Genomic DNA, 57,671 nt, shown 5'->3' with positions numbered 1-57,671 from the left:
AAAACGATGGTCATGAGCAAGATGCGCTTGCCCAGCAGTACGCCCAAGATTTCTATCAGCAATCCGCAGAAAAGAAAGCACAAACAGACGCTGTCGATAAGAACAATTCAACTCCAAAAGACGATTCTGATGAGCCACCACATCACTTAGATATTTTTGTTTAATGTCAGCAACGAGTCGTTATAATAGCCTGCTAATTTTACATCTGTTTTTCTTCATTTATGAGTGTTATCGATAAAGCGTTTTCGTCGACTGGGTTGTTAGCAAATGCGATAACGGGCTTCTCGCCACGCCAAGCACAATTGGACATGGCCCTTGAAGTCGAAAAAGCCATTGAACAGCGATCAACGTTGATTGTTGAAGCGGGGACTGGAACGGGTAAAACGTTTGCCTATTTGATTCCTGCATTAGTGTCTGAAAAAAAAGTTATCATTTCTACCGGTACTAAAAACCTACAAGAGCAGCTGTATCATAAAGATATTCCTCTGATCAAGAAAGCCTTAGCGACCAGTGCGCAAATGGCGCTGTTAAAAGGGCGTTCTAATTATCTATGTCTGCAGAGAATTGACGAATATCAACACTCGAGAGGGCAATTGGATGCACAAACACTACATGATTTTGTCAAGGTCAGGACGTGGGCTAATAGCACACAGACTGGCGATATTGGTGAGCTAGATAACATCGCTGAAGATTCAAGTGTTTTCCCGTATGTCACAAGTACTGTGGATAATTGTTTAGCAAGAGACTGCCCTAAATTTGAAGAGTGCTACCTCATTAAAGCGCGGCAAAAAGCCATCGATGCGGATGTGGTGGTGGTTAATCATCATTTGTTTTTTGCTGATATGGCGTTAAAAGATACTGGTTTTGGTGAGTTGATCCCAAAAGCAGATGTGATGATCTTTGATGAAGCCCATCAAATTGCGGACATAGCCAGTGAGTATTTTGGTGAGTCGTTTTCCACTAAACAGCTCATCGACCTGTGCAATGATGTCTTGCAGTGTTATCGCACCTCATTGACTGATGTTAAACAGTTGGGTAAAGCCGCAGAAAAACTGCAGCGCACTTGCCAAGACTTTAGATTACATTTTTCCCATGACACTGAACGAGGAAACTGGCGAGACAAGGCGAGAGTAACCAACATATTCAATGCGTTTGTGTCGATTAAGGAAGATTTAGATTTTTTATATCAAGTGTTGAAACTGAATGTCTCTCGCAATGAAGTAGTCGACAACTGTTTTGAACGTGCAGTTAATTTGTTGTCAAAATACGATATTGTTGCAGATATTGAAGCATTCGGTGTAAGCCTATGGTACGAAACAACACGTCGTCATGTTGTACTACACCAGACACCATTATCGATCGCAGAAAAGTTCAGTAGTGTGGTTAAGAAGTCGGAAGCAGGGTGGGTATTTACGTCCGCTACTTTGGCGGTTAATGGCGGTTTTTCCCACTTTGCTGATCCGTTAGGACTAACTTTAGAACATACCTTAATGCTCGATAGCCCATTTGACTATGAGCAACAATCGCAACTAATTGTCCCCAGATATTTACCAGAAGCACATGAAGTTTCCCGACCTTCAGCACTTGCCGAGCTTGCTATTCCGTTGATTGAAGCAAGCCAAGGTTCGTGTTTTATGTTGTTTACCAGTTACCGCATCATGAACATGGTGGCAGAAATATTAAATGGTGAGATTGATAACCCGTTGCTGGTGCAAGGTCAAATGACGAAGAGTACTTTGTTGACTGAATTTATTGCCAGCCCTGATGCTGTATTGTTGGCTACCGCTAGCTTTTGGGAAGGTGTTGATGTTAGGGGCGATAACTTAACTTGTGTTATCATTGATAAATTGCCTTTTGCCTCACCTGATGACCCGTTATTGCAGGCAAGAAGTGAAGATGTTCGCCGACAAGGGGGAGATCCTTTTGCCGACATACAGCTACCACAGGCTGTTATCGCTTTGAAACAAGGTGTTGGGCGGTTAATAAGAGATATTACTGACAAAGGTGTGATGGTCATTTGCGATAATCGGTTAGTGAATCGCCCCTATGGCGCAGTGTTTTTGAATAGTTTACCGCCGATGAAACGGTCACGAGATCTTAAACAAGCGACATCGTTTTTAACTTCATTACGTAATTAGAATTAAGAAGAGAGTTATTCCGTGAATTTTTTAGCTATTGATGCTTCAACCGAAGCTTGCTCTGTTGCCATTAAATACCAAGATAAAGTGTACAGTGAATTTGAACTATGCCCGCAATCTCATAGTTTAGTGTTATTACCAATGGTCGATCGTTTGTTAAAGCAAGCGGGATGTCTTTTGAGCGACTTTGATGCCTTAATCTATGGTCAAGGACCAGGAAGCTTCACTGGAGTGCGCATTGGTATAGGTGTTGCTCAGGGATTAGCATTCGCTGCAAAATTACCAACAATAGGTATCTCAACATTGCAAACAATGGCGCAACAAGCCATTGTTGAAACAGAGAACGAGCAGGTACTTGTTGCAATAGATGCAAGAATGTCTGAAATATATACGGCACGTTTTATTAAAAATGAACAGGGCTTTGCTGAAATAGCCGGCAAGGAAATGGTTATTGCTCCTGAGTATATTGCGTCGGCTTTATCATTAACGAAATCTGTAGAAGACAGTGAATATTATGTAGCGGGAACCGGATGGCAGGCCTACTATGAAGCACTTAAGGCATTTCAGTTGAATAGCACAATCGATATACAATACCCAGACGCAAAGCATATGCTGGCGCTTGGACAACACTATTTTGAACAAGGACTGGCGAAACCTGCAGAAGAAGCGCAACCAGTTTATGTTCGTGATACGGTTTCATGGAAAAAGTTACCGGGACGTGAATGATTAATAGATAGCTTCAAATCGCGTGAATGCTGAAAAGGCGCTAATTTATTAAAAAGCGAGACCTTAGTTAGCTTTCCTAAACTTGGTATCACAAAAATAATCTGTTAAATTAAGCTCATGCAAATAAATAACTCATCACTTAATCCACCAATTCAGCCGCTTGGTCAGTCGTCCAATCCGCTGAATCGGTCTGGTGGTGGGCGAGAAACCTCACAGCAAGTTGACCAACTACAACGTAACGAACGTATCGATGTAGATCAGCGAGCTATTAGTCTACTTGAGCAAGAAAAGCAGTCAAGCAATAACAATACAAGCTATGATCAACCCTCGAAGCGTAATACTACAGCGGTTACTGCTTATCAATCGGTTGGTAACCTTGAGCAACGTGAAAGCGTTCAACAACTTTTGGGCGTTGATATCTTCGCCTAATCATGACTGAGTCAACGTCAAACAATTCTTCCTTTTTTAGCCGATACCAATTTTGGATACTGTTGGTACTTGCAGGCACCTTACGTAGCTTTCCAATAGTTTCTGTACCTTTTAACTGGCTTGAAAGTTATTTCCATGAAATAAGTCACGGGCTCGCTGCGTTATTAAGTGGTGGAAAAATCATCCGCATTCAACTATTTCTAGATGGTGCTGGCTTGTGTACATCACAAGGTGGCAGTCGGCTATTTACTAGCTTTATGGGTTATGCTGGAGCTGCTGTTTGGGGCGCCATAATCTATCAGTTAGCACGGCAACATTTACTCTTTGCGCGCGGTGTTTGTATCACCATATTGTTGTTACTTATCGCCTCTTGTATTTTTTGGACGCAGGATCTATTAACGTTATTTATTCTGACTATTTTGATTCTGGTATTTTCCTTGAAACTTAAATTAGCTGATAATGACGCTTTACAAAAAGTCATCCAACTAGTGGGGTTGACCGTGCTGCTGAATGCATTAATGAGCCCCTTTTATTTGATTGATGGCCGCGCACTGGGTGACGGTGCGACGCTGTCAGAGCTAACTTTAGTACCCGAGATTATTTGGGTTGTCATCTGGTTTGCTATAGGCAGTGCGCTGCTGGTTTGGCTTGCAAAGAGCACTAGCAAAATGAGGAAAAAATCTTGAGCAATAAAGGCATGGAAGAAGTATGTTTTGAACTGTCAGACTTAACTATTCATGGCCTGATGAAAGGCGCTGAGCATAAAGATATCGTGCTTTGCTTGCATGGTTGGCTCGACAACGCAGCTAGCTTTGTACCAATGAGTCCCTATTTGGAAAACAAACAAATAATTGCCATCGATTGGCCTGGTCATGGTTTTTCTTCTCACCGCAGCATTGATGCTCACTATCATTTTATTGACTGGGTTTACGATTTATTACAGTTATTCGATGCTAATGAATGGCACAATGTTGAAATCATTGGCCACTCGATGGGCGGGATGATAGCCACCGCATTTGCTGCTGCCTATCCTGAGCGAGTGAGATCTTTGACCTTGATCGACTCGATTGGCTTTGTTTCGACAGATGCAGAAGATACCACTGAACAACTGCGTAAAGGGCTTGAAAGTCGCTTAAAAGGGCAAACTAAGAAGAAACACTTACACTCTTCATTTGAGTCCGCCGTTAATGCGCGAGTGAATGTTTCAGATCTAAGTTATGAACATGCTGAGCATATTGTTAAAAGAGGCTTAGTTAAGGTGGGAGCGAAATACAGTTGGCGCTCTGACAGCCGTTTACGGTTAACTTCACCGTACCGACTAACCCTTGAACAAGCTAAACAGTTGATTAAGGATGTTAACTGCCCGGTGAATTTGATTTACGGCGATAAAGGATTAGATTTAGTACATAGTGGAATTAAATCTTTTTCGCCTTTATTTAAGCATTTTGAATTACATAAAATTGCAGGTGGCCATCATTTGCATATGGAAAACCCAGAGAAAGTTGCCGAAATAATTGCTCAGTTTCTCGCAAAGAACTGAGCGCCAGAGCATAAAAGACTAGGATTTTTTTTGAAAGTGTGGAATTATTCGGAACCCTTGATTGTCTCATCAGAGGTCTGATGACTAATGTTTGAGCTAATTGAATAAATAATGATTGTTTTGAGGTGTTTTATGCGCCTATTAGAATGAACAACGAATAATAAAATAATCATATGTGTCGAGTTTAGTTAAAAGAGGAGAGGATAGTGGAAAAAATCTGGCTTGAGAAAAGTTACCCTCCAGGTGTCCCCCATGAAATTGACCCAGATAAATATGCATCTATCGTTGATATGTTCAACAAGTATGTGCGTGTTTATGCCGATCGAGCAGCCTTTATCAATATGGGCGCAGAAATTACTTACAGAGAACTAGAAGTACAAGCAACAGCATTTGCTGCCTATCTTCAACAAGACTTAGGGCTTAAAAAAGGTGATAAATTTGCCATTATGGTACCCAATACACTGCAATACCCAATTGCTTTGTTTGGAGCATTGCTGGCGGGTTTAACTGTTGTTAATGTTAACCCCTTATATACGGCGCGTGAATTAGAGCATCAATTAAAAGATTCTGGCGCTAAAGCTATGTTGATTGTCGAAAACTTTGCTCGAACCTTAGAACAAGTTATCGATAATACACCCGTTGAAAAAGTCATCATGACGTCACTGGGTGACAGACTAGGCACGTTAAAAGGCGCGGTCGTAAATTTCGTGGTTAAACACGTCAAAAAAATGGTGCCTGCTTATTCGCTTAACGACACAATTAGCTTTAATAAAGTATTAGCGCGAGGTGGCGAGTTAACGTTTACACCTGTTGAAATCTGCGGTGATGATCTAGCCTTTTTGCAATATACCGGTGGTACTACGGGTGTTTCAAAAGGTGCCATGTTAACGCACCGAAATATGGTCGCGAATTTAGAACAGTCTAAAGCGGCGATTAAAAACCTATTGGACGAAGGAAAAGAACTCGTTGTTACAGCACTACCGCTTTATCATATCTTCGCCTTGACCGCTAACTGCTTAACATTTATCACAATAGGCGGTACAAACCTATTGATCACGAATCCGCGTGATATGCCAAATTTTGTCAAAGAGTTGGCAAAGTATCCATTCACAGCCATTACAGGCGTGAATACCTTGTTTAATGGTCTACTGAATACCCCAGAATTTAACAATTTAGATTTTTCAAATCTTAAATTATCGCTTGGTGGTGGCATGGCAGTTCAACAGCCCGTTGCAGAAAAATGGCAACATATCACTAAAACAAGATTGCTCGAAGGGTATGGCCTTACCGAATGCTCACCAATGGTATCAATGAGCCCTTATAACTTAGAAGGTTATGATGGCACTATTGGTATTCCTGCGTCGTCTACAGATATTCGTATCCTTAAAGATGATGGCACCTTGGCTGAAATTGGTGAACCAGGAGAAATGTTGGTTAAAGGACCACAAGTGATGAAGGGCTATTACAATCGTCCTGAAGCAACGAATGAAATTCTCAATGATGGTTGGTTGGCGACAGGCGATATCGCGACAATGGACGAGCGTGGTTTCTTTAAAATTGTCGATCGGAAAAAAGACATGATCATCGTTTCAGGTTTCAATGTCTTCCCAAATGAAATTGAAGAAGTTGCGGTAATGCATGACAATATCATTGAAGCCGCAGCGATTGGAATCGCTCATGAAGTCAGTGGTGAAATTGTTAAATTGTTTGTTGTGCGAAATGACGAAACAGTAGGTGAGCTTGAAATAATTGAGCATTGCCGAGAACGATTAACGAATTACAAAGTGCCCAAAATTATTGAGTTCAAAGACGAGTTGCCGAAAACTAATGTCGGCAAAATTTTGAGAAAAGATTTAAGGTAACTTGTTAAGTAGTTTTCAAAACTAAAAAAGCCGCTATAAGCGGCTTTTTTGTTCTCTGATTAAGTCAATTTATTGTGCCTTTATTACTTTACCATTGATTGAGCTGCTATCGTCACTCATTAAATAAACATACAGCGGCATGATATCTAATGGTTTTGCCAGCGTATCTTGATCCTCCGCTGGATACGCTTTAGTGCGCATGGGCGTTTTAGTCGCGCCAGGGTTGATTGCGTTTGTGCGTAAATTTGTATTGTCGTATTCATCCGCGATCAATTCCATCATGCCTTCTGTGGCAAATTTTGACATAGAATAAGCACCCCAGTAGGCACGCCCTTTATTACCTACACCAGAAGATGTGAAAACTAAAGAAGGTGTCGATGATTTAAGCATGACCGGAATCAAGGCTTGCGAGAGCAAAAACTGTGCTTTTACATTAATTTGCATAACGTCATCAAAGATTTGTTCATGTATGGTGGAAAATGGGGTTAGCTCTCCTAATACCGAAGCATTCAATAGTGCGCCATCTAACTTGCCGAATTGATCAATAATGGTGTTTGCCATATCAATGTAATTTTGTTTACTTGCCCCTTTCATGTCTAACGGAACAATGGCGGCTTCGGGATAACCCTTAGCTAAAATTTCATCGTAAACACTTTCAAGTTTTTCTACCGTGCGGCCCAATAAAATAACAGTGGCACCAAGTTGCGCGTAAGTTAAAGCTGCTTGACGGCCAATACCACTACCAGCGCCGGTAACTAAAATAACCTTATTTTCAAGGCTGTTTTCTTTAATTTGATGATTAAACATAGGAAAAACTAAATGATAATTTGTGGCGCCAAGTTTACTCTTTGAAAGCTAAACTGACGAGTTTTTTTGTCGTAATTAATACAATTAATGAACAATTAGAACAGAAAACGTAAAAACAGCTAGCGCATTGCGTTGTCTTGCGGTAACTTTAACTGGTCTAACTAGTTAGTGAGGGTAAGTGTGATCAAGCACTTACTAATTTAACAAGTTCAAAATATATAAGAAATTAGTAGACTACTTCTGGGGAGAAATAATGAATAAGCTAATTCTTAGTTTGGCTATTGCTGGTGCACTTGGTTTAAGTGGCTGTGATAGCGAATCTATTAAAGATGTACAAAAAGATGTTGACCAAAACGGTCCTGCAACAACGCTAACCGCACGTGTCGTGTTCGACCCTTCAAATGGCGTTTTATCTGTTCCAAATGATTTACTGTTTGTTGATACTACTGATGGTACTTTGAACCCACCTGTTGCCGACGCAACAGACTTTTCTGATCCTAATGTTGCTGTAAGTGCACTAGATGGTTGGTCTACAGTAAACCCTTTTAAAATTGCACTGAGCTTCCCAGCAGGGACTTCTTTAGAGCCAAATAGTGTATCTTCTGGGGTACGTATATTTGAAGTGGAAATGGGGGGGCCAACGGCGAGTGAAGCCTGTTCTGTTGTGCCTCAAGGTGCAGCATGTCGTGTAATCGGTGAATTAGCTTTTGGTGCGGACTTCTTTGCACAAGCGTCAGGCAATGATGTTGCTGTAGTACCAACAAAACCATTGAAAGCAAAAACGACGTATATCGTCGTATTAACAAATGGTTTAACTGACAATAATGGTAAATCAGTAGCTGGCTCAACCACGTATGAGTTAGTACAACAAGATTTAGCAACACTGCCTTTAGGTAGTGAGTCGCAGCGAAGCTTACAAGGTGCTATTAATAGCTTTGAAGCGGCGGTAGGTAGTGCTGGTGTTGATAAATCAAGCATAATTTACACAATGGCGATGACCACTCAATCTACTGTAGATGCGTTAGGCAGTGTAAAGTCGCTAATGGCGCAAGGCCTACAGATGGGCAGTATTCCAGCCATTGGTGTGCAAGACAGTGGGATTTCTGTTGCTGATGTTTTTGCTTCACAAGGCGTTCAATTAACACCAGAGTTAGCAGGTGTTTATGGTACGGCAAACTACTTAGCAGGAAGTATTACACTACCTTACTATTTAGGCGTGCCAACGGCAGAAAACCCTATGGCACCAGTAAATGACTGGTGGAAAGCTTTATGTGACTCAGGCGCTATTTTAGCAGGTCTTGCGGCGCAAAACCCGGCTGCAATTCCTACAGACCCAGTTAGTGTGACTGATGCAACTTGTATAGCGGTTTCGCAGGCTGCTGGCCTTGCTCCTCCAGGCTTGCGTGATTTAAGCTCAGTAATGGAATTAGATCCAGAGCGTAATTTAACTAAATTCAACCCAGTCCCCGCGCAACGCGCAATGATGACACTAGATGTTCAAATGACAACTCCAGACGTCAATGTGGCAAATGTTGTTCGTGCTTCTCTTGGTATGTCTGCTATTGCTGAGCCAGCTGCCGGCTGGCCTGTTGTTATACTCCAACACGGTATTACGTCGAAGAAAGAAGACATGCTTGCCATAACGGGTTCGTTGTCGATGAATGGGTTTGCAACTGTTGCTATTGACCACCCATTACATGGTAGCCGTGGATTTGATTTAACAGGGGATGGCATTGATGAAATTAATGCATCGACCGTTTCTGCAACTCATTATATGAACTTGGCAAGCTTATTAACAACACGTGATAACCTTCGTCAAAGTACGTCGGATATGTTAGGGCTTCGTTTAGGGGTTAACTTCCTTAGCGGTACTCACGTTGATGCGTCTCCGGTAAAGATTGACTCATCAAAAGTACACTTCTTAGGTCATTCATTAGGTGCTATTACTGGTATCAACTTTATTGCAATGGCAAATTCACCCTTAGCGCCAACAGTTGATCCATTATTCAGCATCACAAGTAACTCACTGGCAATGCCGGGTGTTACTGTTGCTAACTTCCTTATGGAATCAGCTGCTTTTGGTGATGTGATTAAATCAGGTTTAACATACCAAGCATTGCCTGAGTTCCAAGCATTCGTAGGGCAATTATACCCAGACGGTGCAAGTGAAGCAGAATTAGTGGGTGCATATCTACAATTTTACTCAGCATTATCGGCTGAGCAACAAGCTGACTTAAATGCTACATTTGCTAGCTTTACATTTGCTGCTCAAACAGTAACCGATTCAGGTGACCCAGTGAACTACGCCGGCATAATGGCTGCAACACAAACACCAACTCACTTAATTGAGGTTATTGGTAATGGTAGTGATAACTTATCTGATCAAGTAATTCCTAATGTAGTTTCTACTACGAGTCTATCAGGTACTGAAGCGGCAATCACATTACTTGACTTACCAAGTGTGAGCACAACGTCTGAAGGATCTGGAGCTGTAAGGTTTATTAATGGCCATCATAGTTCTATTTTGTCACCTTCTGCTCAGCCAAGTTCGCCTGATCCGTTATTAAGTGCTGCGGCAACTCAAGAGATGCAAACGCAAGTGACGACTTTCTTTGCATCGTTGGGACAATTGATTTCAGTAACTAACAGCGTTGTTGTGCAATAAAATTTACTGAATTTAATAACTTAATTCAAAGCCCTCTTTATAGAGGGCTTTTTTTATTATAACTTAACCATATATTAGTTAGGTAAATTGATTATTTTATAAATCGACTTGGAGCTTAAGTGGAATTTTTATACGAATATGGCTTGTTTTTAGCCAAAACTTTAACTTTTGTCATTGCAATTGTTGCTATCGTTGCTGTGATCGCAGGTGCTGCTGTTAAGCAGAAGGCACGTAAAGGTGAACTTGAGATAGAAGATCTTTCTGAACATTTTGCTGATGTTGAAGATGATGTTATTCATGCATTGTTAACGAAAGAAGAGTTAAAAGATAAAGAAAAAGAAGACAAGAAAGCAGAAAAAGCGAAAGTAAAAGCACATAAAAAAGGTGAGAAAGAGGAAGCGTTACCTAGAATGTTTGTGCTTGATTTTAAGGGCAGTATTGACGCAAAAGAGGTGTCTTCGCTGCGAGAGGAAGTGTCGGCGGTGTTATCTGTAGCTAAGAAAGAAGATGAAGTATTTGTTCGTCTTGAAAGCGGTGGAGGTATGGTGCATGGCTATGGTTTAGCATCATCTCAACTTGATAGAATACGCCAACGTGAAATCCCTTTAACGGTTTCCGTTGATAAAGTAGCGGCGAGTGGCGGCTACATGATGGCCTGTGTTGCTAATAATATCATTTCTGCACCTTTTGCTATCCTTGGCTCTATTGGCGTGATAGCGCAAGTCCCTAATTTCAATAAATTTCTTAAGAAACATGATGTTGACTATGAGCAGTTTACAGCAGGCGAATTTAAACGTACCGTCACTATGTTTGGTGAGAATACTGAGAAAGGCCGAGAAAAGTTTGTTGAAGAGTTGGAAGAAACACATCAATTATTTAAAGAGTTTGTTGGTGAGCATCGCCCAAGTTTAGATGTTGCTAAGGTTGCAACGGGTGAGCATTGGTTTGGTACTAAGGCAAAAGAATTAGGTTTAGTCGACGATATTCTTACCAGTGATGATTACCTGTTCAATGCAAGCAAAACTCACAAAATTGTTAGCATCAAGTATGAGGTTAAAAAAGGCTTAGCAGACAAGTTTGCTAAAGCGGCATCAATATCAGTTGATAGTGTGATGGGCCGTCTGTTGCAAAAGAATCGAATTTTTCCTAGCTAAGAGAGGCTGTGTATGGATGCTTCTTTTTGGCACCGTTGCTGGGAGAGAAATAGTCTAGGCTTTCATCAAGGCAGTGTGCACCCGTTTTTGACTGAAACATTGGATCCATTGTTTGATGAAAAGTCTCAACGGGTTTTTGTCCCTTTGTGTGGTAAATCGTTAGATATGTTTTGGCTTGCAGAGCGTATGGATGTTGTTGGTAGTGAGCTGAGTAAAATCGCCTGTCATGATTTCTTTACCGAGCAAAACATTGCTTATGAAACAACTAAAAGTGGTGATTTAGTTAAATATAGCTTTGACAATATCTCGTTGTGGCAAGGCGATTTTTTTAAATTGCCTGCTGAACAGTTCCCAGCATTTGATTGGATATATGACAGGGCTGCTATTATTGCTTTGCCTCAGGAGTTGCAAGAGAAATACGTCGCACACTTGAGTTCATTTGTCGGGAAAGGCACTAAATTGGCACTAATATCACTTGAGTTCCCTGAGCACGAGCTTACCGGACCGCCGTTTCCTGTAACAGAAAAACAAGTGAATGAACTCTTCTCAGAGTTCAAGGTTGATTGTATCGCGTCAAAGGAACTACCTGATAGGCAGTTTGCACAGCGCGTATTTGATGTGAGTTATTTAAAAGAAAGGCTATATATAATTGAAAGATTGGATAGCTAATTAGCAACGCCATTTTGGGCAGATGCTACAAAGAAAAGGGGAGCTAATTAGCTCCCCTTTTTACATTATTCAGCTTGTATTATTGTTTGCTGTCTAAGTGATGAAAATCAATATCTTCTAATTTTCTACCAGCCGATTTATCGTGAAAAACATCTTCATCAAACTGATTCTCACTTTTACCAACAATAATGGTTACCATACTGTCACCTGTGACATTGACAGCAGTACGTGTCATGTCTAGTAGTCTATCTACGCCTATAATCAATGCGATACCCTCAACAGGTAACCCAACTTGTTCAAGTACCATGGCTAACATGATCAAACCTACACCTGGGACACCTGCAGTACCTATTGACGCAAGGGTAGCGGTTAATATCACCATTAAATAGTCAGTAATGGTCAAGTCTTGGTTAAATACTTGCGCAATAAAGACCGTAGCGACACCTTGCATGATAGCAGTACCGTCCATGTTGATTGTTGCACCTAGAGGCACTGTAAACGAGGCAATGGAGTTTTTAACTCCCATTTTCTTGGTCGCGGTTTCAAGAGTAATAGGTAAAGTGGCGTTACTGCTTGACGTTGAAAAAGCAAAAATGGCGGTATCGCGCATTTTTCTCAAGAAAAGCATTGGATTTAAGCCAGTGAACAACTTTAACAACATAGGGTAAGTCACTAACCCGTGAATGAGTAATGCAACAAAAACGACAAGGAAGTATGCCAATAGGTTTTGGAAAGTAGAAAGTGAAATATCAGTAAATAGTCCAGCCAATAAACAAAACACACCATAAGGTGCCAAGTTCATTAGAATGGTTACTAAGCGCATAATCACTTCGTTCATGTCTTCAAATAATTTAGCAACTCTTTGACCGGCTGAGCCAGAAAGTGCCATGGCAATGCCAAAGAGCAGCGCAAAAACAATTACTTGTAGCATGTTGCCTTGTGCAAAAGCCGTAAATGGGTTGCTTGGGAACATTTGAATAATAACAGTGGCAAGTGAAGGTGCTTCTCGACTAGCAAAGCTAGTTTCTGCCACCATATTGACGCCCTCACCGGGGCTGACTAAAAGAGCCAAAGATATCGCAAAGCTGATCGCTATTGCGGTGGTAATAAGATATAGACCAATGGCCTTTCCGCCAATTTTTCCCAGTTTTGTTGTGTCTTTTAAAGAGCATGTACCACAAATGAGAGATACGAAGACTAAAGGGACTACTAACATTTGTAAGCTTGAAATGAATATTTGCCCAATGACTTCAAATATCCCGTCAACGAGTAAATTTCGAAGTGAAATATCAAATAGGTATAAAGGGATTACAAAGTCTGAACCGTTCGGCATTAACTTTTGCAGAAGTACACCTACCATAATGCCTGCAACCATACCGGTGACTATTCTGCCTGTTAAACTTGACTGCTTTTCTGTTGCCATAATCGTTTTAATATTTTTTTAGATTTATCGATGACTTTAGGGTAGCAATTTACGCGAGAATAAAAAACTAATTTAAGATGGAAACCAAAAAGATAGCGACCAATTATTTTTTGATATTGTTTAAAAATAGATAGTGACCTTTTGTCGTAATATCAGTTAAGATGATTCAGATCTATAATAAAAATGTACATGGAGATGTCTTTATGCAGTTGCTTCGACGACTTAGTATTACGATGCTGCTACTCATTCTAGCCGGCTGTGGTGGCGGTGACGGAAGTTTAAGTGACGGAAACACGCCTGTAACCCCTGATCCTGTTGATGAACCAATCACAATAGAACTAACCTTATCAAGTGACTCTGTATCGGAACAAACACCGGTGACAATTACCGCTCTTGTTATGCAAGATGGTGCTGTGGTTGCGGGTAAACTCGTGAGTTTCGCTATTAATGATCCTGACACAACAAGTGATAATAAATTAGCGTTCTTTAACCCCGAAAATGGCGCTGCGAGTACTAATAGCGAAGGGATAGCTACCATCACATTATTAGCAGGCGGAAAATCTGGCGGCGGTGAAATCGTAGCTAGTGTTGACGGTGGAACTGTGACATCAGGTGCTGCAGGCTTTAATAGTGCAGGTGACGGCGCAACTGATGATGCACCTAAAGTGGCAACAATAAGCCTCTTTGCGAGTACGCAACAAATGGCATCAAGTGGTGCGCAAGAAATTTCTTTAACAGCAATTATTAAAGATAATAATAACAATCTTGTGGAAGGTGCATCGGTGGCATTTGATGCCACTTCAGGACAAATCCAAGTTACTAAGTCATTGACTGAAGCGGACGGACAAGCAACAGCGGTGTTAAGAACAGATAATGAGCCTTCTAACCGTGTTATAACCGTTACAACGACCAGTGATCAAAAAACTGATGTCGTCAATATTGAAGTCATTGGTACTTCGGTACAATTAAGTGGCTCAACATCTTTAGCTATTAATGATGAGAATAACTATATCGTTAAGGTGTTAGACTCCGACGGCGAAGGTATCCCTGAAACGTTAGTAAACCTAAGTTTAGATAGTGCCTCAGGTAATAACATCACGATACCTAGCTCGGTGACTACAGACTTCACGGGTCAAGCTACATTTGCTGCAACGGGCACATCTTCTGGTAATAATACTATTAACGCAACAGCATTAGGAGCTACTGGAACACAGGCAGTATCAATTCAAGCAGATTCGTTTCTGTTTTCAACGTTCACAAGTGATGGTCTAATTACACCTATTTCGGACGGTGCCAATATACCTGATGTTTTCTTGTCTGATTCAGCTACCATAACGTTAGAATGGCTTCGCTCGGGGCAACCAGTTCCTGATGGAACGAAAGTAACGTTTACAACAACCCGAGGGGATGTATCGGTAGTAGAAGCATCTACTGTTAACGGTATTGTATCAGTTGATGTGTCATCTAGTAATGCAGGTAAAGCGTTAGTTACTTTTACGGGTAGTGATGGTGATGTCGAGTTGAATAATCAGCTGAGTTTTGAATTTGTTGCTGAAACAGCTGCAACATTGGTCGCCCAAGCTTCGCCTAGCTCAATAGGCCCAAATGAGCAAAGTTCTGTAATTTCTGTTGTTGTTAAAGATGTTAACGGTAACCTTGTTAAGAACAAAATCATTGACTTTAAGTTAGAAGATACCAGCGGTGGTGAAATTACCGTACCTGCCGATACAACAGACAGTAATGGTGCAGCATCAACCGTTTATAAATCAAATACAGTTTCAGCCAAAAATGGTGTGGTCATTACCGCCACGGTAAGGGACGAACCCGGTGTATTTGATACAGTTGAATTAACTGTGGCTGAGCGAGAACTGTTCATTTCATTGGGCACAGGCAATACCATTGTCGAGCTCGATGAAACAACATACAGTAAAACTTACTCTGTATTCGTAACTGATGTCGATTCTAGACCAAGACAAAATATTACTTTGCAAGTTTCAGCTATTCCTCATAACTTTAAAAAAGGTCAATGGGTTAAAGTGTTTGATGAAGGAGAGTTCCAAAGTTGGGCTGCTGATGTCAGCATTACCTGTCCAAATGAAGATGTGAATCAAGATGGTATATTAGACTTTGGTGAAGATACAAATGGTGATGGTATTTTGACCCCAGGTAATATAGTTTCAGTGACAGGCGTAGAAGCTGCGAATTTTGAAATTATTACCGATAGTCAAGGTCGTGCAGTCATTGATTTATTATATCCTCAAAGTTATGCGCAATGGTCTGATATTGACATTATCGTGTCAGCAAAAGTAACAGGCACTGAAAATATTGAAAAAACAATATTTACTCTACCAGTTAATTCTGACGACGTAACTAAAGAAGATGTTATCCCACCAGTTCAATCTATTGGTTTACAAAGTCCATTTGGATTGACAGCTAGCTGTAACTCAGCAAATTAATATTAGTCATTTTAAAGCCCCTAATATTAGGGGCTTTTTTATACCCTCAATAAAGTGGCTGTATTTTAATGCCTTGCATAAATATCTTATCTCTGTATAATGCGCACCTCGCTAATCGACCCTCGGTCAAAAGGTTAGCACGTGTCGGGGTTATATCCGCCTGATAGACTTGCCTTGCTAGGCTCCTTCCTAGCATATGAATGTGCGAAAAGTCTCCTTGGTGGTTTCCTCAGTGGTATTTTGCAGGATTTCCTGCCAAGAGAAGACAATTAATTATGAGTGAACAAAACATTGCCCCTGTAGGCTTTGATGCTTTAGGCTTGCCTGAAAATTTATTATCTGCTGTTAAAGCATTAGGATTCGAAAATTCTACACCTATCCAAGCACAAACTATTCCGCCATTGTTAGCGGGAAAAGATGTTTTAGGTGAAGCACAAACAGGTACAGGTAAAACGGCAGCATTTAGCTTACCAGCACTAGCAAACATAGACACTAATCTTAGAAAGCCACAATTGATGGTATTGGCCCCAACACGTGAACTTGCGATTCAAGTTGCAGAAGCAATTGAATCATTTGCCAAGAACATGAAAGGGTTAAAGGTTGCTACTTTATACGGTGGTCAATCTTATGGACCGCAATTTCAGCAGCTCGAGCGTGGTGCGCAAGTTGTTGTAGGTACTCCAGGGCGTTTAATGGATCATCTTCGCCGTAAAAGCCTTAAACTTGATGCTCTGAAACTTTGTGTACTAGATGAAGCTGATGAAATGCTTAACATGGGTTTCCTAGAAGACATTGAATGGATTTTAGAGCACATTTCGAAAGAAACACAAATGGCATTGTTCTCTGCAACCATGCCGGCAGGTATCCGTAAAGTTGCAAATCGTTTCTTAAAAGAGCCTGAGCACATCAAAGTCGCAGCAGCTAAAAAAGAAAAAGCCAATATCAGTCAATTTGCATGGAAAGTCTCCGGCATAAACAAAATGACTGCATTAGAGCGCATCGCTGAAACTTTTGATTATGATGCGATGATAATTTTTGTTCGCACACGTAATGACACAGTAGAAGTAGCAGAGAAACTGGAGCGTCAGGGTTACCCAGCATTAGCTTTAAATGGTGACATGAATCAAGCGCAACGCGAGCGCACGGTCGATCAAATCAAATCAGGTCAGTCATCAATATTAATTGCTACAGATGTTGTTGCGCGAGGTTTAGATATCCCTCGTATTGATGTTGTTATTAATTATGACTTACCAGGTGATAATGAATCGTACGTACATAGAATTGGTCGTACTGGTCGAGCGGGTAGAAGTGGCACTGCCATTTCATTCGTACGTCCTCGTGAAATGTATTCATTGCGTCACTATGAACGTTTGACGTCTGGAAAAATTAACGAATTCAATTTGCCTACTATTCAAGAAATAGGAAAGGCACGTATAGAGCGTACTCGTGACGAATTAGCTTCGTTAATATCTAATAATGATCTTGCTGCGATGCGCGACATTATTGAAAATATGGCACAAGAGTCTGAAATCTCTATGGTAGATTTGGCTGCTGCGTTATTGTTCCAAAAACAAGTAAAGCAGCCATTGCAACCTAAAGAAGATCCTAAACCTCGTCGTGAAGCACGTGATAGAAATGAGCGTGGCGCTAGAGATGGTCGCCGTGACAATCGACGAGATGCTCGTGGTGGCAGAGATAGTCGTGACAATCGTTCAGAACGTGGTGAAAGAGGCGAGCGTCCTGCACGTAAACCTAGAGCAAACCGCACTGACGTTGATTGGCAAACATATCGTCTAGAAGTAGGTAAAGAACACGGTGCCAAGCCTGGTGATATCGTAGGTGCTATTGCTAACGAGATATCACTTGATAGTAGTTATATCGGTTCTATCAAGCTTCACGAGCAACATACCTTTGTACAGCTACCTAAAGGCATGCCTGCTAATGCGTTTAAACAACTTAAACGTGTAAGAGTGAGAAGACAAGCGCTAGAAATAACGGTTGCAGATGGTCAAGTTGCCAATGCCGATACTTCTCATAAAAAGGAACGAGCGAACAGATAGCTCTTTCTTAGCTTTAAAAATAGATTAAAGGTGCTTAGGCACCTTTTTTTTCGTTCCTACTTGGGTACTTCTGAGAAGAATAATTCTCTTTACTATGGAGAATAATATTAGGTGTTTACATTTGTTTACAGCTGCTCGCTACGCCTTTAAAAGCTTGAACTGAGGTTAGGTTATATTTTGTCTCTTCACACGTAACATTTGTTTTACACAGAATTGACTGTTATCGATTAGCCATGTCTTTTTCTTCTCTTTGATGAACGTAATAATAAAGGCATAACTATGTGAGAGAGACAATTATGACCGAAGTTACTAACCCACTAAAACTGTGTGGTATTGAATTTACAGAGTATGCAACGCCAGACAGTGACTTCATGGAAAAAGCCTTTTTGGGTTTTGGTTTTTCTAAGATAAAGAAATTCAAAGGCCGTGATATCGAATATTTCAACCAAAACGATATTCATTTCTTATTGAATAAAGAGCAAGCAGGTTTCTCTAAAGAATTTGCAAAAAGCCATGGTCCAGCAATCTGCTCAATGGGCTGGAGAGTTGAAGATGCGAACTTTGCATTCGAAGAAGCTATAAAGCGTGGTGCAAAATCAGCACAAAATGCAGAAAACAAACTGCCATATCCTGCGATATACGGTATCGGTGATAGCTTAATTTATTTTATCGAAAAATTTGGCGCGAAAGGTACAATTTATAGCGACGACTTCGAAGCTTTAGATGAACCTATTATTGTAAAAGATAAGGGCTTTAAAGCTGTAGACCACCTTACAAATAATGTATATCAAGGTACGATGGAGAAGTGGGCCAACTTCTATAAAGACGTGTTTGGTTTTACAGAAGTTCGTTATTTTGACATCAAAGGTGAAAAAACTGCGCTTGTATCGTATGCACTTAAGTCGCCGTGTGGGAATTTCTGTATTCCGATTAATGAAGGTAAAGGCACCAACAATAATCAAATTGATGAATACTTAGAAGAGTATAATGGGCCGGGTGTGCAACATTTAGCGTTTATTACTGATGATTTAGTTAATTCATTAGATCAACTAGACAGTGATATTATTGACACACTTAATATTGTGCCAGAGTATTACGATGATATTTTTGACCGTGTCCCATGGGTGAAAGAAGATAAAGAGCGTATTAAAGCGCATCAAATCTTAGTGGATAGCCAAAGCGAAGATTCATACTTGCTTCAAATATTCACTAAGAATATTTTCGGCCCCATTTTTATCGAGATGATTCAACGTGTAGATGATAACGGCTTTGGTGAAGGTAATTTTACCGCGCTATTTAAATCAATAGAGTTGAACCAAATGGAACGAGGTGTACTTTAGTCGCTACCATTTAAGATATTTGAATAAAAAAGCCAGCTATTTAGCTGGCTTTTTTTATTTTCTATTAATAAAAATTTGCATTTATATCAGTATCTTCTATCTTTTTATAAGTTTAAACATGATGTTTAAACTTTTTATGGACCACATTAAAAGGATTTAATATGAAAACTGAGCTTGTAAAAGCGCTGAGCTTTTCTGCGTTATTGTTTACGTCTACTCAATCGTTAGCGGGTGTCATTGCTTTTGATCTTATTGGTAATAATAGTCAAAACTTAATATCTTACGTCAACCCGTATGAAAATAGTTTCACAGCTTTGTCTGATGGCTTTCAAATATACCAAATTGGCCTTTCTTCAATTATCCCAGAGCAATTGATAGATCGATCAAATTCATCAATGGATGAGTTAGGTGTAATTGAAGAAAGTAATACAGATAGATTTTTCGGCATTGTCGATACGGTTAATAACGACAATACAGGTGAAGTCACAAGCTCTTGGGCTTTTTCAATTGTTGGATTTCAGCAGTTATCATTTGGCGTGGATATCGCAGCAATGGGAGACTTTGAAACGAGTGATTATTTTAGTTGGTCATATCAAATTGATGATGGACCGATATTTGAACTATTCAAATCAACTGTTGACGAGTCCATCGAGCAAGTCTATGAGATGGCAAACAATAATGTATCGCTTGCGGATCCCATGAGGGTAAATGCTCAAATATTGAGTAATCAATTTCAAACCATTAATGCAGGTATTGACGGTGTTGGTGACAAAATAACATTGAGTTTAGCGGCAAAATTTAATGGTGGTTTGGAAATAGCTGCTTTTAAAGGTTTAACCATATCAGGACAATCAAATACGGCTAAAACAGCTTCAGTGTCAGAGCCTTCAAGTTATATTATGTTCAGCCTATGTAGTATTTTACTGATCATAAGACGCAAGCAAAAATTGATATAGCGTGATGTACTTATCACCTATTAAAAAAACACCATTTTCTTGGTGTTTTTTAATAGGTTCATTAGAAGAAAAGCGTATTAAAATGATTCTTCTTGAATGACATCTACCTGTCTTTTTTCGTCCTGTTGGGAGATAACTACACGACTGCTTGCCCCATCAAGAACATAAATAAGGGTCAGTCTTTGCCTTTTGCGTTCCTGCTCAATTGGCTCGCCAAATGATTCCGTATAAAAATTAATGACATCTTGTTCACTTGCCATAGTGTAGTAATTGACTACAGCAGGTAATTTGTCAACAAACTCGGCAAATACTTTTGCATCAGCCATGATCGGGATGAATATATCACCTTCGCCCAACGGTGTGCGTTCAAAGTTATAAGCGGTGGCTGAAGACTTTTCGGCCGGCTCAACATAATCGTTAGAACTTTCATTGTTTATGGATTTATCAGCAACAATTCTTGCTTCTGTAGATTCAAGAACTTCTTCCGATGTAGTCGATGAAGCATCTTGCTGAGCTGTTTTATCTGGTGCAGCGAGAAGCTCTTGTTCTACCACTGTCGTAGTAGGTACTTCTTTTTGCTCGTCAATCATCGCGCCAGGAACAGATTCAGTAATTTCCCCTGCTTCTTCTTCGCTCTCACCTTTAAGTTCTGTAACCTCTTTTAGCATCGCATCTAATGCTGCATTTTCTTGTTCTAACTGCTCCAAAGTACCTTGTTCTGAAAGCGACGCATCCAAAACCGAGTTTTGCTCGAATAGTTTTTCCTGCGTTTGAGATGTTGCTTCTGCACTAACATCAATATCACTATTATTGCTATTTTCAGTGGCTGATGCGTTGAGGGCTGTTGATTGAATTGCAACACTTGCAATTAACAATAACCTAGCGCTTGTTGTCGCTTTCATTAAAAAGATACTCCATAACTTTTTACTAAATGTAAAAGCTCTACCTTGTGTGGTCAATACTTTTTACTGTTTTGAGCGAAAAAGTGACACAAATTCAATATCCTTGACCCTATTTAACTGAGATTGCTTTTATATCTATCAACCCAAAGAGCAGTCGCACCACAAATGGCCACAGGCATCACGACTAAGTTAATGAGCGGAATCATCGAAAATAGTGCCACTGTTATCCCAAAGCTATAACTCAAAGAACGATGATGACTCAACTCTTGGCGCATTTGATCAAAAGGTATTTTGTGGTTGTCAAATGGATAATCTTTATATTGAATGGCCATCATCCATGCCACAAATAGAAACCAAATTACTTGGCCTATAAACGGCAAGACCCACATAAGCAAGAAAAATCCAATGGCGCGCGGTAAGTAGTACTTAAATTTACACCATTCTCGTGACAGCGTACGTGGGATATCCTTGACAATGTCCACCGCTCCCCCAGAAGGAGCAGATTGCTTCGTTAGCAAGGATTCCATTTTCTCAGAAAGTAGGCCGTTAAAAGGTGCAGCAATCCAATTAGCAACAGCACTAAAAACAAATGAAAATAATATCAAGGATGATAAAACCGCCAAAGGCCATAGCAAAAAGTTAATAAAGCTGAGCCATTCAGGAAACATTTCGCTCAGTTGAGTGAGATAAACGTCGGTTTCTTTAATCAGAAAATAAAACGCGACAGCAAATATGAGTAAGTTTATGGTTAAAGGAATAAACACAAATCGTCTGATCCCTTTTGTCCTAATTAACTCAAAACCTTTTATAAAATAACCAGCACCCGACTGTGCGTACATAATTAAACTCTACTGATAAAAACAAATAACGGTCGAATTATAGATAATTGACACATATTTACTAGAGGCAGGTACATTTGAGGTGTTACAAACTATAGTGTAATTTGGTAAAGTAACTCCATTATAATTATAAAGATTCGTCCTTTAAGACCCAGCGATGCGTTTAAAGCAAATTAAGCTTTCAGGGTTTAAGTCTTTTGTAGATTTAACCAAAGTGCCATTCCCACATCAAATGACAGCAATAGTCGGACCTAACGGCTGTGGTAAGTCAAATATTATTGATGCTGTGCGTTGGGTGTTAGGTGAATCATCGGCAAAGAATTTGCGCGGTGATGCAATGACCGACGTTATTTTCAATGGTGCTAGTCAAAGAAACGCCGTTGGGCAGGCAAGCGTAGAGCTTATTTTTGAACAAGCTAAACCATCTGCCGAACACAACAACATAGCGCTTCCCATTATTCATACCAGTAGTGCAGCAAAGCTTGCTGAGCGAAACGAAATAGCGGTACGACGACAAGTTAACCGTGATGGACTAAATCAATATTCTCTTAATGGCTCCAAATGTCGACGTCGCGATATTACCGATATCTTTTTGGGCACGGGGTTAGGACCAAGAAGTTATGCGATCATTGAACAAGGCACTATTTCTCGCTTAATTGAATCGAAGCCTCAAGAGCTTCGTGTATTTATTGAAGAAGCCGCGGGTATTTCTCAATATAAAGAGCGTAGACGAGAAACAGAGCTAAAAATAAACCATACCAATGAGAACTTGAGTCGATTAAATGATATTCGCTTTGAAGTTGAGCAGCAGCTAGAGAAATTGCATATTCAAGCTGAAGCTGCCAGTCGTTATAAGGAGCTTAAAACTCTAGAGCGTAAGCTAAAAGCACAAATACTTGCATTGCAATGGCAGCAATATCAGCAACACTTAAATGAATTTACTGTTGCGATCGCTGATGAGCAAAAACAAGTTGATGCGTCAAACGAAAAGATTGCCCAAAAACTGAAAAATAAACAAGATCACGAGCAAGAGAAAGAGCAGCTGCAGCTTGTGGCGACTAAACGACAAGGCGAGCAACTTGATCTAAACCAGCGATATGTAATTGCTGAACAAAAACTAAAATACAACAAAGAGCAAACTGAAAAAGCAAGCACGGCAAAAGCTAAATTAGACAATCAAATATTACTGCTAAATAGAGAGTTGGAGCGCTTATCAGGTGATGGTCAAGCACTTTCGACTACAATATCAAATCAATCAACTGTGTTGGCCGAGTTGGAGCGCACACGGGTAGAAAACAGAGCGCTTCTTTCTGAAAAGCAGCGGCATTTCAATGAACTGAATGGTCATTGGATAAAGGCCAACCAGCAACGCGATAAATACAATCAGGAGCAAAAGTACCTGACTGATAAACAACTTTCCCTCACACAAGAACAAGCTCGAGTTGAAAAACAGCTGGCTCGCATAGAACATCAGCAAGTTTCTTTGCATACGGAAGAACAGAGCAAACAATTTCTCCATGAAAAGGCCTCTTTGGAAGAGGAAATAGCCACCCACAGTGATATTCAACAGGTCTCTCTTGAGGATTTAACTCAGTCAAAAATTGAGCTCGATCAAGAACAGCAGAAATTGACGCAAACGCAAAATGAGATAGCACTCATCGACAAAACGTGCCAACAACTGCAGCAAGATCTTAACCAAAAACAAAATTGGCAACATAGCCAAGAAAAATGGCTACATGACAACCGCATTGAGAACATGCGTTATTTCGAAAGCGTTAGCGTAGATAGTGACTGGCAAAATGCCGTTACTATGTTGATGCAGCAGTTATTACAAGGGGCGGTGCTTGAACACTTTTCTACAACGTTGTTTAGCGAACTAAGGTTAGAGCAATCATCGTTTATCGATGCCTCTGCCTTACAGAAGAAAGCCAAGCGCGGCACGATTGCTGAGAAAATTTCATCCTCAATCGGAGTACTACCCTGGTTAAACAATGTATATATTGCTGATAGTTTACCCAGTGCCCAATCGTTATTAGCCAGCCTTGAGCCACATCAATCAGTAATTTGCCCCGATGGTACCTGGCTAGGTCATGGTTTTTTACGTAAAGGTGAGGCAACGCAGCAACAGTTGTTACTTCAAAAGCAACAACGCCATGCTGAATTGGTCCAAAAAAATAGACAACTGCAGGAACAACTTCTGTCTTTAACTGCTCATATACACGCGCTACAGTTGGCGATCGATGAAGAGTCCACTAAGCAACAGGACACTGTTGAACACCTTGCCTTACTTAAAAAACGGATGGCAGAAATTGAACATCAGCAATCAGCCCAACGTCATAAAATACAATGGCAAGAAGAGCAACTAGTGCAAACTGAAATAGCTAAGTCAGAAAGCAGTCAGCGAGCATTGGAAATCAAAGCAGAGCTGATAAACGTTAACGAACAATTGGTAAAACTTGAAAACACTCGATTACAAGCCCAAGCGTTTGACGAGATGGGGCAGCGTCATACTGAACTTGGTGACGATATCGGTAACATACAACATCAAATAGAGGCCGATCAAAGTAAACATCATCACCTAGCGCTTTCGATTGAACAGCTAAAAATGCAACAAATTCAGTTAATGCAATCTAGTCAGCATACCAAAGCCAATATTGACTTATTGTTAGAGCAAAAAAATAATCTACTTGATGATCAAATTAAACCTGATAATTTTTCGCAAATGCAAAGTAATATTAAGAAATTAGGCAATGAACTCAAGGAATTATCCAACGATTTATCTGCACTCCAACTGAAGATTACAGATAAATCGGAAAGAATAAGCGAGCTCGAAAGTCAAATTCAAGAAAGTAAAACGCTCATTGAGTCGAAAAAAAATCAGATTAATCAGGCGAAGATTAACGTACAAAGTTATCAAGTACGTAGTGAAACACTAACAGAACAACTCCAAGAACAAGGTTTGAATCCATCAATTGTGATTGAAAAGCTGCCACCTTATGCGAGTGAAAAAAGCAGTCAGCGAGAATTGAACAAAGTAATCAAATCTCTTTCAAACCTCGGGGCGATTAATTTAGCAGCAATTGATGAATACCAAGAGCATATTTCTCGAAAAAATCACCTCGATTTGCAATATGAGGATTTAACTCAAGCGATTAGCACGTTAGAATCGGCAATAACGAAAATTGACCAAGAAAGCCGGCAGAAATTCAAAACGACTTTCGAGCAAGTGAATCAAGACTTACAAATCTTGTTTCCTAAGGTGTTTGGCGGGGGAAGTGCTTATCTTGACCTAACAAGCCATGACTTGCTAGAAACTGGGGTAACCATTATGGCAAGGCCTCCTGGTAAAAAGAACAGTACAATTCATTTATTGTCAGGTGGAGAAAAGGCATTAACGGCATTATCATTAGTTTTTGCTATTTTTAAACTTAATCCAGCACCATTTTGTATGTTGGATGAAGTTGACGCTCCATTGGATGACACCAATGTAGGTCGTTTTTGTAATTTGGTGAGGGAGATGTCCCAAACCGTACAATTTATTTATATAAGTCACAATAAAATCGCTATGGAAATGGCTTCTCACTTAACAGGCGTTACCATGTTTGAACCCGGAGTTTCAAGAATGGTGTCAGTTGATATAGATGAAGCGATTGCCATGGCAGAAGTATCATAAAAAATAGGCTTGGTGATGGAAGAAAATTTCAGAAACGCATTAATAATTATCAGCGCCATTGTTATTGCTGCAATCTTTATTCATGGGTTGTGGACAATAAGAAAGAATAAAAACCCGTACAAATTGAAAACTACGCCTGTAAAAAAAGAGCCAATAAATCGGGAATTCGATCACTCAGGTTTTGATCAAGACGGCGTTGGGGAAGTTAAAGTAGTTAATACAGCTTTAACCGGTGAAATAGAAAATCCGCCACAAGATGACGAAATACCTCATCAACCTGCACCTGCGCCAGTGTTTGATGAAGACCCATTGCCTGTAGATGTCGATGAAAAAGCATCACCAATTGAAGCAATAGAGCCTGTTATGGGCGAGTTGCAGGGATTAGAGCCTATAAATATTGATGAGCCTGCGGAGCAAAAAAAGGAAGAGGCAGAAGCTGTACATAATCCAGTTTATGACGAGCCAGTTATTAATGCCAAGCCTAAATCACAAGTCAACGCGTCAAAGAGTAAAGCAAGAGCCAAAAAAGAGGCAATTAAGCGTAACCAGTTTGAATTAGACTTTGAAGAGTCAGCAGAGGCTAGTAGAGATACGCCTAAAACAGAGTCGATAGAAACCGAGGTGCTAGTGTTATCGGTAGTGATGACGGAAGGAAACTTAATGTCAGGTGCAGCCTTATTGCCTAGTTTGTTAACCCTAGGGATGAAATTTGGTGACATGAATATATTTCACCGTCATCAAGATAATGCCGGTAACGGAAAAATCACCTTTAGCCTCGCCAATATGATGAATCCAGGCACTTTCGACTTAGACAACATGGAAAATTTCGCTTCCCAGGGGGTGAGTTTATTTATGACGATGCCAAACGCTGGCGACCCATTTGAAGTTTTTGAACAGATGTTGGCATCTGCCAAACAACTTGCTCAAGAATTTCATGGTCAAGTGCTAGATGACAAACGCAGCGTCATGACTAAACAAACAGAGCAGCATTATGTCAGCAGAATACGAGAGTTTGATCGTAAATACCGTATTGCAAACGCTTAACCTTCATTATACGAGCCACCATTAGGTGGCTTTTTATCAAGTAATTATTACCTATGCCAACCGATACTATAACGACACAGTTAGCCCAACTTAAACAACAAATCGCGCTTTATAATCACCAATATTATGTGCTTGATCAGCCAACGGTGCCTGACGCTGAATATGATCGACTGATGCGTGAGCTGATCAGCATTGAAGAACAACACCCATCCTTAAAGAGTGTTGATTCTCCCAGCCAAAAAGTGGGGGGGAAAGCGTTAAAGGCTTTTAGTCAGGTAACGCACCAACTTCCAATGTTGTCACTGGATAACGTGTTCTCAGAGCAAGAATGGCAAGCGTTCGTTAAACGTGTTGAGGACAAATTAGCAGCGAGTGCAGCAGTTAGTTATTGTGCCGAACCTAAACTTGATGGCCTCGCGGTCAGCCTAAGGTATGAAGATGGGTTACTTGTACAAGCAGCGACTCGGGGCGATGGTACCAGTGGTGAAAATATTACTGAAAATATTAGAACGATTAAATCTATACCACTAAGACTTATAGGCGAAAATTACCCTGAAGTGATCGAGGTTCGCGGAGAAGTGTTTATGCCTAAAGCAAGTTTTGATGCACTGAATGAACGCGCGATTAAAAAAGGGGAAAAGACGTTTGCCAATCCACGCAATGCCGCCGCAGGTAGTTTGCGCCAGCTGGACTCAAAAATTACCGCGCAACGAAACTTAGCGTTTTATGCCTACGGTTTAGGTTTTGTTAGTACAGATGGCATTGAGCGTTGGCTTGAAGACTCGCACTTTGCACGGTTACAGCAGTTAAAAACAATAGGCTTGCCGATTTGTCCGGAAATCAAACAACTAGATAATCATTCGCAATGCCAAGCTTTCTATGAAGATATCCTCAATAGAAGAGATGAGCTGAGCTATGAAATAGATGGTACAGTGATTAAAGTCAACGATATCGCTTATCAAGAAAAACTTGGCTTTGTAGCGCGCGCACCGCGCTGGGCAACAGCGTATAAATTTCCTGCGCAAGAAGAAATTACTGTACTTGAAGAGGTTGAATTTCAAGTTGGTAGAACGGGAGCCATTACGCCGGTAGCTCGACTAAAACCGGTATTTGTTGGTGGTGTTACTGTGAGCAATGCAACCTTACATAATCAAGATGAAATAGAGCGCTTGGGCATTCAAGTAGGGGATACTGTTATTATTCGCCGTGCCGGTGATGTTATTCCTCAAATTGTCAGTGTGGTACTAGATAGACGTCCCGAGTCGGCTAAGATGATTGAATTTCCAAAGGAATGCCCTGTATGTCAATCTGAAGTTGTACGTAACGAAGGTGAAGCAGTCCTTCGTTGTACAGGCGGTCTATTTTGTGGCGCTCAACGTAAAGAGGCAATTAAGCATTTTGCTTCTCGTAAAGCGTTCGACATTGATGGATTAGGGGATAAGCTTGTTGAGCAAATGGTTGACGAAAACTTGATCCAAACGCCGACAGACTTATTTTCACTGACTGAAATTCAAATTAGCACATTGGATAGAATGGGGAAAAAGTCTGCGCTTAACTTACTTGAGTCACTAATGAAAGCGAAGCAAACGACACTAGCTCGGTTTATATATTCATTAGGGATTCGCGAAGTCGGTGAAGCAACAGCAAGCAATTTAGCGAATTACTACCTCACGCTTGAAACAATTTTGTCTGCAAACATAGAGTCATTGCAAAAAGTACCTGATGTCGGTGAAATTGTAGCCAAAAACATTGTTCAGTTTTTTAGTGTTCAGCATAACGTCGAGGTCATTCAAGGATTAGTTGCCAGTGGCATTCATTGGCCAGATATAGCGGTAAAAAGTGAGGACGAACAACCTTTACTTGATCAAATCTTTGTTTTGACTGGCACGTTAAGCCAAATGGGGCGAAGTGATGCAAAAGCTAAGCTGCAAAGTTTAGGGGCTAAAGTCTCAGGAAGTGTTTCGGCAAAAACCCATTACCTGGTTGCAGGTGAAAAAGCAGGCTCTAAGCTCACCAAAGCACAAGACTTAGGCGTTGAAGTATTGACCGAAGATGATTTGGTCGCGTTATTTACAAAACATGATGTTTAAGTGATGAATGAAATTCTTAATGACATAGGGCTATGGTTCCGTCCTTATCAGTATCAATGTGCATTAGCTATCATTGCAACTATCTTGGTGATTTTTGGTAATGAAATTAACGATGCAATCAAAGGACTGGTTAAGCGGCAGCACTTTTTAGTTCGAACAGGTGTATTTATTGTTGTTTGCGCTTTTGGTTACGGTTTAGCAACGGTTTGGTTAACGGCAAAACTAGCTGAAATGTTAGCTAAGATACCTAACATCTATGTATTCCCTAGCGTACTTATCGTATTTTTTATGCTCGGCATGTACGCGCAAAAGCAACGACATATATAGGCACCTATTATTGGCGTTCTTAGTTGAAAAGGTGAACGTTGCTCTAGTGTGCATAAGCGAATGTATTCGCTTATTTGGTAAGATATGCGTTTAGGGTGATAATGAAAATAAAAGGAACAATATGCATGCGTAACGTTATGTTTTCTACCATAGTCGCTGTAGCTGTTAGTCTTTCGGTGTATAGCGTGCCTGTGCAAGCAAAGTCATTAGCTCATCAACTCATTAAGCTTTCCGATAAACAATTAACAAAAGAAGGGCACGGAGAGCATATTGCTCAGGCTAATGCGCAACAGATGCAGTTTATCAGTCTGTCAATTGAAGAATTGAGGGATAACACAGGGCTAATATACCTAGCAGGCGTCGTTAAACCCGCTGATATTGAAATCTATCTAAAGCAATTAAAAACTCTTTTATCAACTGAATATGAAGCTTACCGCGCGGCACAAAAAAAGCGAGATCATGGCCAATTTCATATCACTATTGTTAACCCGTTTGAATATGAAAAATTAAATAAGAATGAAGTAACTGTTTTGGCGTCAAAGCAACATCTTACGTTCAAATTACAGGGACTAGGCGCAGTTAAAAACGGACATGGTGCAACTTATTTTGTCGTTGCTCAATCAAAGCAAGCACAAGAGTTTCGCCACCAGCTTAGTCTAAAAAATAAAGATTTTCATGTTACTTTGGGCTTTTATCCGCAAGACATTTATGGTGTGCGTAAAAACGAACAAACTATAATCAAATAGGTTTTATGATGTTATTTTGAATAGCAATGCTAAATATTGTGTTTAAGCTCGACAACATTGCCAACGGGATCGGTAATATAAATTGAATCACCAAAGCCTTGTGCGCCATAATTGTAGTTTATTGATGATGTTTCAATATTATGTTGCTGAAGCTGCTCGATAAGTTGATTGTTGATGGTTTGTGCTATCGTAATGCAAAAATGTAGCAAATTGTTTTGAGGTGAATTGCTTTGCTCTATCGTTGGTTTAGCCATTTTGGTATTAAATAAGTCGATAATTGCATTACCTGCACGCAGTTGAGTTAAGTTAAACTCCTGCACTTCACGCTCAACTTGACACCCTAATGTTTGGCAGTAAAAGTCAAGCATTGCGTCAAATTTGTCATAAGTATTTAAGACAATATGGTCTAAGTTAATTGGTGTGATCATATAAACGACCTAAAGGCTGTTTAACTTTAAGCCTAGAAAATGAATCAAGAAACACAAGGAACCTCAATGAAAAAATTCGCATTAACGCTTACAAGTCTTTTATTGATCAGTGCTTGCTCAACTTCGTCTACTGGGCGTCAGCAAGTCATGCTGTATTCAAGTAATGAATTGGGCAAAATGGGTGCGCAATCATTCGAGCAAATGAAAGAAAAGGAAAAGGTAAACCAAAACGCAACAATCAATGCCTATGTACGATGTGTTGCAGACGCGATTATACCGCACGTGCCTAAATCGACACATCAAGGTAATTGGGAAATTGTGGTTTTTGAGTCGGAGCAAATTAATGCCTTTGCGCTTCCAGGTGGGAAAATTGGTGTCTATACCGGAATACTAGAGGTTGCTACCACAGATGATCAGCTAGCCGCTATAATGGGACATGAAGTTGCTCATGTGATAGAGGGGCATTCAAATGAAAGGCTATCATCAGGCCAACTAGGCCAACTCGGAATGGCCGCAGCAGGAGCGGTTTTAGCGACACAAGATGTTGACAACAAAGCGTTGTGGATGGCTGGCTTAGGGCTTGGTCTTCAATACGGCGTATTAATGCCTTACGGTAGAGCTCATGAAAGCGAAGCGGATATTGTTGGCCAAAAATTAATGGCGAAAGCGGGCTTTGATCCCAGTGCCAGCATTGATTTATGGCGTAACATGGCAAAAGCGAGCAAAGGGGCGCCGCCGGAGTTCTTGTCTACTCATCCTTCAAATCAAACACGTATTAATCAGTTATCAGCTAATTTATCTTCAGCGCAACAATATTATAGCGATAGCAATAAAACGAGTTGCCAAAGACCGACGAAGTAATAAACATAAAAAAAAAGCCGCGCAGCGGCTTTTTTTAATTAACGCCGACAGAGCCAAACAGAGGTTTGCAACAAAACCAAAACCGAAACAATAATGATGGATTGCGATGAAAGAGTGAACTGCCAAATAAAGTGCAACTAAGAGCCAACACCTTCAACGTTAAAAACACGCGAACTGTAGTGCATTTCACTGGCTGAACCTTTTGTCATCATCATTTTGTTAAACGCCAAAACGCGATACTGGCAGCAAACAGTAAAATCATTGGATAGAATGAAAACATGATGATGTTTACAGGAGACATACCCAACGTTGCCCCAAGTAACAAGGCTTGTGCGCCATAAGGAATGAGTCCTTGGTTGATACAGGCAAATATATCGAGCAAACTGGCTGATTCCGCCGCCGTTATGCTACCGTCTTGCGCTAATTCCTTTGCCGTTTCTCCTGAGATAATGATCGACACCGTGTTATTAGCAGTGAAAAAGTTGCTGATGAATGCCAAACTTGCAATGCCTAAGCCGGCTGCTCGCTTGGTATTATTAGGACTCACCTTATGAGCTAGTTGTTTCAATGCAAGTGTCAGTGCCGCAAGCCCACCTTGGTGCCTGATCAACTCGCTTAAGCCACCAATAAACAGCGCTAAGATCATAATATCTTGCATATTAGAAAAGCCACTGTTGATGTCTTTCACCCAAGTGGCAATGGTGTAGTCTGTGCCAAACATAGATAGTGCCGCTGCTAGTATGATACCAGTGATAAGTACGATAAAGACGTTAATGCCAGTTAGCGCCATAATTAATATCACAACATAGGGAAGCAATCCCCATGAATTAATTTCATTAGCAGTTTGGTAATTGGCCGATTCCCCCATAAAAGCAAAAATTAGCAATGCAAGGATTGCGGCAGGTAAGGCAAATTTAAAGTTAACGGCAAACTTATCTTTCATTCGTGCGCCTTGGCTTCGCGTAGATGCGATGGTCGTATCAGAAATGATCGATAAGTTATCACCGAACATGGCACCAGATATAATGCTGCCAGCAACTAATGAGGCATTAAGTCCCGCTGTATCGATAAAGCCTGCCGCAATAGGAGCAATGGCTGCAATTGTTCCCATTGATGTACCCATTGCTGTTGATAAGAACGCAGCAATAAGAAATAAACCAGGTAATATTAAATAGTCGGGTAAAATCATTAAGCCAAGCTGGACACTTGCATCGACACTGCCCGTAGCTTTGGCTACCGCGCCAAACGCACCGGCGAGTAAATAGATAACGCACATGGTGATGATATTTTGATGGCCCGCTCCTTTGATAAATTGCGAAATTTGCTGCTCGACAGGCTCTTTTCCTAGCACCATGGCAAATATAATCGCTGGAATAATGGCGATACTTGCGGGTAGCTGATAAAAGGCAAACTCGGTGCCTTGTAACGTTAATACGACGCCAGTACCTAAAAATAGCCCTAAAAACACACCAAAAGGAAGCAGACTTTTAAGGCTTGGTGAAACAGGAATTGTTTTCGACATAACGTACTCATTAGGTTAGTTGTTATTATTTTCTTCTATATAACAACGGCAAAAGAAAAAATCCAATGTAAGAGGCAGGGATTATAACCAGTTAGTTATTCTTGTCAATCTAGATGTTTAGATGGCTATATTGATTGTGCGTTGAAATGTTATGAATATCTAAAGATTGTAGATTTGCGTTGAATAGAACTACTCACTTTTGCTTGTCTATGCTATTCTTGCCGCCGAAATTTTATAACCAAGTAAAAGCAGATGTCTGAAACTAAATTAGAAACAATTGAACAACGTGTAAGCTACGGTGTTGGTCGTCAATTAGGTGATCAGTTAAAAAGCAATCCATTCAAAGAATTTGATGTAGCAGCCGTTCAAGCTGGTATTGCCGATGCGTTAGCAGGTGCTGCTAGCCAAGTAAGTGATGAAGACTTAAATGAAGCTTTTGGTGTTGTATCTAAAAAATTACAAGAACAAGAGCAAGAAGCAGCAAAAGAATTGTCTGCTGAAGGCGAGAAGTTCTTAGCAGAGAATGCTAAGCGTGAAGAAGTCGTAGTAACTGAATCTGGTTTACAGTACGAAATTCTAGAAGCAGGTGAAGGTGAAAAACCTACTCCAGCTAGCACGGTTCGTACACACTACCACGGTACATTCATTAACGGTGATGTATTTGACAGCTCTTACGATCGCGGTCAACCTGCAGAGTTCCCTGTTGGTGGCGTGATTGCTGGTTGGACTGAAGCATTACAATTAATGCCAGTTGGCGCAAAGTACCGCTTATACGTACCATACAACTTGGCGTACGGTGAGCGCGGCTCACAAGGTGCTATCCCACCTTATTCAACGCTAGTATTTGATGTTGAATTATTAGACATCCTTTAAAAAATTAGCCGGGTTTTCCCGGCTTTTTTTTGTTCATTATAAGATAAGCAATATACCGAACAGTTAGTTATGACGAATAGCGGCTCAATATGGAAACCTTAGTAATAAACGATGAAAGAAAAGCAACTTAAACAACTATATCAATTATACATTCAAGCGTTTGCTAAACAGGATATTCAGGCTGTTAAGCAATGCTATTTAATGCCATGCACATTAAATACGCCTGACAGAGTGGTATTGCTTAACAATGATGAAGTGTTTGATAAAGAGTTTAACGATATTTTTTCTCTACTTAATTCAGAAAACATTTCTGGTTTCAAAACCTCTAACGCCAGCTTTGATATTATTTCAGAACATGTCGTTGTGGTTGCGATTGACTGGCAGTTTATCAACGACGCTAATAACCTTTTTACTGAATTTACTGCTATTTATCATTTAACAAAAACAATCGATGGCTTTAAAATTATTAATGTGGTTTCGCAAGACATAAGTCAATCAATTAACTTAAGCCACCCGTTAATAATAGATATGGAGAGTGAGTAAACATGACAGTTAAAGTTGCCATTTTAGGTTGTAGTGGCCGCATGGGAAGAAATCTAATTCAAGCTGCGGTTGAAAATCCGGACATTTCCATAGTTGGAGGCACTGTTCGGGCAAGTTCATCCTTTGTAGACTTTGATTTAGGAGAGTTGGCTGGCATTGGCAAAATAGGCATTCCAACGACAACGTCACTGTCTGATCTCGCCTCGGCAGATGTGCTTATCGACTTTACATCCATAGAGTCTACCTTCGAAAATATCCAGTGGTGTAAGAAACACAATAAGGCGCTAGTTATTGGAACGACAGGGTTTGATGATGAGCAAACCCAACAAATTAAAGATGCAGGTAACGACATGCCTGTTTTATTAGCGCCTAACACCAGTGTTGGCGTTAATTTACTGTTTAAGTTGCTCGAAATTACCGCAAAGGCAATTGGCGACTATACTGATATAGAAATTTTTGAAGCACATCATCGCTTCAAAAAAGATGCGCCATCAGGAACAGCCATGAAAATGGGGCAAGTTATTGCCGATACATTAGGTCGTGATCTAAAAGAATGTGCTGTTTATGGTCGAGAGGGAATTACTGATGAGCGCGACCCAAACACTATCGGGTTTGCAACGGTAAGAGCAGGTGATATTGTCGGTGAACATACCGCTTTTTTTGCTGATCTAGGGGAAAGACTAGAGATAACCCATAAAGCCAGTTCTAGAATGACTTTTGCTCAAGGTGCAATGCGTGCTGCTTTATGGTTATCGTCAGTAAATAAAGGCTATTACGACATGCAAGACGTGTTAGGGCTAAAATAAATTTCTAGCAGTTAATTACCTTATTCAGCGGGGTAATTTTTTAGTTAACTAGTGTTTTTAGCGATTTTGTTACGATTTTTAATAAAAACACTGGTTTTTGTAATTTTTACTAGACGAACACCCACGATATACGTAAAATGCGCGGAATTTGTCATTAATTTGCAATTTGCAAGCCAAAAGACGGATTACTGAACAGTTTTCGCGCTTAAAAATTCAGCATTTTTTTTGCTGTAAATTGTTAAGCATACTTTCTTCTTTCGGAGGTTAAATTGACTAAATCTGCCATTTTGGTGCTCGAAGACGGCACTGTATTTAAAGGCACTGCCATTGGTGCAGAGGGGCTAGCTGTTGGTGAAGTAGTGTTCAACACTTCAATGACCGGTTATCAAGAAATTCTTACAGATCCTTCCTACGCAGAACAAATTATTACCCTCACTTATCCCCACATTGGCAATACAGGTACCAATAAAGAAGACGAAGAGTCTGATACTATCTGGGCGAAAGGCCTGGTTATTCGCGACTTACCTTTATTAGCCAGTAATTTCAGAAACGAAGAATCATTGAGTGCCTATTTATCTCGCAATAATATTTTAGGTATTGCTGATATTGATACCCGTAAGTTAACGCGAATTCTGCGTGAAAAAGGTGCTCAAAATGGCTGCATTATTGCGAGTGACAATTTAGATGAAGCGAAAGCACTAGCAGAAGCTAAAGGATTTCCAGGCCTTAAAGGCATGGATCTGGCCAAAGTGGTGTCTACTAAAGATCAATACCAATGGACAGAAGGAAGTTGGGAGCTTGGTCAAGGCCATATAACACCAGAAAAGTCTGACTTTCATGTCGTTGCATATGATTTTGGTGCTAAACGTAATATTTTGCGCATGTTAGTTGATCGAGGCTGTAAACTAACGATAGTTCCTGCGCAAACTTCGGCAGAAGAAGTACTTGCAATGAATCCTGACGGTATTTTCTTATCAAATGGACCAGGTGACCCAGAGCCGTGTGACTATGCAATCACAGCGATTAAATCATTTTTAGAAACCGATATTCCTGTATTTGGTATTTGTCTAGGTCATCAATTACTCGGTTTGGCCAGCGGTGCTAAGACCATCAAGATGAAATTTGGTCACCATGGCGGCAACCATCCGGTTAAAGATTTCGACCGTAATGTAGTGATGATCACGGCGCAAAATCACGGTTTTGCTGTCGATGAAAACAACATGCCTGAAAACTTAAAAGTAACCCATAAATCATTATTTGATGGCAGCATCCAAGGTATTCATCGTACAGATAAGCCTGCATTTAGTTTCCAAGGTCATCCAGAAGCAAGTCCAGGGCCGCATGATGCTGCGCCACTGTTCGACCATTTCATTGATTTAATCAAAGCAAGTAAATAATAAGATTAGGAGTATATAAACTATGCCAAAACGTAATGACATAAAAAGCATCTTAATCTTAGGCGCCGGTCCGATTGTTATCGGTCAAGCGTGTGAATTTGATTATTCAGGTGCACAAGCGTGTAAAGCCTTACGTGAAGAAGGTTATCGAGTTATTTTAGTTAACTCTAACCCTGCCACCATAATGACCGACCCTGAAATGGCTGATGCGACATATATTGAGCCAATTCATTGGGAAGTGGTTAGAAAAATTATTGAGAAAGAACGCCCTGATGCAGTATTGCCAACTATGGGTGGCCAAACGGCGCTTAACTGTGCTTTAGAATTGGAAGCGAAAGGTGTTCTAGAAGAATTTAACGTTGAGATGATCGGCGCAACGGCTGATGCAATCGACAAAGCTGAAAACCGTGAACGTTTCGACCAAGCCATGAAGAACATCGGTTTGGAATGTCCAAGGGCTGAAATTGTTCACTCGATGGATGAAGCCCTTGATACAAGCTCTCGCATTGGGTTCCCTTGTATTATTCGCCCAAGCTTTACCATGGGTGGTACTGGTGGAGGAATAGCCTATAACCGCGAAGAATTCGTTGAAATTTGTACGCGTGGTTTAGATTTATCACCAACCAATGAATTACTGATTGATGAGTCATTAATTGGTTGGAAAGAGTATGAAATGGAAGTGGTTCGTGACAAAAATGATAACTGTATCATTATTTGTTCGATTGAAAACTTCGATCCGATGGGCATTCATACGGGTGACTCTATTACCGTTGCTCCAGCGCAAACGTTAACAGATAAAGAATATCAAATCATGCGTAATGCCTCAGTCGCGGTACTGCGTGAAATTGGTGTTGAAACGGGTGGTTCTAACGTTCAATTTGGTGTTTGTCCTGACACTGGCCGTATGGTGATTATTGAGATGAACCCACGTGTTTCTCGTTCATCTGCGTTAGCATCAAAAGCAACGGGCTTCCCAATTGCTAAAATTGCAGCAAAACTTGCTGTAGGCTACACATTAGATGAGTTATCAAATGACATCACCGGTGGCGCTACACCAGCATCATTTGAACCAACTATTGATTACGTAGTAACAAAAATACCACGCTTTAACTTTGAAAAATTTGCTGGCTCAGAAGATAGATTAACCACGCAAATGAAGTCAGTGGGTGAGGTAATGTCAATTGGCCGCAACCAACAAGAATCATTACAAAAAGCCTTACGTGGTTTAGAAGTGGGAGTCAGTGGTTTTGACTCTATGGTTGATGTAACTCAGCCAGGCGCTAAAACAAAAATTATGCATGAGCTTCAAGAAGCTGGTGCTGATCGTATTTGGTATGTCGCCGACGCTTTCCGTCTAGGTTTAAGTGTTGATGATATTTTCCGCCTAACCAAAATTGACCGTTGGTTCTTAGTACAAATTGAAGATATTGTTCTACATGAAGCAAAAGTTGCTGAAGGTGGTTTGAAAGTATTAACACCTGAATACTTACGTCAATTAAAACGTAAGGGTTTTGCTGACTCTCGTTTAGCCGCGTTGATTGGTGTTGCAGAAGCGGAAATTCGTAAAAAGCGCCATAATGCTGATATCTTCCCAGTCTACAAGCGTGTTGATACCTGTGCAGCTGAATTTAGTTCAGATACAGCTTATATGTATTCTACGTACGACGAAGAGTGTGAAGCAGCTCCGACTGACAATGACAAAATCATGATTTTGGGTGGTGGTCCGAACCGTATCGGTCAAGGTATCGAGTTTGATTATTGTTGTGTTCACGCGGCTTTAGCACTTCGAGAAGATGGTTATGAAACCATTATGGTTAACTGTAACCCTGAAACGGTTTCAACGGATTACGACACATCTGATCGTTTGTACTTTGAATCAATCACTTTTGAAGATGTCCTTGAAATTGTCCGTATTGAAAAGCCTAAAGGGGTTATTGTTCAGTATGGTGGTCAAACACCACTTAAATTAGCACGCGCTTTAGAAGCTGCGGGTGTGCCGATAATTGGTACGTCACCAGATGCGATTGACCGCGCAGAAGATCGCGAGCGTTTCCAGCAAGCCGTTGACCGTTTAGGTTTATTGCAACCGGAAAATGCAACTGTAACGTCACTTGATGAAGCCTTAGCGAAAGCTGAAGCAATTGGCTTCCCGCTTGTTGTTCGTCCGTCTTATGTTCTTGGTGGTCGTGCAATGGAAATTGTTTATGACTTAGACGATTTACGTCGTTATATGACTGAAGCCGTGAGTGTTTCCAATGATTCGCCTGTATTGCTTGATCACTTCCTTGATGATGCGATTGAAGTAGATATTGATGTAATCTGTGATGGAACTGATGTTGTTGTTGGCGGCATCATGCAGCATATCGAACAAGCAGGTGTTCACTCAGGTGACTCAGCATGTTCATTACCCGCATACAGCCTAAGTCAAGAAGTCCAAGACGTGATGCGTAAGCAAGTCACCGATTTAGCATTTGAACTGGGCGTAAATGGTTTAATGAATACCCAAATGGCGGTTAAAGATGGAAAAGTATATTTAATCGAAGTAAACCCTCGTGCCGCTCGAACTGTACCGTTCGTTTCAAAAGCGACCAGCATTCCACTAGCGAAAGTGGGTGCACGAGTGATGGCGGGTAAATCACTTAAAGAGCAGGGCATCACTGAAGAAGTTATTCCGTCTTATTTCTCAGTTAAAGAAGTGGTTATTCCGTTTAACAAATTCCATGGCAGTGACCCGCTTGTTGGCCCAGAAATGCGCTCAACGGGTGAAGTAATGGGCGTAGGAAAAACCTTTGAAGAAGCATATGCGAAAGCAAACTTAGGCGCTGGCGTTTCAGTACCTAAAGATGGCCGAGCACTTATTTCTGTTCGAAACAGTGATAAAGAACGTGTCGTCGATTTAGCTAAACAAATGGTTGCGTTAGGTTATGAAATAGATGCTACACACGGTACAGCTGTTATCTTAGGTGAAGCGAATATTCCTTGTCGATTGGTCAACAAAGTACATGAAGGTCGTCCTCATATTCTTGATAGAATCAAAAATGGTGAGTACAACTACATCATCAATACCACCGAAGGTCGAAAAGCAATTGAAGACTCGAAAGTATTACGTGGTGGCGCTTTACGTTATAAAGTTGCTTATACAACGACATTAAATGCGGCATTTGCGGCCTGCCAGTCACATGCTGCCGATGATCGTAATATCGTAACGTCAATTCAAGAGCTGCATAAGCGTTGTAAGTAACTTAGCATTACAATTAACACTATGGCATTATTGAGGATACTCATTTATATTAATAAGTATCCTCACATACTAGTGTGAGTTTCTTGATTAAAGCAATTTGCTTTACGATGAATTTTTCGAAGTGGCTTTTAAAAGCCACTTTTTAGTTTACAGAATAGATATTTTAAAGAAATTTAAGAAGAAAAAATGAATAATTTCCCGATGACAGTGCATGGCGCTGAAGCGTTACGCGAAGAGTTACATGAGTTGAAAACCGTCAAACGTCCTGAAATTGTCAACGCAATTGCAGATGCACGTGAGCATGGTGATTTAAAAGAAAATGCTGAGTATCACGCCGCTCGTGAGCAGCAAGGATTTTGCGAAGGACGAATTCAAGAAATTGAAGGTAAATTAGGTAATGCGCAAATTATCGATATTGCTAAAATTCCGAATAATGGCAAGGTTATTTTCGGTGTAACGGTAACGCTACTTAATATTGATACTGATGAAGAAGTGACCTATCAAATTGTAGGCGATGACGAAGCTGACATTAAGAACAACCGCATTTCAGTTAACTCTCCCATCGCACGCGGCTTAATTGGTAAAGAAGTAGACTCTGAAGTGGAAATTAAAACCCCTGCCGGTTTAGTTGAATTTGAAATTGTTTCAGTAGAGCACAAATAAGCGACTACCTTTATCAAATACAAAAAAAGCACCCTAGAGGTGCTTTTTTTGTATTTGATAATCTAAAGTTTCGGGATATGAATCTTCTTTTCTTCAGATTGTCTATAAATAATTAGCGTTTTACCGATAACCTGCACTTTAATCGCATTGGTTTCACGACAAATTGCTTCAACAATTAAACCTTTTGTTTCACGGTCATCAGTAGGAATTTTTACCTTGATTAATTCATGATGATTTAATGCGTAGTCAATTTCTGCTACTACTGCTTCGGTTAAACCGTTGCTTCCAAGTAAAACAACAGGTTTGAGAGTGTGTGCCAGCCCTTTTAAGTGCTGAATTTGCTTTTTATTAAGGTTCATTAACAATTTTCGTTACAAGTTAGCTTGAATTCCATCTATTTTAACCCTATCTACTCTGTAATACTAATACAAACCGTTAAATAACCTGCAAGTAGTGATTAAAATTTGTGATCTAGTTGTACCGTTATCATCGTAATTATTGATTGTGGATTGAATGAGTAAAAAAAAGCACAGTGCCAGCAGTAAACGCTGGCTTGATGAACATTTTGATGATGAATACGTAAAGAAAGCTCAAAAATTAGGTTTGCGCTCTCGGGCAGTATTCAAAATTGAAGAAATAAATAATAAAGATAAATTGATCAAGTCGGGCATGAAAGTGGTCGATTTAGGCGCTGCTCCCGGCGGATGGTCTGAATACGCAGTAAAAGCTGTTGGCGAAAAAGGTCAGGTTGTTGCGTGTGATATTTTATCAATGGACCCAATAGCGGGCGTTGATTTTTTACAAGGCGACTTTCGAGAAGAAGCCGTGTTAAACGCGTTATTAGATCGTATCGGCGGAAAAGATATTGATGTTGTTATGTCTGATATGGCGGCGAATTTTACTGGTAATGACAGCGCTGATTCAGCGCGAAGCATGTATTTGGTCGAATTGGCGTTAGACATGTGCCATCAAGTATTGAAAAAAGATGGTGCATTCGTGGTAAAAGTTTTTCAAGGCGAAGGCTTTGATGAGTTTTTTAAAGAAGTGAAGAAGCTATTCAAAGTAGCTAAAACTCGTAAACCTGAATCGTCTCGTGCGCGATCAAGGGAAGTATATCTAGTAGCTACTGGCTTTAAATTGTAGTAAATTAGACACAATGATTCATCGCACCGTGTTAAAGACAAACAGAGGTTGTTAAGTTGAGCGATATGGCAAAAAATCTTATTTTATGGTTAGTTATTGCAGTTGTACTGATGTCAGTATTTCAGTCATTTACTCCGGGGACGGGAAATGAGCTGCAAGTAGATTACACACGTTTTGTTCAGGACGTACGTCAAGGGCAAGTTCGTGAAGCGACTGTCGATCGTAACGGCGTAATTCAAGGTGTTAAACGTAGTGGCGAAAGTTTTGTTACCGTTATCCCTGGTGGATACGATAGCGACTTGATTAACGATTTAGTTAAACAAGGGGTTCGTGCTAACGGAGAATTACCCGAAGAGCCAAGTGTTCTAACGTCTATTTTCATTTCTTGGTTCCCAATGCTTCTTTTAATTGGTGTGTGGATATTCTTCATGCGTCAAATGCAAGGCGGTGGCGGTAAAGGCGCTATGTCTTTTGGTAAGTCTAAAGCTCGCCTGTTAAGTGAAGATCAAATTAAAACAACTTTTGCTGACGTAGCTGGTTGTGACGAAGCAAAAGAAGAAGTTGCCGAATTAGTTGATTACTTAAAAGATCCAACACGCTTCCAAAAACTTGGTGGTCGTATTCCATCAGGTGTATTGATGGTTGGTCAGCCAGGTACAGGTAAAACGCTATTAGCTAAAGCCATTGCGGGTGAAGCAAAAGTACCGTTTTTCTCAATTTCAGGCTCTGACTTTGTAGAAATGTTTGTTGGTGTAGGTGCCTCGCGTGTTCGCGACATGTTCGAACAAGCAAAAAAATCAGCGCCATGTATCATTTTTATCGATGAAATTGATGCCGTTGGTCGCCAACGTGGTGCCGGTTTAGGTGGTGGACACGATGAACGTGAGCAAACGTTAAACCAAATGCTTGTTGAAATGGATGGCTTTGAAGGTAACGAAGGGGTAATCGTTATTGCCGCAACTAACCGTCCTGATGTATTAGACCCTGCATTACTTCGTCCTGGTCGTTTTGACCGTCAAGTAACTGTTGGCTTACCTGATATTCGTGGTCGTGAGCAAATATTAAAAGTGCATATGCGTAAAGTACCTTTGGGTGATGATGTTAAAGCTTCTGTCATTGCACGCGGTACACCAGGGTTTTCTGGTGCTGATTTAGCAAACTTAGTAAACGAAGCCGCATTATTTGCAGCACGTGGTGCTCGTCGTGTCGTTTCAATGGAAGAATTTGAAAAAGCGAAAGATAAAATTTTAATGGGTACTGAGCGTCGTTCAATGGTCATGAGCGAAGAAGAAAAAGAGATGACTGCTTATCATGAAGCGGGACATGCTATTGTTGGCCGTATGGTGCCAGAGCATGATCCGGTTTATAAAGTAAGTATTATTCCTCGCGGCCGTGCCTTAGGTGTGACCATGTACTTGCCTGAGAAAGACCGTTTCAGCCACAGTAAACAGCATTTAGAAAGCAACATTTCGTCTTTATACGGCGGTCGTATTGCTGAAGAGATTATTTATGGTGCGGATAAAGTATCAACGGGCGCTTCAAATGATATTGAGCGTGCAACGAATTTAGCACGTAAGATGGTAACGCAATGGGGCTTGTCTGAGAAAATGGGACCAATGTTGTTTGCCGAAGAAGAAGGTGAAGTGTTTTTAGGTCGTACTTCTGCAAAATCATTACACATGTCTGATGAAACTGCACAAGCAATTGACCTAGAAATTAAAGAGTTTGTAAACCGTAACTATCAGCGTGCTGAACAAATCTTGAATGATAATATGGATATTCTTCACGCCATGAAAGATGCGTTAATGCAGTATGAAACGATTGATGCGAATCAAATTGATGACTTAATGGCACGTCGAGAAGTACGTGCGCCAGCTGATATGAATGACTCTAGTTCAGGTTCAACGCCTAGTTCTGGAGGAAATAGCGCATCAAAGGAATCTAAATCTGATGATACGACAGAGGTAAAACAAGACCTTGATAACCCAACAGATGCTCCTGCTAAATAAACAATATTAAATTAGAAAAAACACTAGCCTCGATACTCTCGGGGCTTTTTTAATGATGAATCATTCACTAGAATGGTTAACAAGTAAGTTGGCAAATAATAATAACGAATGAAAAACTCTCTTCTTTGTAGTGATAAGTTATTGTCACTAGATACCCCACAAGTCATGGGGATCTTAAATGTTACTCCCGACTCATTTTCAGACGGCGGTCAATTCGTTGGGCATGATCATGCCTTAGCTCAAGTAGAACAGATGATTAACGATGGCGCCAATATTATTGATATCGGTGGTGAGTCAACACGACCAGGTGCTAAAGCGGTTAGCGCTGACGAAGAACTTGAACGCGTTATTCCTATCCTAGAGTCGGTCAAAAATCGTTTTGACGTTATCATTTCAGTTGATACCAGTAAAGCATCGGTGATGAAAGCCGCTATACAATCAGGCGCTGGTATTATCAACGATGTCAGGGCATTGCAAAATGAACAGTGCATTGCTGAGCTTGCCAAAGCTGATGTACCGATTTGCTTAATGCACATGCAAGGCTTACCTCGTACGATGCAAGAAAATCCAGTATACGAGGATGTTGTTAACGATATAATCGACTTTTTTAAGCAACGAGTTTCATTGTGTGAGCGTGCTGGTATAAATAAACAACGGTTATTAATCGATCCTGGCTTTGGTTTTGGTAAAACGCTAACTCAAAATTATCAATTACTAGCGCACCTCAAGTGTTTCGAGTCACTAGGGTTGCCGATTTTAGTCGGTACCTCTCGAAAGTCCATGATTGGAAACTTATTAAATCGTCCGGTAGATGAAAGATTGGCGGGCAGTTTATCGTCAGCTATCATTGCTGCGCAACAGGGTGCAAAAATTATTCGTGTTCATGATGTAAAAGAAACCGTGGATGCATTAAACGTTTTAAATGCTGTAAATCAGCAACTCTGACTTGGGGAATATAATGTCAGCTAGAAAATACTTTGGTACAGATGGTGTTCGTGGTTTAGTGGGTAAAAGCCCTATATCACCGGAATTTGTGATGAAATTAGGTTATGCTGCTGGGAAAGTGCTTGCAGGTAAAGGTACTAAAAAAGTACTCGTAGGTAAAGATACTCGTATATCGGGTTATATGCTTGAGTCAGCATTAGAAGCGGGTTTTTCTGCTGCTGGTATTGATATTGGCTTACTGGGACCAATGCCTACACCAGGCATAGCGTATTTAACCAAAACATTCCGCGCCGAAGCGGGCGTTGTAATAAGTGCGTCTCATAACCCGTATTATGACAATGGCATAAAATTTTTCTCACAGGATGGCCAGAAACTTCCTGATGATGTTGAACTAGCCATTGAAGCTGAGCTTGATAAAGAAATGTCATGTGTCGACTCATCTGAGCTTGGCAAAGCAACACGAATTGATGATGCAGCAGGGCGTTATATCGAATTCTGTAAGAGCAACTTTCCAAGTCATTTTTCACTAAAAGGGTTAAGGATTGTGGTGGATTGTGCTCATGGCGCCACTTATCACATTGCACCTAATGTCTTTAAAGAACTTGGCGCTGAAGTCATTACTATAGGCGCCAGCCCCAACGGTACCAATATTAATGATAATTGCGGTGCAACGTCGATGGAACAAATTAAAAGTGCCGTTGTAGAACATAAAGCGGACTTAGGTATTGCCTTAGACGGTGATGGGGATCGCCTGATGATGGTTGATCATACAGGTTATGTCGTTGATGGTGATGAAATTGTCTATGTTATTGCTAGCAGTGATCGCAAAACAGGCACATTGCATGGCGGTGTAGTGGGTACATTAATGAGTAACATGGGGCTTGAAATTGCCCTTGCTGACATGGGGATTCCTTTTGCCCGCAGTAAAGTTGGAGATCGCTATGTCATGGAAATGTTAGCGCAAAACGGCTGGCAACTTGGTGCTGAAAATTCAGGTCATGTCATTAACCTTAATCACACCTCAACAGGTGATGGGATTATTGCCGCATTAAATGTATTAACAGCGATTTCAAACAGCGAGCAAACCTTGTTTGAATTACGTCAAGGCATGAAAAAATTACCACAAGTCTTGGTTAATGTAAGGTTTTCTGGTGAACACGATCCATTAAATGCGGATAACGTATTGTCTGCAGTACATAATGTGAACAAAAAGCTTACGGGACGTGGTCGAGTCTTGCTACGTAAATCAGGAACTGAGCCACTTATTCGTGTTATGGTTGAAGGGCCAGAGCTTGAAGAAGTAACCTTATTGGCCAATGAAATAGCTGACGCAGTAAAGCTGGCTAGCTAACGGTTTAAAAATCAACCAAACGAACAAGATATTTTGCTAAAGTCTTGTATCTTGTCACTAGGTTAGGTAATATCTCGCCGCTTTGGGTTAGGAACAAAAGATGAAAAGAAAAACCATTATTGCAGCTAACTGGAAAATGAACGGTAACTTAGCGTTGGTTAAAGAAATGAGCCAACAGTTAAATGCACTACAAATTTCTGATAATGTTGAAGTAATCGTTTGTCCAAGCTTTCCTTATTTGAGTTCATTATCGGATTCAATCACCCACGGTCAGCTTTATTTAGGCGCTCAAAATGCCAATGAACACGACAAAGGGGCTTATACAGGCGAAGTATCTACAGATATGCTCAAAGAATTATCTGTAAAATACGTCGTGTTAGGGCACTCGGAACGTCGAGCGCTTTATAAAGAAACAAGTACATTAGTGGCACACAAAGTGAAAACAGTACTTGAAGCTGGTTTAACACCGATATTGTGCATTGGTGAAAGTGAAATAGAACGCGTTTCAGAGCAAACTGAAACCGTACTAGCGTCTCAATTACAACCTGTTCTTGATGAATTGGGTATTGAAGCGTTTGAAAAGATTATTGTTGCCTATGAGCCTGTATGGGCTATAGGTACGGGGAAGACAGCTTCCCCTGAAATGGCACAAGCAACTCATCATTTTATTCGAGCATTTTTAGCTCAAGTAAATGAAAGTGTTGCTGCCAAAGTGCCATTACTTTATGGTGGTAGCGTTAATGCTAGCAACAGCAACGAATTGTTTGCTCAAGCTGATATAGATGGTGGTCTAATCGGCGGCGCAAGTTTAAAAGTCGATGAATTTATAACTATTTGTTCGACAGCTAAAGGATTGAATTAATTATGATGTACGAAATTTTGATTGTTATATACTTGATCGTAGCGTTGAGCTTGATCGGCCTTGTGTTAATTCAACAAGGTAAAGGTGCTGATATGGGTGCATCTTTTGGCGCTGGATCTTCAGCAACGATTTTTGGCTCTGGTGGCTCAGGTAATTTCCTTACAAGAGCAACGACATGGTTAGCCGTTGCATTTTTCGCATTAAGCCTAGTGTTAGGTAATATGACGGCACAGCGTACTAAAGCATCAGATGAATGGAATGATTTATCTGCTCCCGTTGAGCAACAAATTCCAGGTGACGTGCCAGCAAGTGCAGAGCCTAAAGAAAACAATGAAGATGTTCCCGCGTCGGATGACAACACGGAAAGTGATATTCCAAACTAGGGCATTTTTATAAAAGTTTACCTGCAGATATGGCGGAATTGGTAGACGCGCTACCTTGATGGGGTTGCGTCCCTAAAAATTAAGTTTGCTTATTTTCCTCAAAATGAGCAAGATAACTTACAAAAACAATCAGTATGAGTTTAGTATTGCGCGGATGTGGCGGAATTGGTAGACGCGTCAGCTTGAGGGGCTGGTGACTTAGGTCGTGGGGGTTCAAGTCCCCCCATCCGCACCACTAAACTTATATAAATAGATACTAAAGGCTCGTTTCATAATGAAACGAGCCTTTTTTGTTTGGTTGGTAATTGGTTGGTAATTGGTTGGTAATTATGACTCCACCAACCCTCAATATAATGTATTTGATATGCCACTTTAGCGAATAGCAGAAGTTGAACTCAATGGACTATTTATACATGGAAGCTATTTGGGGCACTATAATATGCTCTTTAGATTAGCATCAGTAGACGTATCAGTTTATGTGAATAAGTCTTAACTTGATCTGTCACATAAAGTCAAAATTTACTCATATAAGCTGTAATATCAAATGTGAGTGACTACATTTTATGACTAATTTTTGTGATTGTAATGGTCATATAAACTTGAGGACTACTTTTAGTGCGTTTTCTTAATTTCATCAGAAGTTGAATCATACCTTGCAATAGCTAATACATCTTCAATGGTTATTTGACCAAAACTTTTGTAAGGATCAAACCTTGTTGTAGAAACAAGTGATGAAGTTATTTCAATGATTTTTTCTGAAATGCTTTCGGCTAAAATTTTTCCTTTTTCAACTTCATAAAAATCATATTCCCGCCATTTGGTATAAGCTCTAGCTGCCTTAATTCTTATCTGTAATTTCCTGCTATTAAAATTGAGCTCATTAGCATTGAAATAATCACAGTTTTCTAGCGTTTTCTTGCTGAATGCACTCTATGGTCTTGCTCAAAATAACCGACAGATAAAACAACTTTTATTTGCCTATAGGGCTCAATCAATATCACTTCTCCCCAATGGCTAATTTTGATATCGAATTTATTTAATTTAAACTGCTTGAAGAGTAATTTAATTGTTTTCAAAACCTGAGGAAGCTCTTTGTCATTAACATTAATTCCGCTTATTTCTTGTTGATGATAGGGAAGGGCTCTGCGAATTTTCTTTGCTCTATTTATTGACTGAATGAGCTTATTTATGTCCATCATCAGAGCCTCTAAATAGATCAATTCGAATAGACTCTCCTCGTTTACCCACTTCACCTTTTTGAGTGATATGTATTCTGATGGAGTGCTTATACGAGAGAACTAAAGGTCATCCACCAAGCGAGGATGGAGTGCATATAATCTCAGTTGGTGGTACTAGCTTTAAACGATATATGGAAGTTTCTAAGTTGTTGAATATTAGGACGGCGGTGATCCGTGATAATGACAGTGACTATCAGAAAAACTGTATAAATAACTATGATGATTATCAGGCAGATTGTATAACTGTGTGCGCCGACAGAGATAACACAAGAACAACTTTTGAAATATGCATGTATCAGGATAATAAAGATATATGTGAAGTGGCATAGTTAATAAATGCACTGAGTGTATTAAATATATTTCTCAAATCAGATGTTAGCTTGCTATTCACATGAGAGATTCTTTTTGGTACTTTAACATACTATACGTTCAAATCGGTTGATTGAGAATTGTGATGCTGAACCTTTCGCAGATAAAAACGAGTTCATACATTAATGGTGAATGGAAAAAAAGTAGCAAAACTTTCTCTGTTGTTAACCCTTTAAATGATGAAATTATTGCTTCTATTTCAGATGCAAACATAGCCGATGCAATTCAAGCTATTGAAGGTGCTAAATCTGCTTTGAAAGGTTGGTCTAACTTTTCGGTTAATCAACGAGCAAAGATACTAAAAAGGTGGTTTGAATTAATTTGCCAAAACAATGAAAAACTCGCTCAAATATTAACATTAGAGCAGGGAAAACCAATACAAGAAGCGCGAGGAGAAATAAATTATGGCGCATCTTATATTGAATGGTTTGCTGAGGAAGGTAAACGTATTTATGGTGATGTTATTGCACCACCTAGCCTAGATAAGCGCATAATTGTTATTAAACAGCCAGTAGGTGTTGTCACTGCTATAACGCCGTGGAACTTCCCTAATGCCATGATAGCACGTAAAGCTGCAGCTGCTTTGGCTGCTGGGTGCACTTTTGTAGTGCGTCCTGCGAGCTTAACACCTCTATCTGCGCTTGCTTTAGCTGAACTTGCTGAACAGGCGGGGATACCCGCTGGTGTTTTTAATGTCGTTGTAAGTAGTAACTCTCGAGGAGTTGGAGAGGTATTAACTACTCATGCTGATGTTGATAAATTTACATTTACTGGTTCTACCGAAGTAGGTAAGTCGCTTATTAAACAGTGTGCATCAGGCGTTAAAAAAGTATCAATGGAGCTTGGCGGTAATGCTCCATTTATTATTTTTGAAGATGCAGATATCGATGCTGCCGTTCAAGGGGCTATTACCTCTAAATTTAGAAATGCAGGGCAAACTTGTGTGTGTACGAATAGAATTTTAGTTCAAGAATCGGTACTTGAAGAATTTACTACCAAGTTTGTTGAAGCTGTTAATGTTTTAAAAATCGGGGACGGCATGAACGAATCTACAGATATAGGCCCTATGATTTCAAATAGTGCGGTTAATTTTGTAAACGAACTCGTTCAACAATCGATTAAACAAGGCGCTACCGCCTTATCTGGTGCTAAATTAACTCAAGGGAGTACGTTTTACCCTGCAACAGTATTGGCTGGTGTTACCAATGATATGCCGATTGCAGTAAATGAGATATTTGGACCTGTTGCACCTATTTTGTCCTTTAAAACAGAAGAAGAAGCTATCGCGCTTGCAAATGATACAGAGTATGGGCTTGCTGCTTACTTTTATAGTCGCGATATTGGACGTGTATGGCGAGTATCTGAAGGATTAGATTTTGGTATGGTAGGTATAAACGAAGGCATAATATCTAATGCTGCAGCGCCTTTTGGTGGTATGAAGCAATCTGGCAATGGTCGTGAAGGCTCTAAATATGGTCTGGATGATTATTTAGATATTAAATATTTATGCATGGGAGGCATGTGATCATGAGTGGCTTCGAATTTAATACTACAAAAAGCATCATTAGCGAAGTCGGTTGCTTAGCTAATATTTGTACATTCTGTGAATCACTCAATATAGCCAACCCGTTAATCGTAACTGATCAAGGAATTGTTAACTGTGGTCTATTAGCTCAATTAGAAAGCTTAATTGATAATAAAATTGCATTTACAGTATTTGATGATGTGGTTGCTGACCCCCTTGAAAGCGTTATTTTATCTGCTTCGAGTAAAGCAGAGTTGGCGCAAATAGATGGTGTTATCGGTTTTGGTGGCGGTAGCTCGATGGATACCGCTAAACTCGTCGCTGTTTTAGCAAAAGGAAAGCAAAAGCTGAGTGACATGTATGGCGTAGGGCAAGTCAACAGTGATAGATTACCTTTGATTTTAATACCGACTACAGCAGGAACTGGCTCAGAAGTTACGCCGATTGCTATCGTGACCACGGGCGAAACAACCAAAGCAGGTATCGTCTCGCCAATATTACTTCCAGATATTGCTTTGTTAGATGCACAGCTAACTACAGGTTTACCGTCCCATATTACGGCAGCTACAGGCATTGACGCTATGGTACACGCCATCGAAGCTTACACGTCTAAAATACAGAAAAACCCTTATTCAGATATGCTCGCCAAAGAGGCGTTAAGGTTACTTTCAAACAATATTGAAACTGCTTGTATAGATGGTAACAACCTTGTCGCTAGGCAAAATATGTTGTTAGGTGCTTGCATAGCAGGACAGGCATTTGCCAACGCTCCTGTTGCTGCGGTGCATGCATTGGCATACCCTTTAGGCGGTCACTTTCATATCTCTCATGGTTTAAGTAATTCCTTAGTATTACCGCATGTTATGCGATTTAATCTCCACAGTTGTGCGATGCTTTATAGTGAGTTAGCGCCTCTTATTAATCCGGAAGCTGATACAAACCAAGCAGATGAAAATATTGCCAAAGATTTTATTAGTGCAATTGAGCAATTGATTAAAGACTTGTTGCTGCCTACAACGTTGAAAGAAATGAACATAAAGCCTGAGCAGCTGCCTATGTTGGCAAAAGATGCAATGTTACAACAGAGGCTTCTTGTTAATAACCCACGTGAACTTACTTATCAAGACGCTCTGAATATTTATTATTCAGCGTATGGAGAATTATAGTGTCTACACAACCTTTAACTAGAGCGTGTTTTCACACGATAAAGCCATTGTCGACACGTTGGATGGATAATGATGTTTATGGCCATGTTAACAACGTCACTTACTATTCATATTTTGACACCATCGTAAATAACTATTTAATTGAACAGGGGGGCTTGAATATTCAAACGAGTCCACACATCGGGTATATCGTTAAATCAGACTGTAGTTATTTTTCTAGTGTTGCATTTCCTGAAAAAATAGAAGGCGCTTTTCGTGTTAATAGGATCGGCAATAGTTCAGTTGAATATGGTGTGGCAATCTTTAAAGAAGGACAAGGAGATGCATGTGCTTATGGCACTATGACCCATGTATTTGTTGATAGGAAGACTAAAAAGCCTGTTAAGATAGTAGGTCAAATGCTCACTGTATTGCAGCAAGCATTAATAAGACAATAAGTAAAAAACTATTTAGCGATACCGTTAAAAAAGATATCAAAGAACTCGACAGAGGCAGAAGGAATATCGGTGTTTTCCGCCGATATTGCCATATCTGGAATTGACTCAACCGCACCGGCAATAACGTTTTCGGCTACTAATAAGTCGGTGGCTCTAATGCTACCGTCTTCGATACCAAACTGTATTAATTCACCAAATGAGTCTCGCAATTTACTCGCAGTCACTTCCATTTCTTGACGTTTTTCAATAGGTAATGACCATATTGTACCGTATCGAACTAAAGGGCCTTCGTCTGAGAGTTGAATAGCAAACATTTTTCTTGCAGAAAAAGCGAGTTTATCTATTCCTGGTATATCAAGTGATTTAGCAAGTGCGAGTTCGTTACTCTCTATCGTAAACGTTCTGTTGAGACACTTGATGAGCAAATCTTCTTTATTTTTAATATGGTAATAGAAAGCACCTTTGGTGACGCCAAGAGATTGTGCTAATTCATCAAGTGATGTGCCTTTAAATCCTTTATGATTAAAAAAGCTAGAGCCGACTTTTAAAAAGGCTTCTTGCTTTTTCTTACGTTGCTCATTGCGATCAAAACCAGCGGGTGCAATATTGTATTCATTAAATGAAATGGGTTTAAATTCAAAGAGTGTCTTGGTATTTTTAATGCCGTATTTGATAATACTTAATAGCTGTTTGTAAGAGGATTCTCTTTTATCTTCTTCAACGGCAAAAAGCCATACAGGGAGCCAAAAGATATTACCCCAAATAGCATTAGCCGTTTTACCCGGCGACTTAGCTTGCATGCTGCCGTCTGTGATTCCCTCTTTTATTAAATCTCGTATAGTGATAACGAAGTGGTGATAATACTGTGAAATATCTTCTCTATGCTTTAAAGAAAGTGAAGCTATTTCAGTTAAGCCCGCTAAATGTCCTCTTTCACCTTTAATAATGCTATTCCAACAATCAAAGTTAAGTCTAAACAGCGCTACCAATTTATCGAGTGCTGACCCCTCAGTAGCCATTGCTTTCTCAACCATGTTTTGCATTTCAACACAGGTATTTAAATAACACTGATAGGTTAATTCTTCTTTTGTTTTTACGTAATAATACAGGCTCGTTTTAGTTAATTTTAATTTTTCCGCAATTTGAGACAGCGTTGTGCCACGAGTGCCGTGAATATTAAAAAGTTCAGAAGCCGCAGACAAAATTGTTTTGTATTTTTGATCGTGTTGATGGGTCTTACTAAAAGGAGAGCTGATTTTATTCTTAACAAAAGTTTGAGTCATTTCTTTAGATGCTTATCAGATGGCAGTTTTAACCAAAGAGCATTATCTATTCGCTGGATATACTCAGTAAGAACCGATAATTTCTTTGGTCTATAATTATACTAAGAGTTCAAAGTTGATTGTAAACCTTTCATTTAAAAACATCAATGAAAGTCAGCCTACCTCGTTTTTACTAACTAAAATTGTGAGATTAATTCTTTAATAAAATCATTTAATACTTGAATGGTTTAAAATCATACTGTAAGTTCAAATCAAGATGAATATAGTTTACTAAGTATAGATGCTGGTAGATTTAATATAAGAATGAGAATAAGTGATGTATCAACAGGAACTACACAACCAAGACATTCAGATAAATCATGCACCGACAAATCTAGTGATAGATGTACTTCACTCATTGGTTAAAGAATCTCAACCTTTTGAAGTTATTAAAAAAGAGCGAGAAGGCGTTGTTTATAAAGCTTTCGCTAAGCTACCGAAAAACTTGCATGAAATGTATAAAACCGCGGCAACCAATTTTGGTGATGCAGACTTTATTATTTATAAAGATGAGCGCCACAGTTTTAACTCTTTGTATCAAAACGCAGCTGAGCTTGCTTGTGCATTACAGGAAAAATATCAAATTTCGGCAGGGGATCGCATTACAATTTCGATGAGAAATTACCCTGAGTGGATTATATCGTTTATGGCAATCACTAGCCTAGGTGCGATAGCTGTTCCGTTAAATGCTTGGTGGAAAGAAGAAGAGTTTAAGAAAGTTATAGCTGATTGCGATGCTAAGTTAGCAATTGTCGATGACAAGCGTTTTGATTTGCTTGAAACAAGTTTAAGTAATAATCAGCTACCGGTTATTGTTGCTAGGTCATCAACAGCTCAGAAAGTGATTAGTATTGAGTCGCTTATAGAACAATTTAAAGGGCAATCAATGCCAGTCATTGATTTAGCTAATGATAGTATTGCTACAATATTTTATACCTCTGGTTCTACTGGCATGCCAAAGGGAGCAGTTTCAAGTCATGAGAGCATTCTAACCGCCATCAACACATGGGCTATGCTTGGCGCGTCAGCGACAGCAGCGAATACTGCACTTGGCATTGATTTACCAACTACACCCCCTGCTGCTTTGATGACAGTGCCGCTTTTTCACGTTACCGGATGCCATACATTATTTTTATTATCTATGGTTGCAGGGCGAAAAACAGTGATGATGGAGTACTGGGATGCTGAAACAGCATTGAACTTAATTGAACAAGAAAAAGTGACATATTTTAATGGTGTGCCAACCATGTCAATGGAGTTAATGAATCACCCTAATAGAGCCAGCTATGATTTGTCGTCATTAGCCGATGTTTGTGCTGGTGGCGCAGCTAGGCCGCCAGAGCATGTGAGAAAGATTTACGATGCCTTTGAAACGGGTACACCAAGCTGTGGTTATGGCTTAACAGAAACCAATGCATTAGGTGCGGTAAATGGTGCGGTTGATTATGTGCAAAAGCCAATGAGTGCTGGCTTACCTACGCCACCCATTGTTGAAGTGAAAATTATCGATGAAGAAGGTAATAGTTTAGCTACAGGAGAATTAGGTGAAATTGCGATTAAAACCATCGCTAATATTTTAGGTTACTGGCGCAACCCTGAGGCGACCGAAGCAGCCTTTATTGAAGGTTATTTTAAAACAGGAGATTTGGGTTTTTTAGATGGTGATGGCTTTATTTACATTGTTGATCGCGCTAAAGACATCATCATTCGTGGTGGTGAAAATATTTCCTGCTTAGAAGTAGAATCGGCTCTGTATAAGCATGAACAGGTAAGTGAAAGCTGTGTATTTTCTTTACCAGACGAGCGATTGGGAGAAGTTGTTGGGGCAGTGGTTTATGTTGACAACAATAGTCCTACGCTTAATGAGCAAGCACTTCAAACATTTGTTGCTGCGCATTTAGCAAAATTTAAAATACCAAGCAAAGTATGGATTATCGATCAAAGTCTGCCACGATTAGGCTCAGGTAAAATCGATAAGCGTTCAATTAAAGAACACTATCAAGCAGCGTTTAAACAATCAGCTTAAAACTAAGACTGTGTAGCGACTAACATCTAGACTTTAGTCGCTACACATATGTTTATTATCAAAATAATTATTAAGGCAAGTAAATGGTAACAACTATTAGCGCTAAGAATATTAGTGATTACGTCGGTAAAGAAGTAGGAGTATCTTCTTGGTTTACTATCACTCAAGAGCAAATAGATAAATTTGCTGATGCAACACATGATCACCAATTTCTTCATGTTGACCCAGTAAAAGCGGCTGAAACGCCATTTGGTGGAACGATAGCACATGGCTTTATGTCGCTTTCGTTGCTCTCTGCTATTTCTTATGAAGCAGGCTTAGCACTTGAAAATATGACTATGGGCTTAAACTATGGCTTTGAAAAGATTCGCTTTTTACAACCAGTAAAAGTTGACACTAAGGTTAGAGGCAGAATGTCACTGAATGAATTCACTGAAAAAAGACCGGGTCAGTTTCTATTTAACTGGCAGGTAGAAGTTGAAATTGAAGGTGAAGCTAAGCCAGCGCTAACTGCGCAATGGCTTACTATGACGATTATCAGTCAATAGCACTTAAAAATATTAGATAGCTAATCAATAGAATATATGTCACCAAGGTGACTGTTTGGCGTTAAGAATCATCGTAACGTTAACGCATTACAGAATTAATAAAGAAAAGAGGTTTTTATGTCAGTAAATTATCAAGGTCAAGTGGCTATCGTAACAGGTGCCGGCGCAGGTCTAGGTCGTTCTCATGCACTTGCTTTAGCGGCAAGAGGAGCAAAGGTTGTTGTTAATGACTTAGGCGCTAAAGATGGTGCTTTGTCTGCGGGTTCACTTGCTGTAGTCGCTGAAATAGAAGCTGCTGGCGGCGAAGCGATTGCCAATGGCGCTAACGTTGCGGATATGGCGCAAGTAGAAACTCTTGTTGCTCAAACGATCGAGCAATGGGGGCGTGTTGATATTCTAGTGAATAACGCTGGCATTTTACGTGATAAATCATTTGGCAATATGCCAATTGAAGATTTTCAACTTGTTGTTAATGTTCACTTAATGGGCTCAGTAAATTGTACGAAAGCTGTTTGGGCAATTATGAAAGAGCAAGGCTATGGTCGTATTGTAATGACAACATCGTCTTCAGGTTTGTACGGTAACTTTGGTCAAGCAAACTATGGTGCAGCTAAAATGGGCGTCGCCGGTTTAATGAATACGTTGTGTATTGAAGGCGAAAAGTACGACATTAAAGTGAACTGTTTATCTCCAACAGCTAATACTGCCATGACTGAAAATTTAATTGGCGATCAACGCGTACTCGACATGATGACAGTAGATTCAGTTACCGCTGGTTTATTAGCGTTAGTCGCCAAAGAATCGCCTAATCGCGCTATTTTAGGTTGTGGTGCAGGCGGCTATGCTCGCGCAGTAATTAAAGAAACCGACGGTATTTATTTATCACCAGAGCAACAAACACCAGAAAATATTTTAGCTAAATGGGATCAAATAGAAGACGAATCTAACAGCCAAGAGTTAAAAGCTGGTTGGATGCAAACTAATAAATACGTTGCTAAAGCGGCAGCATTTCTTGGTATTGATTTAGCAGCTAAATAGGAGTTTTTGAAATGAGAGACGCAGTCATAGTATCAACCGCAAGAACGCCAATTGGTAAGGCTTATCGCGGTGCTTTTAATATAACTACCGCACCTACTTTAGGTGGCCACGCTATTAAACATGCTGTAGAACGAGCAGGTATAGATGGCGCAGAAGTAGAAGATGTCATCATGGGCTGTGCAATGCAACAAGGCACAACGAGCATGAATATTGGTCGTCAAGCTGCTTTAGCAGGCGGCTTGCCAGTTAGTGTAAGCGGTATGACGTTAGATAGACAATGCTCATCAGGCTTAATGGCGATTGCTACAGCTGCAAAGCAAATTGTTCATGACGGTATGGATGTCGCTATTGGTGCAGGGATTGAATCAATCTCATTAGTTCAAAATGAACATATGAACACCCATTTAGCGGTTGATAAAAACTTAGTAGCTGTTCATAAAGATATCTATATGCCGATGTTACAAACGGCTGAGATTGTCGCACAGCGTTACAATGTTAGTCGCGAACGTCAAGACGAATATGGTTTATTAAGTCAGCAACGTACGGCAGCTGCAGCAGAAGCGGGTTATTACGATAAAGAAATTGTGCCAATGACCACAACAAAAGCTGTGATGGACAAAGAAACCAAAGAAGTTTCTTACCATGAAGTCACTTTATCGGGTGACGAAGGTATTCGTGCGACAACCATAGATAGCCTTACTAACTTAAGAACAGTAATTGAAGGTGGTTGTATTACCGCAGGCAATGCGAGTCAATTATCTGATGGCGCTTCAGCGTCGGTATTAATGGAAGCAAAGCTTGCTGAACAACGAGGTTTATCTCCATTAGGTCGTTATATGGGGATAGCTGTTGCAGGGTGTGAACCAGATGAAATGGGTATTGGTCCAATATACGCTGTACCTAAACTACTTAAACAACATGGCTTAACGGTTGATGATATTGGCTTATTTGAGCTTAATGAAGCGTTTGCGGTACAAGTGCTTTATTGTGCTGATACGTTAAAAATCCCAATGGAAAAGCTAAACGTTAGCGGTGGTGCTATTTCAATTGGTCACCCTTATGGTATGAGTGGTGCAAGAATGGTTGGGCATGCACTTATTGAAGGTAAGCGCCGTGGTGCTAAATATGT

General features: G+C 40.2%; 49 protein-coding genes and 1 tRNA gene (2 of these 50 cut by a window edge). 41 read left to right on the top strand and 9 right to left on the bottom strand.

Translation table 11 applies throughout. The annotated features are described in order from the left end of the window. The 7 genes from QUE03_RS11885 to fadD all read left to right on the top strand — a co-directional run. Positions 1–164: the 3' portion of a hypothetical protein gene (locus QUE03_RS11885; protein ID WP_286261701.1), read on the top strand. It extends 121 nt beyond the left edge of the window; the window shows 164 of its 285 coding nt (coding positions 122–285); the start codon falls outside the window, past its left edge; it ends in the stop codon at positions 162–164. Positions 165–221: 57 nt separating this feature from the next. Beyond that, complete coding sequence (yoaA, locus tag QUE03_RS11880) at positions 222–2,138, top strand: DNA repair helicase YoaA (RefSeq protein WP_286261699.1); 1,917 nt, start codon at positions 222–224, stop codon at positions 2,136–2,138. 21 nt (positions 2,139–2,159) lie between these two features. Continuing rightward, complete coding sequence (tsaB, locus tag QUE03_RS11875; RefSeq protein WP_286261698.1) at positions 2,160–2,864, top strand: tRNA (adenosine(37)-N6)-threonylcarbamoyltransferase complex dimerization subunit type 1 TsaB; 705 nt, start codon at positions 2,160–2,162, stop codon at positions 2,862–2,864. Between the two features lie 117 nt (positions 2,865–2,981). Next, the gene (locus tag QUE03_RS11870) at positions 2,982–3,293 is read left to right on the top strand and encodes a hypothetical protein (RefSeq protein WP_286261697.1); all 312 of its coding nucleotides are present in this window, start codon (positions 2,982–2,984) and stop codon (positions 3,291–3,293) included. 2 nt (positions 3,294–3,295) lie between these two features. After that, positions 3,296–3,979: a M50 family metallopeptidase gene (locus QUE03_RS11865; protein ID WP_286261695.1), complete on the top strand. Its 684-nt coding sequence runs from the start codon at positions 3,296–3,298 to the stop codon at positions 3,977–3,979. Then, entirely contained in the window at positions 3,976–4,833 is an 858-nt protein-coding gene (locus QUE03_RS11860) for an alpha/beta fold hydrolase (protein ID WP_286261693.1), read from the top strand. The genes QUE03_RS11865 and QUE03_RS11860 overlap by 4 nt, the downstream gene beginning before the upstream one ends. Before the next feature lie 206 nt (positions 4,834–5,039). Further along, the gene (gene fadD, locus QUE03_RS11855; protein WP_286261692.1) at positions 5,040–6,695 is read left to right on the top strand and encodes a long-chain-fatty-acid--CoA ligase FadD; all 1,656 of its coding nucleotides are present in this window, start codon (positions 5,040–5,042) and stop codon (positions 6,693–6,695) included. Between the two features lie 69 nt (positions 6,696–6,764). Here the strand turns inward: fadD and QUE03_RS11850 are convergent, their stop codons facing one another. After that, positions 6,765–7,502 (bottom strand): YciK family oxidoreductase, encoded by a 738-nt coding sequence (locus tag QUE03_RS11850; RefSeq protein WP_286261690.1) that lies wholly within the window; start codon positions 7,500–7,502, stop codon positions 6,765–6,767. Positions 7,503–7,755: 253 nt separating this feature from the next. Here QUE03_RS11850 and QUE03_RS11845 point away from each other — a divergent pair, with 253 nt between their 5' ends. From QUE03_RS11845 to QUE03_RS11835, 3 genes are all read left to right on the top strand, one after another. Continuing rightward, the gene (locus QUE03_RS11845) at positions 7,756–10,167 is read left to right on the top strand and encodes a VolA/Pla-1 family phospholipase (protein WP_286261688.1); all 2,412 of its coding nucleotides are present in this window, start codon (positions 7,756–7,758) and stop codon (positions 10,165–10,167) included. 119 nt (positions 10,168–10,286) lie between these two features. Further along, positions 10,287–11,321 carry a protease SohB gene (gene sohB / locus QUE03_RS11840; RefSeq protein ID WP_286261685.1) on the top strand — a complete coding sequence of 345 codons (1,035 nt, stop codon included), beginning with the start codon at positions 10,287–10,289 and terminating at the stop codon, positions 11,319–11,321. Positions 11,322–11,333: 12 nt separating this feature from the next. Then, positions 11,334–11,990: a thiopurine S-methyltransferase gene (locus QUE03_RS11835; protein ID WP_286261682.1), complete on the top strand. Its 657-nt coding sequence runs from the start codon at positions 11,334–11,336 to the stop codon at positions 11,988–11,990. A 79-nt stretch (positions 11,991–12,069) separates the two neighbouring features. Here the strand turns inward: QUE03_RS11835 and QUE03_RS11830 are convergent, their stop codons facing one another. After that, positions 12,070–13,413 carry a dicarboxylate/amino acid:cation symporter gene (locus tag QUE03_RS11830; RefSeq protein WP_286261681.1) on the bottom strand — a complete coding sequence of 448 codons (1,344 nt, stop codon included), beginning with the start codon at positions 13,411–13,413 and terminating at the stop codon, positions 12,070–12,072. A gap of 203 nt (positions 13,414–13,616) precedes the next feature. On the opposite strand from QUE03_RS11830, the gene QUE03_RS11825 reads away from it, so the two are divergent. The 4 genes from QUE03_RS11825 to QUE03_RS11810 all read left to right on the top strand — a co-directional run bounded on the left by QUE03_RS11825 (position 13,617) and on the right by QUE03_RS11810 (position 20,225). Continuing rightward, positions 13,617–15,869, top strand: a complete 2,253-nt coding sequence (locus QUE03_RS11825; protein ID WP_286261679.1) for an Ig-like domain-containing protein — start codon at positions 13,617–13,619, stop codon at positions 15,867–15,869. A gap of 275 nt (positions 15,870–16,144) precedes the next feature. Further along, positions 16,145–17,929, top strand: a complete 1,785-nt coding sequence (locus QUE03_RS11820) for a DEAD/DEAH box helicase (RefSeq protein ID WP_286261677.1) — start codon at positions 16,145–16,147, stop codon at positions 17,927–17,929. A 296-nt stretch (positions 17,930–18,225) separates the two neighbouring features. Further along, complete coding sequence (hppD, locus tag QUE03_RS11815) at positions 18,226–19,269, top strand: 4-hydroxyphenylpyruvate dioxygenase (RefSeq protein ID WP_286261675.1); 1,044 nt, start codon at positions 18,226–18,228, stop codon at positions 19,267–19,269. A 161-nt stretch (positions 19,270–19,430) separates the two neighbouring features. Further along, positions 19,431–20,225: a hypothetical protein gene (locus QUE03_RS11810; protein ID WP_286261673.1), complete on the top strand. Its 795-nt coding sequence runs from the start codon at positions 19,431–19,433 to the stop codon at positions 20,223–20,225. Between the two features lie 77 nt (positions 20,226–20,302). Here QUE03_RS11810 and QUE03_RS11805 read toward each other — a convergent pair whose 3' ends face one another. Together QUE03_RS11805 and cysZ are read right to left on the bottom strand one after the other, a co-directional pair. After that, positions 20,303–21,127, bottom strand: coding sequence for a hypothetical protein (locus QUE03_RS11805; RefSeq protein ID WP_286261670.1), 825 nt, complete (start codon positions 21,125–21,127; stop codon positions 20,303–20,305). A gap of 113 nt (positions 21,128–21,240) precedes the next feature. Next, positions 21,241–21,966 (bottom strand): sulfate transporter CysZ, encoded by a 726-nt coding sequence (gene cysZ / locus QUE03_RS11800; RefSeq protein WP_286261668.1) that lies wholly within the window; start codon positions 21,964–21,966, stop codon positions 21,241–21,243. Between the two features lie 157 nt (positions 21,967–22,123). On the opposite strand from cysZ, the gene smc reads away from it, so the two are divergent. The 5 genes from smc (at position 22,124) to QUE03_RS11775 (ending at position 29,846) form a co-directional block, all read left to right on the top strand. After that, positions 22,124–25,639, top strand: a complete 3,516-nt coding sequence (gene smc / locus QUE03_RS11795; RefSeq protein ID WP_286261666.1) for a chromosome segregation protein SMC — start codon at positions 22,124–22,126, stop codon at positions 25,637–25,639. A 15-nt stretch (positions 25,640–25,654) separates the two neighbouring features. Beyond that, positions 25,655–26,683 carry a cell division protein ZipA gene (gene zipA / locus QUE03_RS11790; protein ID WP_286261664.1) on the top strand — a complete coding sequence of 343 codons (1,029 nt, stop codon included), beginning with the start codon at positions 25,655–25,657 and terminating at the stop codon, positions 26,681–26,683. 53 nt (positions 26,684–26,736) lie between these two features. After that, positions 26,737–28,773, top strand: coding sequence for an NAD-dependent DNA ligase LigA (gene ligA, locus QUE03_RS11785; protein ID WP_286261662.1), 2,037 nt, complete (start codon positions 26,737–26,739; stop codon positions 28,771–28,773). A 3-nt stretch (positions 28,774–28,776) separates the two neighbouring features. After that, positions 28,777–29,100: a DUF3392 domain-containing protein gene (locus tag QUE03_RS11780; RefSeq protein ID WP_286267829.1), complete on the top strand. Its 324-nt coding sequence runs from the start codon at positions 28,777–28,779 to the stop codon at positions 29,098–29,100. 125 nt (positions 29,101–29,225) lie between these two features. Next, entirely contained in the window at positions 29,226–29,846 is a 621-nt protein-coding gene (locus QUE03_RS11775) for a hypothetical protein (RefSeq protein ID WP_286261659.1), read from the top strand. Positions 29,847–29,875: 29 nt separating this feature from the next. On the opposite strand, the gene QUE03_RS11770 is transcribed toward QUE03_RS11775, so the two are convergent. Further along, the gene (locus QUE03_RS11770; RefSeq protein ID WP_286261657.1) at positions 29,876–30,274 is read right to left on the bottom strand and encodes a VOC family protein; all 399 of its coding nucleotides are present in this window, start codon (positions 30,272–30,274) and stop codon (positions 29,876–29,878) included. A 66-nt stretch (positions 30,275–30,340) separates the two neighbouring features. Here QUE03_RS11770 and QUE03_RS11765 point away from each other — a divergent pair, with 66 nt between their 5' ends. Further along, positions 30,341–31,135 (top strand): M48 family metallopeptidase, encoded by a 795-nt coding sequence (locus QUE03_RS11765; RefSeq protein ID WP_286261655.1) that lies wholly within the window; start codon positions 30,341–30,343, stop codon positions 31,133–31,135. A 211-nt stretch (positions 31,136–31,346) separates the two neighbouring features. Here QUE03_RS11765 and QUE03_RS11760 read toward each other — a convergent pair whose 3' ends face one another. Continuing rightward, positions 31,347–32,657, bottom strand: a complete 1,311-nt coding sequence (locus tag QUE03_RS11760; protein WP_286261653.1) for a Na+/H+ antiporter NhaC family protein — start codon at positions 32,655–32,657, stop codon at positions 31,347–31,349. Positions 32,658–32,909: 252 nt separating this feature from the next. Between QUE03_RS11760 and bamJ the strand changes: the two genes are divergently transcribed. The 6 genes from bamJ to greA all read left to right on the top strand — a co-directional run bounded on the left by bamJ (position 32,910) and on the right by greA (position 40,180). Further along, positions 32,910–33,530 (top strand): BamJ family beta-barrel-assembly machinery protein, encoded by a 621-nt coding sequence (bamJ, locus tag QUE03_RS11755; RefSeq protein WP_286261651.1) that lies wholly within the window; start codon positions 32,910–32,912, stop codon positions 33,528–33,530. Positions 33,531–33,641: 111 nt separating this feature from the next. Next, the gene (locus QUE03_RS11750; protein ID WP_286261649.1) at positions 33,642–34,073 is read left to right on the top strand and encodes a DUF6841 family protein; all 432 of its coding nucleotides are present in this window, start codon (positions 33,642–33,644) and stop codon (positions 34,071–34,073) included. 2 nt (positions 34,074–34,075) lie between these two features. After that, the gene (gene dapB / locus QUE03_RS11745) at positions 34,076–34,879 is read left to right on the top strand and encodes a 4-hydroxy-tetrahydrodipicolinate reductase (RefSeq protein ID WP_286261646.1); all 804 of its coding nucleotides are present in this window, start codon (positions 34,076–34,078) and stop codon (positions 34,877–34,879) included. A 269-nt stretch (positions 34,880–35,148) separates the two neighbouring features. Next, positions 35,149–36,276 (top strand): glutamine-hydrolyzing carbamoyl-phosphate synthase small subunit, encoded by a 1,128-nt coding sequence (carA, locus tag QUE03_RS11740; protein WP_286261645.1) that lies wholly within the window; start codon positions 35,149–35,151, stop codon positions 36,274–36,276. A gap of 22 nt (positions 36,277–36,298) precedes the next feature. After that, complete coding sequence (carB, locus tag QUE03_RS11735; protein ID WP_286261643.1) at positions 36,299–39,517, top strand: carbamoyl-phosphate synthase large subunit; 3,219 nt, start codon at positions 36,299–36,301, stop codon at positions 39,515–39,517. Between the two features lie 186 nt (positions 39,518–39,703). Next, complete coding sequence (greA, locus tag QUE03_RS11730; RefSeq protein WP_286261640.1) at positions 39,704–40,180, top strand: transcription elongation factor GreA; 477 nt, start codon at positions 39,704–39,706, stop codon at positions 40,178–40,180. Between the two features lie 62 nt (positions 40,181–40,242). Here greA and yhbY read toward each other — a convergent pair whose 3' ends face one another. Then, on the bottom strand, positions 40,243–40,539 hold the full coding sequence (gene yhbY, locus QUE03_RS11725; protein ID WP_286261638.1) for a ribosome assembly RNA-binding protein YhbY: 297 nt from the start codon (positions 40,537–40,539) through the stop codon (positions 40,243–40,245). Between the two features lie 154 nt (positions 40,540–40,693). Here yhbY and rlmE point away from each other — a divergent pair, with 154 nt between their 5' ends. The 7 genes from rlmE (at position 40,694) to QUE03_RS11690 (ending at position 47,108) form a co-directional block, all read left to right on the top strand. Next, the gene (rlmE, locus tag QUE03_RS11720) at positions 40,694–41,323 is read left to right on the top strand and encodes a 23S rRNA (uridine(2552)-2'-O)-methyltransferase RlmE (RefSeq protein ID WP_286261636.1); all 630 of its coding nucleotides are present in this window, start codon (positions 40,694–40,696) and stop codon (positions 41,321–41,323) included. Between the two features lie 56 nt (positions 41,324–41,379). Further along, a complete protein-coding gene (gene ftsH, locus QUE03_RS11715) occupies positions 41,380–43,332 on the top strand; it encodes an ATP-dependent zinc metalloprotease FtsH (RefSeq protein WP_286261634.1) in 1,953 nt (650 codons plus the stop codon). 108 nt (positions 43,333–43,440) lie between these two features. Beyond that, positions 43,441–44,277 carry a dihydropteroate synthase gene (gene folP, locus QUE03_RS11710; RefSeq protein WP_286261632.1) on the top strand — a complete coding sequence of 279 codons (837 nt, stop codon included), beginning with the start codon at positions 43,441–43,443 and terminating at the stop codon, positions 44,275–44,277. Between the two features lie 13 nt (positions 44,278–44,290). Further along, positions 44,291–45,628: a phosphoglucosamine mutase gene (gene glmM / locus QUE03_RS11705; RefSeq protein ID WP_286261631.1), complete on the top strand. Its 1,338-nt coding sequence runs from the start codon at positions 44,291–44,293 to the stop codon at positions 45,626–45,628. Positions 45,629–45,728: 100 nt separating this feature from the next. Then, entirely contained in the window at positions 45,729–46,490 is a 762-nt protein-coding gene (gene tpiA / locus QUE03_RS11700) for a triose-phosphate isomerase (protein WP_286261629.1), read from the top strand. Positions 46,491–46,495: 5 nt separating this feature from the next. Beyond that, a complete protein-coding gene (gene secG / locus QUE03_RS11695) occupies positions 46,496–46,873 on the top strand; it encodes a preprotein translocase subunit SecG (protein ID WP_286267827.1) in 378 nt (125 codons plus the stop codon). A gap of 150 nt (positions 46,874–47,023) precedes the next feature. Then, positions 47,024–47,108: transfer RNA gene (locus QUE03_RS11690), tRNA-Leu, on the top strand. Between the two features lie 670 nt (positions 47,109–47,778). On the opposite strand, the gene QUE03_RS11685 is transcribed toward QUE03_RS11690, so the two are convergent. Next, positions 47,779–48,072: a hypothetical protein gene (locus QUE03_RS11685; RefSeq protein WP_286261627.1), complete on the bottom strand. Its 294-nt coding sequence runs from the start codon at positions 48,070–48,072 to the stop codon at positions 47,779–47,781. A 77-nt stretch (positions 48,073–48,149) separates the two neighbouring features. Here QUE03_RS11685 and QUE03_RS11680 point away from each other — a divergent pair, with 77 nt between their 5' ends. The 4 genes from QUE03_RS11680 to QUE03_RS11665 all read left to right on the top strand — a co-directional run bounded on the left by QUE03_RS11680 (position 48,150) and on the right by QUE03_RS11665 (position 51,608). Continuing rightward, positions 48,150–48,440: an ATP-dependent endonuclease gene (locus tag QUE03_RS11680; protein ID WP_350227387.1), complete on the top strand. Its 291-nt coding sequence runs from the start codon at positions 48,150–48,152 to the stop codon at positions 48,438–48,440. A gap of 125 nt (positions 48,441–48,565) precedes the next feature. Continuing rightward, complete coding sequence (locus QUE03_RS11675; protein WP_286261622.1) at positions 48,566–50,005, top strand: NAD-dependent succinate-semialdehyde dehydrogenase; 1,440 nt, start codon at positions 48,566–48,568, stop codon at positions 50,003–50,005. Between the two features lie 2 nt (positions 50,006–50,007). After that, positions 50,008–51,171, top strand: a complete 1,164-nt coding sequence (locus tag QUE03_RS11670) for an iron-containing alcohol dehydrogenase (protein WP_286261620.1) — start codon at positions 50,008–50,010, stop codon at positions 51,169–51,171. Then, positions 51,171–51,608: an acyl-CoA thioesterase gene (locus QUE03_RS11665; RefSeq protein WP_286261618.1), complete on the top strand. Its 438-nt coding sequence runs from the start codon at positions 51,171–51,173 to the stop codon at positions 51,606–51,608. The genes QUE03_RS11670 and QUE03_RS11665 overlap by 1 nt, the downstream gene beginning before the upstream one ends. Before the next feature lie 8 nt (positions 51,609–51,616). Here QUE03_RS11665 and QUE03_RS11660 read toward each other — a convergent pair whose 3' ends face one another. After that, a complete protein-coding gene (locus tag QUE03_RS11660) occupies positions 51,617–52,891 on the bottom strand; it encodes a TetR/AcrR family transcriptional regulator (RefSeq protein ID WP_286261616.1) in 1,275 nt (424 codons plus the stop codon). A gap of 316 nt (positions 52,892–53,207) precedes the next feature. Here QUE03_RS11660 and QUE03_RS11655 point away from each other — a divergent pair, with 316 nt between their 5' ends. The 4 genes from QUE03_RS11655 to QUE03_RS11640 form a co-directional block, all read left to right on the top strand. After that, complete coding sequence (locus tag QUE03_RS11655) at positions 53,208–54,956, top strand: class I adenylate-forming enzyme family protein (protein ID WP_286267825.1); 1,749 nt, start codon at positions 53,208–53,210, stop codon at positions 54,954–54,956. An 83-nt stretch (positions 54,957–55,039) separates the two neighbouring features. Continuing rightward, positions 55,040–55,504: a MaoC family dehydratase gene (locus QUE03_RS11650; RefSeq protein ID WP_286261614.1), complete on the top strand. Its 465-nt coding sequence runs from the start codon at positions 55,040–55,042 to the stop codon at positions 55,502–55,504. A gap of 117 nt (positions 55,505–55,621) precedes the next feature. Beyond that, the gene (locus tag QUE03_RS11645) at positions 55,622–56,542 is read left to right on the top strand and encodes an SDR family NAD(P)-dependent oxidoreductase (protein ID WP_286261612.1); all 921 of its coding nucleotides are present in this window, start codon (positions 55,622–55,624) and stop codon (positions 56,540–56,542) included. 11 nt (positions 56,543–56,553) lie between these two features. Next, positions 56,554–57,671: the 5' portion of an acetyl-CoA C-acyltransferase gene (locus QUE03_RS11640; protein WP_286261609.1), read on the top strand. Its footprint extends 61 nt past the window's final position; only the first 1,118 of its 1,179 coding nucleotides appear in the window; it begins with the start codon at positions 56,554–56,556; its stop codon lies beyond the right edge, outside the window.

The sequence above is a fragment of the Thalassotalea atypica genome (assembly GCF_030295975.1).
In the GTDB taxonomy this organism is placed as follows: Bacteria; Pseudomonadota; Gammaproteobacteria; order Enterobacterales; family Alteromonadaceae; genus Thalassotalea_F; species Thalassotalea_F atypica.
Note: the sequence above shows the minus strand (reverse complement) of the source record. Positions and strands in the feature narration are given on the sequence as shown.

Coding starts and splice junctions, on each gene's coding strand:
- yoaA (WP_286261699.1), top strand. CDS start 222: ATGAGTGTTATCGATAAAGCGTTTTCGTCGACTGGGTTGTTAGCAAAT.
- QUE03_RS11870 (WP_286261697.1), top strand. CDS start 2,982: ATGCAAATAAATAACTCATCACTTAATCCACCAATTCAGCCGCTTGGT.
- QUE03_RS11865 (WP_286261695.1), top strand. CDS start 3,296: ATGACTGAGTCAACGTCAAACAATTCTTCCTTTTTTAGCCGATACCAA.
- QUE03_RS11850 (WP_286261690.1), bottom strand. CDS start 7,502: ATGTTTAATCATCAAATTAAAGAAAACAGCCTTGAAAATAAGGTTATT.
- QUE03_RS11845 (WP_286261688.1), top strand. CDS start 7,756: ATGAATAAGCTAATTCTTAGTTTGGCTATTGCTGGTGCACTTGGTTTA.
- QUE03_RS11835 (WP_286261682.1), top strand. CDS start 11,334: ATGGATGCTTCTTTTTGGCACCGTTGCTGGGAGAGAAATAGTCTAGGC.
- QUE03_RS11830 (WP_286261681.1), bottom strand. CDS start 13,413: ATGGCAACAGAAAAGCAGTCAAGTTTAACAGGCAGAATAGTCACCGGT.
- QUE03_RS11825 (WP_286261679.1), top strand. CDS start 13,617: ATGCAGTTGCTTCGACGACTTAGTATTACGATGCTGCTACTCATTCTA.
- QUE03_RS11820 (WP_286261677.1), top strand. CDS start 16,145: ATGAGTGAACAAAACATTGCCCCTGTAGGCTTTGATGCTTTAGGCTTG.
- hppD (WP_286261675.1), top strand. CDS start 18,226: ATGACCGAAGTTACTAACCCACTAAAACTGTGTGGTATTGAATTTACA.
- QUE03_RS11810 (WP_286261673.1), top strand. CDS start 19,431: ATGAAAACTGAGCTTGTAAAAGCGCTGAGCTTTTCTGCGTTATTGTTT.
- QUE03_RS11805 (WP_286261670.1), bottom strand. CDS start 21,127: ATGAAAGCGACAACAAGCGCTAGGTTATTGTTAATTGCAAGTGTTGCA.
- cysZ (WP_286261668.1), bottom strand. CDS start 21,966: ATGTACGCACAGTCGGGTGCTGGTTATTTTATAAAAGGTTTTGAGTTA.
- smc (WP_286261666.1), top strand. CDS start 22,124: ATGCGTTTAAAGCAAATTAAGCTTTCAGGGTTTAAGTCTTTTGTAGAT.
- zipA (WP_286261664.1), top strand. CDS start 25,655: ATGGAAGAAAATTTCAGAAACGCATTAATAATTATCAGCGCCATTGTT.
- ligA (WP_286261662.1), top strand. CDS start 26,737: ATGCCAACCGATACTATAACGACACAGTTAGCCCAACTTAAACAACAA.
- QUE03_RS11780 (WP_286267829.1), top strand. CDS start 28,777: ATGAATGAAATTCTTAATGACATAGGGCTATGGTTCCGTCCTTATCAG.
- QUE03_RS11775 (WP_286261659.1), top strand. CDS start 29,226: ATGCGTAACGTTATGTTTTCTACCATAGTCGCTGTAGCTGTTAGTCTT.
- QUE03_RS11770 (WP_286261657.1), bottom strand. CDS start 30,274: ATGATCACACCAATTAACTTAGACCATATTGTCTTAAATACTTATGAC.
- QUE03_RS11765 (WP_286261655.1), top strand. CDS start 30,341: ATGAAAAAATTCGCATTAACGCTTACAAGTCTTTTATTGATCAGTGCT.
- QUE03_RS11760 (WP_286261653.1), bottom strand. CDS start 32,657: ATGTCGAAAACAATTCCTGTTTCACCAAGCCTTAAAAGTCTGCTTCCT.
- bamJ (WP_286261651.1), top strand. CDS start 32,910: ATGTCTGAAACTAAATTAGAAACAATTGAACAACGTGTAAGCTACGGT.
- QUE03_RS11750 (WP_286261649.1), top strand. CDS start 33,642: ATGAAAGAAAAGCAACTTAAACAACTATATCAATTATACATTCAAGCG.
- dapB (WP_286261646.1), top strand. CDS start 34,076: ATGACAGTTAAAGTTGCCATTTTAGGTTGTAGTGGCCGCATGGGAAGA.
- carB (WP_286261643.1), top strand. CDS start 36,299: ATGCCAAAACGTAATGACATAAAAAGCATCTTAATCTTAGGCGCCGGT.
- greA (WP_286261640.1), top strand. CDS start 39,704: ATGAATAATTTCCCGATGACAGTGCATGGCGCTGAAGCGTTACGCGAA.
- yhbY (WP_286261638.1), bottom strand. CDS start 40,539: ATGAACCTTAATAAAAAGCAAATTCAGCACTTAAAAGGGCTGGCACAC.
- rlmE (WP_286261636.1), top strand. CDS start 40,694: ATGAGTAAAAAAAAGCACAGTGCCAGCAGTAAACGCTGGCTTGATGAA.
- folP (WP_286261632.1), top strand. CDS start 43,441: ATGAAAAACTCTCTTCTTTGTAGTGATAAGTTATTGTCACTAGATACC.
- glmM (WP_286261631.1), top strand. CDS start 44,291: ATGTCAGCTAGAAAATACTTTGGTACAGATGGTGTTCGTGGTTTAGTG.
- tpiA (WP_286261629.1), top strand. CDS start 45,729: ATGAAAAGAAAAACCATTATTGCAGCTAACTGGAAAATGAACGGTAAC.
- secG (WP_286267827.1), top strand. CDS start 46,496: ATGTACGAAATTTTGATTGTTATATACTTGATCGTAGCGTTGAGCTTG.
- QUE03_RS11685 (WP_286261627.1), bottom strand. CDS start 48,072: ATGATGGACATAAATAAGCTCATTCAGTCAATAAATAGAGCAAAGAAA.
- QUE03_RS11680 (WP_350227387.1), top strand. CDS start 48,150: ATGGAGTGCTTATACGAGAGAACTAAAGGTCATCCACCAAGCGAGGAT.
- QUE03_RS11675 (WP_286261622.1), top strand. CDS start 48,566: ATGCTGAACCTTTCGCAGATAAAAACGAGTTCATACATTAATGGTGAA.
- QUE03_RS11670 (WP_286261620.1), top strand. CDS start 50,008: ATGAGTGGCTTCGAATTTAATACTACAAAAAGCATCATTAGCGAAGTC.
- QUE03_RS11660 (WP_286261616.1), bottom strand. CDS start 52,891: ATGACTCAAACTTTTGTTAAGAATAAAATCAGCTCTCCTTTTAGTAAG.
- QUE03_RS11655 (WP_286267825.1), top strand. CDS start 53,208: ATGTATCAACAGGAACTACACAACCAAGACATTCAGATAAATCATGCA.
- QUE03_RS11650 (WP_286261614.1), top strand. CDS start 55,040: ATGGTAACAACTATTAGCGCTAAGAATATTAGTGATTACGTCGGTAAA.
- QUE03_RS11645 (WP_286261612.1), top strand. CDS start 55,622: ATGTCAGTAAATTATCAAGGTCAAGTGGCTATCGTAACAGGTGCCGGC.